The organism is Mycobacterium florentinum (assembly GCF_010730355.1).
In the GTDB taxonomy this organism is placed as follows: domain Bacteria; phylum Actinomycetota; class Actinomycetes; order Mycobacteriales; family Mycobacteriaceae; genus Mycobacterium; species Mycobacterium florentinum.
The window spans coordinates 5,543,887-5,601,339 of the sequence record NZ_AP022576.1; the positions used below are offsets into that span (position 1 = coordinate 5,543,887).

Genomic DNA, 57,453 nt, shown 5'->3' on the forward strand with positions numbered 1-57,453 from the left:
CTATCAGCAAGCCGGCCGCCGGGCATTCCTGGCGGAGTTGGAGCGCGAGGTGCCCGATGCGGTGCCGGCCGTGCTGCCTTCTGGGAAAACACAATTGGTCGAGCGGCTCACGAGCGCGCCGGTGCAGCAGCGCAAGAGACTTCTGACCGATTACCTGCGCGAGGCGGTAGCGGAGATCACGCGCGTGGATGCCGCGGAGATCCGCGAGGACGCGGGGTTCTTCGACCTCGGCATGGATTCGCTGATGGCCGTCGAATTGCGGCGCCGCATCGAGCAGGGGGTGGGCAAGGAGATACCGGCCACCCTGGCGATGGACCATCCCCGGCTGTCCGACGTGGCCGACTATCTGCTCGACGAGGTGCTCGGGCTCAGCGGGCAAGCCAAGTCTGCGCCCCAGCCGGCGTCGGCGGTGACGACTCGCACCGACGAGCCGATCGCGATCATCGCGGTGTCGTGCCGTTTCCCCGGCGCGCCCGACCCAGAAGCCTTCTGGGAGTTGCTATCCGGCGGTGTCGATGCGATCCGGGAAGTCCCGGAGGACCGATTCGACATCGACGAGTTCTACGACCCGGATCCCGAGACGCCGGGCAAGACCTACACGCGCTTCGGCGGATTCCTCGATGGAATCGACGGGTTCGATCCGGAATTCTTCGGCATCTCCCCGCGCGAGGCGGTCTGGATCGAACCGCAGCAGCGGCTGATGCTCGAAACGGTATGGGAGGGGCTGGAACGCGCCGGGTACTCACCGGCGGCGTTGCGCGGCAGCCGGACCGGCGTTTTCGCCGGGGTGGCGGCTAACGAGTATGCGCACCTGCTGTCGGCGGAGCCGATCGACAAGATCGAGCCGTACTTCATCACCGGCAATGCGCTCAACGCCATTTCGGGTCGCGTTGCGTTCGCGCTCGGACTCGAAGGGCCGGCCGTGGCGGTCGATACCGCTTGCAGTTCGGCCCTGGTGGCCGTCCATCAGGCGTGCCAGGCCTTGCACTCCGGCGACTGTGACCTCGCGGTGGCCGGCGGTGTCAACGTCTTGCTCTCTCCGGTGACGGTCATCGCGGCCTCACGCGCCCGGATGCTTTCCCCGGTCGGTAAGTGCAAGACCTTCGATGCCTCCGCCGACGGCTACGTGCGCAGTGAGGGCTGCGGAATTCTCGTGCTCAAGCGGCTCGGCGACGCCGAGCGCGACGGCGATCGGGTCCTGGCCGTGATTCCCGGCAGCGCGGTCAACCAGGATGGCGCTTCCAGTGGATTGACGGTGCCCAATGGTGGTGCACAGCAACGACTCATCGGGACGGCGCTGACGCGCGCGGGCCTGGCAGGCGGGGATGTCGACTACCTCGAGGCGCACGGAACGGGTACCCCGCTGGGAGATCCGATCGAGGTGCAGGCGGCCGCGGCCGCCTACGGAGGTTCGCGTGACGCGGACCGACCGTTGCTGATGGGATCGGTGAAGACCAATATCGGACACACCGAGTCGGCATCGGGCGCGGCCGGTCTGATCAAGGTCGTGCTGTCGCTACAGCACGAATTGCTGCCGCAGAGCCTGCATTTCGACACCCCGTCGCCGCATATCCCTTGGGATGCGTTGCCGGTGCGGGTGGTGCGCGAGTCGACCCCGTGGCAGGCCAACGGCAGGCCGCGGCGCGCCGGCGTGAGTTCGTTCGGGTTCACCGGCACCAATGCGCACGTGCTGATCGAGGAGGCGCCCGCCCGAGCGGGATCCCCCGCGGATCCGTCGGATTCGGCGGTCGTCGACACTGGCGGGCAGCCGGTCACTGTGCTGGCGCTGTCCGCCCGATCACCGGAAGCGCTGGTGGAGTTGGCGCGGCGCTACGAGTCCTGGCTGAGCGTGCATCCGGACGTCGACCTCGCCGACGTCTGCCTCACCGCGGGGACGGGCCGTTCACACTTCGAGCATCGCGCCGCGCTGGTGGTGGATTCGGTCGAGGGCGCGCGCGAAGGCCTGGCCGAGTTGGCCGAGAATCGGCTGCGCCCCGGTGTGGTGCGTGGCGAGCACACGCACCTCCCGACCACGGCCTGGCTGTTCACCGGGCAGGGCAGCCAGTATCCCGGGATGGCGCGTGAATTGTTCGACACCGAACCGGTTTTCGCTGAAACCGTGACACGGTGTGCGGACGCGATCAAGGACCTGCTGCCGCGCCCGCTGCTGGAGGTGCTGTTCGCCACCGACCGCGAATCCGGAGAAGCGTTGCGGCACACGTCGTTTGCCCAGCCGGCGCTGTTCGCTGTCGAAATGGGGCTGGCGCGGTTGTGGCAGTCGTGGGGCATCGAGCCCGACGTGGTGCTGGGGCATAGCGTGGGCCAGTACGCTGCGGCATGTGTGGCCGGTGTTTTCAGCATCGAGGACGGCGCACGACTGATGGCAGAGCGCGGCCGGATGTTCGGCAGCCTGCCCGAAGGCGGCCGAATGGTGGCGGTGTTCAACGACGCCAAGCACGTCGAGCAGATCGCCGGTGAATTCCCGCGGGTGTCGGTCGGTGCCTACAACGGACCCAACACCGTGCTCTCGGGTCCGGCCGACGACCTCGAACAGATCGTCGCCAGGTTCAGTGACGAAGGGATCCGCTGCACCTGGCTGGAGACCAGCCACGCGTTTCACTCGGAGCTGCTGGACCCCGTGCTCGACGAATTCGAGTCGTACGCGGCCCAATTGGAGTTCGCTGCGCCGACGTTGCCGCTGGTCTGCAACCGTACCGGCGCCGTGCTCACGGCCCAGACCCCGCTGGACGCGGGGTACTGGCGGCGGCATTCCCGCCAGCCGGTGCAGTTCGCCGAAAGTGTGCGCACCGTGGCGGCCCTCGGGTGCTCGGTCGTGATGGAGATCGGTCCGCAACCGGTGCTGACCGCGGCGGCGGTGCAGGTCTGGCCGGAGCACCTGGCCGCACCGCGGGCGATCGTCTCGCTGCGCAAGGGCGTTGGCGATCGGCGCCAGATCGCCGACGCGCTGGCCATGGCCTACATCGGCGGGCACCGGCCCGATTTCGCCGCGCTGCATCGTCACGCCCGACGCGGCCTCGAACTGCCCACCTATCCGTTCCAACGCCGTCGCTTTTGGCCCAAGTCGTCGGGCATCGCCGTCGACGGCCCCGCGGTGTCCGGAATCCTGGGCAGTGCCAAAGATCTCGCTTCCGGCGACTCGGTGTACACCAGCAGGTTGTCCGTCAAGTCGCAGCCGTGGCTTTGCGACCACGTCATCTACGGCACCGTCGTCGTCCCCGGGGCGACGTACGCGGCGATGGCGTTGGCCGCGGTCGGTACGCCGGTACGGGCCAAGGACGTCTTTTTCTACGAGCCGATCATCTTGCCGGAGAAGAGTTCTCGTGAGGTGCAGCTGACGTTGCACCCGCAGGAGGACGGCGATGGCTGGAAATTCCAGGTGCACAGCCGCCAGTACGGCGAGCGCGGCGCCGAGTGGTCGTTGAATGCCGAAGGCGCCGTGATCTCCGGGGTTGACGACGAGCCGGAAGCCGAGGAGGCGGATCCGGTCGACGAAGCGATCGAGCAGCTGAACCGGATGCGGCCGCAGGAGCTGTTCGAGACCTTCGCCGACTTGGAGCTGGCGTGGGGTCCGACCTGGTCCGGTTCGCTGAAGTCGTTGTGGCTCGGTGAGGGAGAGGCGATCGGCGACATCGTCGTCGGCGAAGAACTCGCCGAGCAACTCGGCGCCGAGCCGATGCACCCGGTGCTGATGGACCTGTGCACCGGTGTCGCCTTCCCCGCGTTCCCGGCACTTCTCGCGGCCGAACAGGGCGTCAACGATCTGTTCCTGCCGCTGCGCTACGGGCAGGTGACGCTGCGGGAGAAGATGCCCCGACGGTTCTACTGCCGCGCGAAGTGGCACACCAGTGCGCTCGACGCCGAAACCCAGGTCTTCGATCTCGAATACCTCGATCGAGATGGCCGGCAGCTGGGCGGGATTCGCGACTTCACGGTTAAGCGAGCACCCCGCGAGGCCCTGCTGCGCGGTCTGGGCGGCGATGCCACCCGGCTGCTCTACAGCCTCGGCTGGCATGAGGTGCCGGCACCGGCGCCGGACGAGGAGGCCGCGGTTTTCAACGGCACCTGGCTGATTGCGGGATTCGACGAACTGGCCGCCAATGTGCCGGGCTGCATCCCGTTCGACCGGAACACCGATCCGGAGCTCCTCGGGCAGCTGTTGGCACAGGCGCACGAGCGTGGTCTGCCCTTCTCCGGCGTCGTCTGGCGCAGCGCCGCGCCGAACCGCGCAGAGTCCAGCGCCCAGGGCGCCGCGCGGATCGAGACCGAAATCGCGAACCTGCTCAGTGCTGTGCACACGGTCCAAACCGGCCAGGTGAAACTGCCTGGCGGACTGTGGATCATCACCGAGCGGGCCGTGGCCACCGAATCCGGTGAGCCAGTCGATCCGGTGCAGGCGGCGCTGTGGGGATTCGGGCGGACCACGATCAACGAGGAACCAGGGCTGCGTTGCCGGCTCGTCGATTGCGACGGATCCGAGGAGGCGGTGCGGGCGCTGGCCGGCCTGTTGGCCACGCCGGTTGACGAACCGGAACTTGCGCTGCGCCAAGGGAAGTTGCTGGCCTCGCGGCTGCTGCCGTGGGCGCGCAGTGGTCATCTCACGGTGCCGCGCTCGTCGGACTACGTCCTGGCACCCACCGAACGCGGCGCGATCGACAATCTGCGGCTGACCCAGGCGGAGGTGCCGGCGCCGGACGAGGGCTATGTGCAGGTCCGGGTGGAGGCCGCCGGCCTCAATTTCCGGGACGTACTCAACGTGCTTGGCCTCTACCCGGGTGACCCGGGTCCGATCGGCGGCGACTTCGCCGGAACCGTTACCCAATTGGGCAGTGGGGTAACCGGACTCGAGGTGGGCCAGCGTGTCTACGGCTTCATGCAGGGCGCGTTCGCCAGCCGCTTCAATGTGCCGGCTCAGTTGCTGGCGCCGATTCCCTCCGGCGTGAGCGCGGTGGCCGCGGCGACGATTCCCGCCGCGGCATTGACGGTCCGGCTCGCGTTCGACTGGGCGCGGGTGCAGCCCGGTGATCGCGTGCTGATTCACGCCGCCAGCGGTGGTGTCGGCCTGGCCGCGATCCAGATGGCGCAGCGGTGCGGTGCCACGGTTTTCGCCACGGCCAGCACCTACAAACGCGCGACGCTGCGCAATTTAGGTGTGAAGTACGTGTATGACTCGCGTACAACGGATTTCGCCGACCAGATCCTTGCCGACACTGACGGTGCCGGCGTCGACGTGGTGCTCAACAGCCTGACGAACGAAGGCTTCCTCGAGGCGACCGTGCGGGCCACCGCGCGGAACGGCCGGTTCGCCGAGATCGCCAAACGCGACATCTGGACTCACGCACAGATGGCGGAGGTCCGCCCCGACATCGCCTACGAGATCGTGGCGCTGGACACGGTGACCTTCCAAGAGCCGGAGCGTATTCGTGGCCTGTTGACCGAGGTGTCGGAGGGGCTGGGCAAGGGCGAGTGGACGCCACTGCCCGCCGAGATCTACCCGCTCACCGAAGCGAGGGCCGCGTTCCGCCGCATGCAGCAGGCACGGCACATCGGAAAAATCGTGGTGCAGATCCCGAATCCGTTGCAGCCGAGGGCCGATCGGACCTATCTGATCACCGGCGGGCTGGGCGCGATCGGCCTGCACACAGCGTCGTATCTGGCCCAGCTCGGGGCCGGCGACATCGTGTTGACTAGCCGGCGCGGCCCCGATGCGGACGCGCAGCGCTTGATCGAGGAGATCGCCGAGCGCTATAAGTGCCGCATCCACGTCTTCGCCGCCGACGTCGGCGACGAGTCTGAGGTCGCGAAGCTGCTGGAGCGCATCCGCGCGGGACTGCCGCCGCTGGCGGGTGTGGCCCATCTGGCCGGCGTGCTCGACGATGCACTGCTGTCCGCCCAGAGCCTGGAGCGATTCCGAACGACGCTGGCGCCCAAGGCGTTCGGGGCTTGCCATTTGGACAGGCTGACGAGGGACGACGAGCTGGACTTCTTCATCGTGTCCTCCTCGGTGTCCAGCTTGTTCGGTTCGCCGGGTCAGTCCAACTACGCGACCGCCAATGCGCTGCTCGACGGTCTGGTCGCGCAACGACGGGCGCAAGGTCTGCCCGCCACCGGGGTCAATTTCGGTCCCTGGGCTCAGGGCGGGATGGCCTCGTCGGAGGCCGCGATCGCCAATATCACTGCGCAGGGCCTGATTCCGCTGGAACCGTCGGCGGCGCTGAGCGCGCTGGGCGAGGTTGTCGCCAACGGAACCGGGCAGGCCACCGTGCTCAAGGCCAATTGGCAGCGTGCCGCGAAGGTGCTGGGCAGTTCGCGTCCACCGATCCTCGACCTCGTGTTGCCCATCGCCGTCGGGGAAGTGACGGGCGACAGCGAGCTGCTCAAGCAGCTGATGGAGGTACCGGTGCCGCAGCGCGCCGGCTTCGTGACCGAGTTCCTGCAGCGCGAGGTGCAGAACTTCCTGCGGCTCGCGCAACCGCCGGCCGCCACCAGTCGGTTCCTGGACCTGGGCACGGATTCGCTGATGGCGATCGAACTGCGCAACCGATTGCACAGTCAGTTCGGCGGCAAGTTCACGATCAACGCCACCGCGGTATTCGATTATCCGACCATCGGGGGGCTGGCCGAGTATCTGGTGGCTCAGCTGCCCGACGCGGAGTCGGCGGCAGACGCGAGCCCGGAATCGGTTGCGGCACCGGAGTCGCCGGAATCGCCGGCGGAGGAGCCGCAATCGGTGACGGAACCGGAGTCGGGGCAGTCAGGGCCGCCCGAACGTCGACTTGTCGGGTGAAAAGTCGACGTCTCGGCCCAACAACTCGACGTTCGGCCGGTGAAAGCGCTAGAGCCGGGCCAAGTCGTAGTCGCCGAGGTGGTCGATCAGGTTGTGCACGTGATCGCCCGAGGTGCCCAGGGTGTGCTCGATCGCGGTGAGCCGGGCGGCGTAGTGGCTCACCGGATATTCCGCGGTCACGCCGATCCCGCCATGCATCTGGATCGACTCCTGCGCGATGTGCCGGCCCGAGCGGCCGATCTGCACCTTGGCCCGCGACGCGATCAGCGGGTCGAGGTTGCCGTCGGCGATCGACATCGCGGCGTACAGGCTCATGCTGCGTGCCATTTCCAGCGACACATAAATGTCCGCGGCTCGCTGGGTCAGTGTCTGGAAATTATTGAGCGTGACACCGAACTGCTTGCGCGTCTTGAGGTAATCGGTGGTCAGCCGCAGCGCTTCCTCCATCGCCCCGACCGCCTCGGCGCACAGCGCCGACTGGATGCGAACGATCGCACCGCTGATGGCACCCGATGCGTCGATTGCCTCGCCCAACGCATCGGCGGGTGCGCCGTCCAAGTCGATCTGCGCACCGCGTTGTCCGTCGAAGGTCCGGAACGGGTGACGGGTGACCGCGTTCGCGTCCACCAGGAACAGGCCGGTACCTCCGTCTGGCAATGCGGCGCTGACCACCAACGCATCGGCGCAGTCCCCGGCGAGCACGGGGTTCTTGCGTCCGGTCAACGTCCATGAATCACCTTGCCGTACAGCCTGAGTGGTGACCGTCGTGGTCGGCTTGCGGTGGCCCGGCTCCAAGTGGGCGAAGGCCAGTAGCCGCTGGCCCGCCGCGACGTCGTCGAGCTGTTCCTTCTGGGTGTCGGTGCCCCGCTCGGCGATCAGCGCGCCCGGTGCCAGCGCGGCGTGCAGGATCGGCTCGGGAGCCAGCCGCCGCCCGGCCTCGGTGAGCACGACCATGATCTCGATCTGGCCTGCCTCGTCCGGGTCGAAGCCCAGGCCGAGAATTCCGGTGTCGGCGAGCTGACTCCAGACCTCACGGCTCCAGCCGAGATCGGAGCCGATGACCTTGTTGCGGCTCTCCGGGTCGTAGCTGCGGGACAGCAGATCGCGGGTGGTATCGCGCAGCAGGCTCTGCTCGTCGGTCAACTGAAGGTCCATGGCTGCCTCACAATCCCAGAATGGTGGACGCGATGATGTTGCGCTGTACCTCGCTGCTGCCGCCGTAGATCGACGTCTTGCGGTAGTTGAGGTAGCGCGGTGCACTGTGCTGCGCCCAGTCCGGGGACGCGATGCCTTCCCCGTCGCAGGGCAGCGCGTCCGGGCCGGCCACCTCGACAAGTAGCTCGGTAGCGATCTGCTGCAATTGGCTGCCGCGCAGCTTGAGCACCGACGACGCCGGGTTGGGTTGTCCGTCCGCGGAATCCGTCACCACTCGCGACTGGGTGAGTTCCAGTGCCAGCAGCTCGTTTTCGGCCTCGGCCAACCGGGCCGCGAACAGGGGGTCGTCGAGCACCCCGGCTTGCGCCGCGAATTTCTTCACCTCGGCGAGGCGCACCTTGGTCCGCCCCACGCCGGCGATGCCGGTGCGTTCGTTGCCCAGCAGGAACTTCGCGTATGTCCAGCCCTTGTTTTCTTCTCCGACAAGCTGATTGGCGGGAACGCGGACGTCTTCGAAGAAAATCTCGTTGACCTCGTGCCCGCCGTCGATCGTCTTGATGGGTCGCACGGTGATGCCCGGCGTGTTCATCTCGAAGAGCAGGAACGAGATGCCGGCCTGACGCTTGGGCGCCTGCGGGTCGGTGCGGACCAGGCAGAAGATCCAATCGGCGTACTGGCCCAGCGTGGTCCACGTCTTCTGGCCGTTGACGACGTAGCTGTCGCCGTCACGCACCGCGGTGGTACGCAGCGACGCCAGGTCGGAGCCGGCTTCGGGCTCGGAAAAGCCCTGGCACCACCAGATGTCGAGGCTGGCCGTCGGCGGCAGGAAGCGCTCCTTGATCTCCTGCGACCCGAACTCGGCGATCACCGGGCCCACCATCTTGGTGTTGAAGTTCAGCGGCTCCGGGACGCATGCCAATTGCATCTCGTCGGCCCAGATCTGGTGCTGGGTGGGCGTCCAGTCCTTGCCGCCCCACTCGACCGGCCAGCTCGGTACCGCCAGGCCGTGTTCGTGCAAGATCTTGTGGCTGGTGACGATGTCGTCGTGGACGACTTCCGCCGAACCCTGGCGTACCCGATCGCGCATCTCTTGCGGAATCTTGGTGGTGTAGATGGTGCGGAGCTCGTCGCGGAATGCGGCTTCCTCCGGTGTCAGCGCCAGTTGCATGCGGACTCCTTTGCCTGGGTTGAGCGTGGCGACCGCTTTTTAGACGGATGGGCGACCCCGCCCGGTCGTGCGCTCCGGCTTCCATCTTGACCCATCGGAGGCTGTGCTTGTGCACAGCCTCCGGTTAATCCACAGCAAGCGGTTGAGACGCCGACGGCAGGGGCGGTTTTGGCGGTCGGCGCACCTACCGTCGGCGCATGCGAACAGAACAGCCCAGCGAGCGACTGCACCGGCGTCTCGGCACCGATCCAGCGGTCGATGTGCCCGCCGAGGAACCGGACCCGGACGCGCCGGGTGAGGATCAGAACTCGTTGCTGCCGCGCTGGCTTCCAGACGCATCGGACGGCGGAAGCTGGTGGGCCCGGCTGCGAGCCGATCCGGGCCGCGCCGGCGCGATCGGATTGGCCGTGGTGGCCGCCCTGGCCGTGCTTGTCACTATATTCACGCTGGTTCGCGACCATCCCGCACCGGTGATGTCGGCGAAACTGCCGCCGGTCGAAAAGGTGAGCCCCAAAACCTCGGCGAGTCCGGGCCCGGACCGGCCGGTGGTGGTCAGCGTGGTGGGCCTGGTGCACAAGCCCGGCCTGGTCACGTTGACACCCGGCGCGCGGATCGCCGACGCGGTGCAGGCCGCCGGGGGCGCGATGGACGGGGCAGACACCATCGGACTGAACATGGCCCGTCCGCTCGGTGACGGGGAGCAGATCGTGGTCGGGCTGGCGCCCGTGTCGGGGCAGCCCACCGCGCTGGGCAGCTCTGTGACGGCCGGCTCGGCTCCGGGCACCAAGACGCCGGCACCGCCGGGGCCGGTTAAGGGATCCGTGCGGCCGAAAGCCGGCGAAGTGCTCGACCTGAATACCGCGACCGTGGAGCAGCTGGACGACCTGCCCGGTGTCGGGCCGGTCACCGCCGCCGCGATCGTCGGGTGGCGGCAGACCAATGGCAAGTTCACCAGCGTCGATCAGCTCGCCGAGGTCGACGGCATCGGGCCGTCGCGGCTGGACAAGCTGCGCGCCCTGGTCCGTGTCTGAGACCGCCCTGCCACTGCGAGTCTCCGGGGAGCTCGCCCGCCTCGATGTGCGGCTGGTGCCGGCCGCACTCACCGGCTGGGTCGTCACCGCCGCGGGGATCGTGTGGCCGGTCGGCCGCGTGCTGGCCGCGTGCTGCGTCGCGTTGGTCGGCGTCGCCGGGGTACTGACCTGCTGCCCGGTGCGCCGGCCCGGACGGAGCCCGAGACTGCGGACCATGGGCGCGGGCTTGGTGGCTATCGGAGTGGCCGGTGCGGGATTCGGATTCGCGATCGCGCTGCGTGCCGACGCTGTGGTCCGCCACCCGATCACCGCGGCGTTCGGGACGGTTGCGCCGGTGACGGTGACGCCCAGCGAGAGCGCGCTGGCGTTGGGTTCGGGCCGGCTGATGTTTCGTGCCACCCTGCAGCGGCTGCGCGGCGACGAGATATCCGGCCGGGTAACCGTTTTCGCGCGGGCCTCGGACTTCGATGTGATGGCGGGTCAGCCGGTGCGCTTTGCTGCGCGGATCGAGCGCCCCACTCGCCACGACCTGACGGTGGCGGTGCTCAACGCGGCGGGCCGGCCCGTCATGGGCCGGGCGGGGGCGGTGCAGCGTGCCGCGCACGTGGTGCGCGGCCGGTTCGCCGCCACCGCGCACGAAGTGCTGCCCGCCGCGCAGGCCGCGATGCTGCCGGCCCTGGTCCTCGGCGACACCTCGGCGCTCACGGCCGACACCGGCCGGGAGTTCCGTGCGGCGGGCATGACGCATCTGACGGCCGTGTCGGGAGCCAACGTCACGATCGTGTGCGCGGCGGTGCTGTTCTCCGCCCGGCTGATCGGCCCGCGGGCCGCCGTGCTGCTCGCCGGGGTGGCATTGGTGGCCTTCGTGATCGTGGTCCAGCCGACGGCAAGTGTGTTGCGGGCGGCCGTGATGGCCGCCATCGCGCTGGCGGGGATGTTGACTTCACGTCGACGACAAGCGATTCCGGCGCTGTCGGCCACGGTGCTGATACTGCTTGCCGTCGCTCCCCAGCTGGCCGTCGATGCCGGCTTCGCGTTGTCGGTGCTGGCGACGGGCGCGCTGGTCGTCATCGCGCCCGTCTGGTCGCGGCGCCTGGTGGTCAAAGGCTGCCCCAAACCGCTGGCGGACGCGCTCGCGGTGGCGCTGGCCGCGCAGGTGGTGACCGCGCCGCTGGTCGCCGGCATCTCGGGCCGGTTCAGCCTGGTGGCCGTGGCCGCCAATCTGGCCGCGGCGCCCTTCATCGCGCCCATCACCGTGCTGGGCAGCGCGGCGGCCGTGCTGTGCGTGCTGTGGCCGCCGGGTGCGCAGCTGCTGATGCGTTTCACCGGACCGGAAGTGTGGTGGGTGACGAAGGTGGCGCACGTCGCGGCCGGCGCACCCGCGGCGACCGTACCGGTACCCGACGGTCTGGCCGGTGTGCTGTTGGTCGGTTGTGCGACCGCGCTGCTGCTGGCGCTGACCATGCTGCTGTGGCGGCGGGCCTGGTTTCGTGCCTCGACCCGGGTGGCCGGGCTGGTCGCGGCCGCGTGCGTGCTGGCCTGGTCGGCGTCGGAGCTGCTGGATCCCCGAGCGGATTGGTCGGCCCTTCGTGACACCATCGTGGGGTGAGCGAGGCTTCGCCGTTGCACTTGGTCCTGGGGGACGAGGATCTGCTGGTCGAACGAGCCGTGGCCGATGTGCTGCGGGCGGCGCGTAGACGCGCCGGCACCGACGACATCCCGGTCAATCGCATGCGGGCCGGCGACGTCAGCACCTATGAGCTCGCCGAGCTGCTGAGCCCGTCGCTGTTCGCCGACGAACGCATCGTCGTGCTGGAAGCCGCGGCCGAAGCAGGCAAGGACGCGGTCGCGATGATCGCCGGGGCCGCCGCCGACCTGCCGCCGGGAACGATGCTGGTGGTGGTGCACTCCGGTGGCGGGCGGGCCAGGGCGCTCGCCGACCAGCTCAAGGCGCTGGGCGCCGAGGTTCACCCCTGCGCCCGGATCACCAAGCTGAGCGAACGAGTCGACTTCATCCGCAAGGAGTTTCGCGCGCTGCGAGTCAAGGTCGACGAGGACACGGTGACCGCCCTGCTGGATGCCGTCGGCTCCGACGTGCGGGAGCTGGCCTCCGCCTGCTCACAGTTGGTCGCCGACACCGGTGGCGAGGTCGATGAGGCCGCGGTGCGCCGCTATCACAGCGGCAAGGCCGAGGTGAAGGGCTTCGACATCGCCGACAAGGCCGTCGCCGGGGATGTCGCGGGCGCGGCCGAGGCGCTGCGATGGGCGATGATGCGCGGCGAGCCGCTGGTGGTGCTGGCCGACGCGCTGGCCGAAGCCATCCACACCATCGGCCGGGTGGGGCCGCTCTCCGGCGACCCGTACCGGCTGGCCGGGGAGCTGGGGATGCCGCCCTGGCGGGTGCAGAAAGCGCAGAAGCAGGCCCGGCGCTGGTCGCGCGACAGTGTGGCAACCGCGATGAAAGTCGTCGCGGAACTCAACGCCAACGTCAAGGGAGCCGCCGCGGACGCCGACTACGCGCTGGAATCAGCGGTCAGAAAGGTGGCCGAACTGGTGGCCGACCGGGGCCGATAGCCCAGGGCTCAGATCTTGTTGAGGGACCGCGCCAGCGCCGACTTCTTGTTGGCGGCCTGGTTCTTGTGGATGACGCCCTTGGTGGCCGCCTTGTCCAGCTTGCGGTTGGTCGACACCAGCAATTCCGCGGCCTTGTCCTTGTCGCCTGCCTCGGCGGCTTCACGGAACGCGCGCACGGCGGTGCGCAGCGAGGACTTCACGGACTTGTTGCGCAGTCGGGCGCGCTCGTTCGTCTTGATGCGCTTCTGCTGCGACTTGATGTTGGCCACGCGGAACTATCCTTCGTCGATTTGGTCTTTGCGGTGTCGTTTCAGGGGGCGCCCCACACCCGATTGCGACTGCTCAGGTTAGCAGTCGGTTACGTTTTCTCCCAAAACGGGAACTCGTGGCCTGCCATAACGTCGATATGAGGCACCATCCTAGAAGTGAGTCTTGCGAACCAGGTTGAAACAACCAGGCGCGGGTCGCGCGGCGGCGCGCGCGCGCTGGCGCGCTCCGAGCGCATCTTCAGCGGATACAACTCGTCCGACGCCTACGAGATGGCCTTCGACGAGATGTTCGATGCGCAGGGCAACGTGCGTGGCCCCTACAAGGGCATCTACGACGAGCTGGCGCCAGCGGACGCCTCGGACCTGCGGGCCCGCGCCGACGCGCTGGCCCGTGCGTTCATCGACCAGGGCATCACGTTCTCCCTGTCGGGCCAGGAGCGGCCGTTTCCGCTGGACCTGGTGCCGCGAGTGCTCTCCTCGGCCGAATGGAACCGGCTCGAGCGCGGCATCGTCCAACGGGTCAAAGCCCTCGAGATGTATCTCGACGACATCTACGGCGACCAGGAGATCCTGAACGACGGCGTGATCCCGCGTCGCCTGGTCACGTCCTGCGAACACTTTCACCGCCAGGCCGTGGGCATCGTCCCGCCCAACGGCGTGCGCATCCACGTCGCCGGCATCGACCTGATCCGCGACGAGAAGGGCACCTGGCGGGTTCTCGAGGACAACCTGCGCTCGCCCTCGGGCGTGTCGTACGTGATGGAGAACCGGCGCACCATGGCGCGGGTCTTCCCGAACCTGTTCGCCACCCATCGGGTGCGTGCCGTCGACGACTACGCCTCGCACCTGCTGCGGGCCCTGCGCAACTCGGCGGCCACCAACGAGGCCGACCCGACCGTGGTGGTGCTGACGCCCGGCGTCTACAACTCCGCGTACTTCGAGCATTCGCTGCTCGCCCGGCAGATGGGCGTCGAGCTGGTCGAGGGCCGCGACCTGTTCTGCCGCGACAACCAGGTGTACATGCGCACCACCGAGGGGCAGACCCAGGTCGACGTCATCTATCGGCGCATCGACGACATCTTCCTCGACCCGCTGCAGTTCCGCGCCGACTCGGTGCTGGGGGTGGCCGGTTTGGTCAACGCCGCCCGCGCCGGCAACGTCGTCATCTCCAGCGCGATCGGCAACGGCGTCGGCGACGACAAACTGGTCTACACCTACGTGCCGACCATGATCGAGTACTACCTCGGCGAGAAGCCCCTGCTGGCCAACGTGGACACCTACCGGTGCTGGCTGGACGACGAACGCGAGGAGGTGCTCGACCGGGTCGGCGAGCTGGTCATCAAGCCGGTCGAGGGATCCGGCGGCTACGGCATCGTGTTCGGTCCCGACGCGTCCGAGAAGGAACTGGCGGCCGTCAGCAAGAAGATTCGCGACGACCCGCGCAGCTGGATCGCGCAGCCGATGATGGAGCTGTCGACCGTGCCGACGCGGATCGGCAACGCGCTGGCACCGCGCTATGTCGACCTGCGGCCGTTCGCGGTCAACGACGGCGACGAGGTATGGGTGCTGCCGGGCGGGCTGAGTCGGGTGGCGCTGGTCGAGGGCTCGCGGGTGGTCAACTCCAGCCAGGGAGGTGGTTCCAAGGACACCTGGGTGCTGGCGTCGCGCGCGTCGGCCGCAGATCGTGAGCTGGGTGCCGCCGAGGTGGTGCGTTCGTTGCCGAAGTCCATGTCCGAGAAGGGGCCCGACGACGACTCGCCGGAGTCGCCGCACCAGCAGCCCCTGCAGACTGAGCAACCGCAGGATGGGAAGCCGGCGAAAAGGCAGAAGCAAAAGCAGCAACAACAACAGAGGGCAGGTCGCTGATGTTGGCCCGAAACGCCGAGGCGCTCTACTGGATTGGCCGCTATGTCGAGCGGGCTGACGACACCGCGCGCATTCTCGACGTGGTGCTGCATCAGTTGCTGGAGGATTCCAGCGTCGATCCCGACCAGGCGTCCCGGCTGCTGTTGCGAGTGCTCGGCATCGAGCCTCCCAAGCACGACTTGGACGTCTGGTCGTTGACCGACCTCGTCGCCTACAGCGCCGACTCCAAGGGTGGAAGCTCGATCGTCGACGCGATCACGGCGGCGCGCGAAAACGCCAAGTCGGCGCGCGAAGTGACGTCCATCGAAATCTGGGAATGCCTCAACACCACTTACCATGCCCTGCCGGAACGCGAACGTGCCGCCAAACGCCTTGGCCCACACGAGTTTCTGTCGTTTATCGAGGGCAGGGCCGCCATGTTCGCCGGCCTGGCCGACTCGACGCTCTCGCGTGACGACGGCTACCGCTTCCTGCTGTTGGGCCGGGCCATCGAGCGCGTCGATATGACGGTGCGGCTGCTGCTGTCGAGGGTCGGGGACAGTGCGTCCTCGCCGGCGTGGGTGACGCTGTTGCGTTCGGCCGGCGCCCACGACACGTACCTGCGCACCTATCGCGGGGTGCTCGACGCCGGTCGCGTGGTCGAGTTCATGCTGCTCGACCGGTTGTTCCCCCGGTCGGTGTTCTACTCGCTGAAGCTGGCCGAAGAGAGCGTCGAAGAGCTGGTGCGCAACCCGGCGAGCCGGGTGGGGGCCACCGCCGAAGCGCAGCGACTGCTGGGGCAGGCCCGCAGCGAGCTGGAATTCATGCCGCCCGGGGTGTTGCTCGACACCCTGGAGGCGCGGCTGGCGGGCTTGCAGACGACCTGCCGAGATGTCGGAGACGCGTTGTCGCAGCAATACTTCCACGTCACACCGTGGGTGGCGTGGTCGGATGCCGGTCACAGCGCCAGCCTGGTCACCCGGAACGGAGATACCTGATGTGGCGGCTGCGCGTAGTGCACACGACCGGGTTCGCCTACCAATCGGCGGTGACCGCCTCCTATAACGAGGCCCGGCTGACCCCGAGCTCCGACACCCGGCAAAACGTCATCCTCAACCGCGTCGAAACCATTCCGGCAACCCGGTCCTATCGGTACATCGACTACTGGGGTACCGCCGTCACGGCGTTCGACCTGCACGCGCCACACAGCGACCTGACGGTGACGTCCTCGTCGGTCGTCGAGACCGAGCAGCCCGAACCACCCGCCAAGGATGTCACCTGGAGCGACCTGCATTCCGCGGCGGTGATCGACCGGTTCGACGAATTGCTGCAGCCCACCGAGTACACGCCGTTTAGCAAGCGGGTCAGGTCGATCGGCAGGAGAATCGCCAAGAGCAGCGAGCCACAGGAAGCCGTCAAGGCCGCGGCCGGCTGGGTGCACGAGGAGCTGGACTATCTTCCCGGGACGACGGGGGTGCGCTCGTCGGGGCTGGACGCCCTGAAGGAGGGCAAGGGAGTCTGCCAGGACTTCGTCCACCTGTCGTTAATGCTCTTGCGCGACATGGGAATTCCGGCCCGCTACGTGTCCGGCTACCTGCACCCCGAACGCGACGCGGTGGTCGGTGACACCGTGGAAGGCCGAAGCCACGCGTGGCTGCAGGCGTGGACCGGTGGATGGTGGAACTACGACCCCACCAACGACACCGAGATCACCGAGCAATATGTCGGCGTGGGCGTCGGCCGCGACTACACCGATGTGTCCCCGCTGAAGGGCATCTACTCGGGCCAGGGCGCGACGGATCTCGACGTGGTCGTCGAGGTCACCCGACTGGCCTAGCGGCATCAGATCCGCTGCCGCATCGCGAGAACCGGCCTGGGTCAAGCGAAGTGGACGGCTACGGCCGCGGCGGGACTTCGACCCGGTGCAAGTCGTCGCCGAGCTCGATGCGCCCGCCGAATTCCGAGGCGGCCAGCGTCCGCCACTGTTCTTCTTGTCCGGGCACCAACGCCGGCACATAGTGCGTCATCACCAATGTGCCGACCCCCGCGCGGGCCGCGGTCGCCGCGGCTTCTTCGACCGACGAGTGGTAGTCGCAGATGTCCTGCAGCCGCTGCTGCGGGATCTGCGTGACGATGTCCTTGCGGATCACGGTGTGCACCAACGCGCCCGCCCCGGCCGCCAGTTCGTCGAGGCCGTCGCACGGCACGGTGTCCCCGGCCAGCACCACCGAGGCGCCGTCGGCGTCGATCCGGAACCCGATGGTCGGTGCTACCGGCCGGTGGTCGGTGGGCGCCACCCGAATCGAGACGCAGTCGCGGTCCCACACCGGGCCCTCGGTGTATTCGTGCACCTCGATCGGTGGCGGCGTGTTCAGGTCGTCGTGGTGGGCGATCCGGTAACCGATGTCGTGGCCGAACGCCTTCAGCATCGCCTCGACCGTCTCCGCGGTGCCCGGCGGCCCGATGATCGGGAACGGCGCGGGATCCGGGGTGAACGTGGTGATCCACCGCGTGATGAGCAGGTCGCCGAGATCGCCGATGTGGTCGCTGTGCAGGTGGGTGAGCAGCAGCGCCGACAACCCGGCGGCGCCCACGCCGACTGCCGCCGCGCGCTGCAGGACACCACGCCCGCAATCCACCAGGAACACCTGCCCGCCGGCCCGCACCAGCGTCGCCGGCCCCGCTCGGTTCGGGTCGGGGATGGGACTGCCGGTTCCCAACAAGGTGATCTCGATCATGGCCCTCATCCTTCAAGACGGGTCGGCGGATTGTGGCCCATTCGGCTGATCGCTGGGATCGGCCGTTGTCACATGCGGATGTGACCCGCGGACCCGCGGCCATCTGGTGATGATCAGTTAACGGTTTTCGTGTTGCCTTTCCCGCCGCGCGAGATAGCCGTAGCCTGGTGTGAAGCAGATCACAACCAGCTGGAGGCTTGATGCGGATAGCGGACGTTTTGCGCAACAAAGGTGCGGCGGTCACGACGATCAATCCGGACGCCACGGTCCGGGAACTGCTCGCCGGCCTCGCCGAGCAAAACATCGGCGCCATGGTGGTGGTGGGAGACGAGGGAGTGGTCGGCATCGTGTCCGAGCGCGACGTCGTGCGCCAACTACACGCGCATGGCCCCAGCGTGCTGACCCGCCCGATCTCCAAGATCATGACCGCGACTGTTGCGACCTGCACGAAGTCCGACACGGTCGACGAGATCAGCATGCTGATGACCAAGAACCGGGTGCGCCACGTGCCCGTGCTCGACGGCAAGAAGCTGATCGGCATCGTGAGCATCGGAGACGTCGTGAAGACGCGGATGGAAGAGCTCGAGGCCGAACAGCAGCAGCTGCAGTCCTACATCACGCAAGGCTGATCGCCCTTTTCGCCGAACGTGCACTGATGGCGAGAATTCGGCCCATTTTTCGCCGTCAGTGCACGTTCGGCGATGGCGTGAGTCGAGCACGTTGCGCAATAGCGTGTTTCAGCGCCAGGCGTAGTCGGTGCGCAGCCGGGCGGCCACCACGTCGAAGATCTCGCGTTCCAGGATCGCGCCCTCGCGGCGAATGCCCTCCTCGGGCACGTCGAGCACCCGATCCAGCCGCACCCAGCTTTCCCGGCCCTCGCAATCCCAGTCGCCCGCGCCGATCCCGACCCAATCCGGGTCAGACGCATAGTGCTCCTGACTGGACAGCATGAGCCCGAGCAGGACGCTGCGGTCGCGGCCCACGACGAGCACCGGGCGGTCTTTTCCGCGGGTCGGATCGTCCTCGTAGACCACCCAAGTCCAGACGATTTCCCCGGGATCGGCCCTGCCGTCGAGGTCGGGGGCGTAGACGACCTTGCGGGCCCGTTGGGCGGTGGGGAAGCTGTCGCTGGTCACCGGGCGGCCCTCGGTGATCGATGCCGACTCCGACTCGCCGCCGGAAGCCCGCGCGTTCGCGGTGGTTTTCACGACCTGTTCGATCTCGCGGTACACGGCATGCGCGGTCTGGACCTGCTGGATGAGTCGCGGAACCCCGTAGACGACCACGTTCTGGGCAAACCGCTGGAATGTCTTCCACTGCGATTTCCGGGCAGGGGCCATAGGTGCAGTTTAGACGCGGGCGTCCGATCGCGACTGTGTCCGAGTATGTCCCGACCAGCCCGCATGGATACCCTGGACGTACCCGCGAATCGCCGGTCAGCAGCAACAACAGCACTAGCCAGGAGATCCCCATCAGCAGTTTCGCCGACAAGACCTTCACCGCGCCGGCGCAGATCAGGAACTTCTGCATCATCGCTCATATCGACCACGGCAAGTCCACGCTGGCCGACCGGATGCTTCAGCTCACCGGCGTCGTCGACGAGCGGTCCATGCGTGCTCAGTACCTGGACCGGATGGACATCGAGCGGGAGCGCGGCATCACCATCAAGGCACAGAATGTCCGGCTGCCCTGGAAAGTCGGCGACGAAGAGTTCGTGCTGCACCTGATCGACACCCCGGGTCACGTCGACTTCACCTACGAGGTGTCCCGCGCGCTGGAGGCCTGCGAGGGCGCGGTGCTGCTGGTGGACGCCGCGCAGGGCATCGAGGCCCAGACGCTGGCAAACCTTTACCTGGCGCTGGACCGCGACCTGCACATCATTCCGGTGCTCAACAAGATCGACCTGCCGGCCGCGGACCCGGAGCGCTATGCGGGCGAGATCGCGCACATCATCGGCTGCGAACCCGGCGACGTGCTGCGCGTGTCCGGCAAGACCGGCGAGGGTGTGGCCGACCTGCTCGACCACGTGGTGCGCGAGGTGCCGCCGCCGCAGGGTGACGCCGACGCGCCCGCTCGCGCGATGATCTTCGACTCCGTCTACGACATCTACCGCGGTGTGGTGACCTACGTCCGCGTGGTGGACGGCAAGATCACGCCCCGCGAGCGCATCGCGATGATGTCCACCGGCGCAACGCACGAGCTACTCGAAGTCGGCATCGTCTCGCCCGAACCCAAGCCCAGCCAGGGCCTGGGGGTGGGGGAGGTGGGCTACCTGATCACCGGTGTGAAGGACGTCCGTCAGTCCAAGGTCGGCGACACCGTGACGACGGCCCGACACGGCGCCAAGGAAGCGCTCACCGGTTACCGCGAACCCAAGCCGATGGTCTACTCGGGGCTGTATCCGGTCGACGGTTCGGACTACCCGGACCTGCGCGACGCCCTGGAAAAACTGCAACTCAACGACGCGGCCCTGACCTACGAGCCGGAGACGTCGGTGGCGCTGGGTTTCGGATTCCGTTGCGGCTTCCTGGGTCTGCTGCACATGGAGATCACTCGCGAGCGGCTGGAGCGCGAGTTCGATCTGGACCTGATCTCGACGTCGCCCAACGTCGTGTACCGGGTGGTCAAAGAGGACAACAGCGAGATCGTGGTGACCAACCCGTCGGACTGGCCCGACGGAAAGGTTCGCGAGGTTTACGAGCCGGTGGTCAAGACCACCGTCATCGCCCCGAGCGAATTCATCGGCACCATCATGGAGCTGTGCCAGTCGCGCCGCGGTGAGCTCGGAGGCATGGACTATCTGTCGCCGGAGCGCGTCGAGCTGCGCTACTCGATGCCGTTGGGGGAGATCATCTTCGACTTCTTCGATTCCCTGAAGTCGCGGACCCGCGGCTACGCCAGCCTGGATTACGAGGAGGCGGGTGAGCAGCTGGCCGATCTGGTCAAGGTCGACATCCTGTTGCAGGGCGAGGCCGTCGACGCGTTCAGTGCGATCGTGCACAAAGACGGCGCGTCAGCCTACGGCAACAAGATGACCACCAAGCTGAAGGAACTGATCCCGCGCCAGCAGTTCGAGGTGCCGGTGCAAGCGGCTATCGGATCGAAAATCATTGCGCGCGAGAACATCCGCGCGATCCGCAAGGACGTGCTCTCCAAATGCTATGGGGGAGACATCACCCGCAAGCGCAAACTTCTGGAAAAGCAGAAGGAAGGCAAGAAGCGGATGAAAACCATTGGGCGCGTGGATGTCCCGCAAGAGGCGTTCGTCGCGGCGCTGTCCACCGACGCCGCGGGGGACAAAGCCAAGAAGTAGCGATTGGCTCGGGGGGAGCGAATTGATGCGAGCGCTTGCGCTGTTGGCGCTCGCCCTGCTGACCGCGGGTTGCGTCCACACCGTGGTCGGCATGCCGAAGCGCGCCGTTCATCCCGCCTCACCAGTGGTGCCGCTAGAGCAAGTCCTACCGACCGACGACGAAGTCACGGCCGCGGCCGGTAACCCTCTGATGCCCGAAGGACCACCGCAAGTCGGCGGTACCGAGGTGCTGCCGAACGGGATTCGCGACGATAGCAACGCCGCGCCCATCGAATGTATCGGTGCGACTTCCCCATTGCTGCGCGTCGTCTACGAAAAGGGATCGGTCCGCGCGGTGGCTGCCCAGAGCTATTGGAATCCCAACTTGCGCGTGCCGGTGTTCGGCGTGCGCGCGGGTGCGGTCCGGTTGGCGTCGTCTGCGGATGCACAACGACTTTTCGCGTCGTTCGTACCGCAATGGCAGAAATGCGCGGGCACTACTGTCACCCTGTACACCCACGACACCGAGAACACCGAACTGTATTCGAAGGTGACCGACGTCAAGGTCGATGAACCAATACTGTCGGCGACCGTCATCGCCTGGGACAACCACCACACGCCGCCGACTCCCAACGAGCACGTCGTCGGGATGGAGTCCGACGTAGTCGTCGACGTCAGAGTTTCCGTCGGGCCGCACGCAGAGGCCGGAACCCGGGCCATCGATATCGCCCGGGTGATGTTGCGGAAAGTGTCGAGCACGAATTGAGTGTCGAGTGTATTGCCTTGCCGGGTAGTGGCTTTCGCTACATGGGGGCGTTGGCGGGCTGGAACATCCCGGAGCCGTCGGATTCCTCCTCGGCGCGGATCACGTGTACCACCGCGTTGATCAGCGCCAGGTGGGTGAACGCCTGCGGGAAGTTGCCCAGGTGCCGGCCGGTGCGCGGCTCGATCTCCTCGGCGTAGAGATGCAGCGGGCTGGCGTAGGACAGCAGCCGCTCACACAACCGCTTGGCCCGTGCCACCTCACCGATCTCGACCAGCGCGGACACCAGCCAGAACGAGCAAATGGTGAACGTGCCTTCCTCGCCGGACAACCCGTCGTCGGTCTGCTCGACCCGGTAGCGCAGCACCAGGCCTTCCTCGGTGAGTTCGTTGGCGATGGCCAGCACCGTGTTGCGCACCCGCGGGTCGTCGGGCGGCAGGAATCGCGTCAGCACCACCAGCAGCAGCGAGGCATCCAGCGCGTCACTGCCGTAGCGCTGGGTGAACACCCCGCGCGAGTCCACCCCGTTCTTGAGGATGTCGGCCTTGATCTCCTCGGCGATGACCCGCCACTGCTGGGCATAGCTCTTCTCGCCCTGCCGCTCGGCCAGTTTGGCCCCGCGGTCCAGCGCCACCCAGCACATCACCTTCGACGACGTGAAGTGCTGCGGCTCCCCGCGCACTTCCCAGATGCCGCGATCGGGCTCGCGCCAGTGCGCGATCGCCTCGTCCACCTGCTTCTTGAGTACCGGCCACAACGTCTCCGGAACCTGTTCGCGGGACTTGGCGTGCAGGTAGAACGAATCGAGGATCGAACCCCAAATGTCGTGCTGGATCTGGTCATAGGCGCCGTTGCCGATTCGTACCGGGCGCGCGTGGTCATAACCGGAAAGGTGATTCAGTTCCTCTTCGACCAGGCTGCGTTCGCCACCGACTCCGTACATCACCTGCAGCGGATGGCGCTCGTTGTTGTTCGCGCCGGACACATCGGCGATGAACGCGAAGAAGTCGTCGGCTTCGCGATCCAGGCCGAGCGTGTACAGGCCCCACAGTGCGAAGGTCGAGTCGCGGATCCAGGCGTAGCGGTAGTCCCAGTTGCGTTCGCCCCGTGGCGTCTCCGGCAGCGACGTGGTGCTGGCGGCCAGCAGCGCGCCGGTGGGCGAATAGGTCAGGCCCTTCAGGGTGAGCGCGCTGCGCTGCAGGTACGCCCGCCACGGGTGGTCGGGGAAGTTGCCGATGTTGATCCACTGCCGCCAGCACTCGGTGGTCTGCCACATCTTGTCGGCGGCCTCGTCGTAGGTCTGCGGCGCCGGGTGCTTGGTCCAGCTGAGCGCGACGAACACGTCGTCGCCTTCCTTCATCCGGGTGCGCGCGCGTGCTTCGCGGCCCTCCAGCCCGATGTTCAGGTTGCTGGTCAGGCGCAGCTGGGGGTGGTCGTCGGGTTGCTTGCTGGCGCGTGCGAGCGCCTCGCCGTACGCGTTCGCCGCGTATTCCCAGGTGGGGCCGATGCGGTGGTAGTCGAACGCCGGTTCGCAACTCATGACCAGCTCGACGGTGCCGCTGACGCAGCGGACCGTGCGCAGCAGGATGTGCTCGGCGTCCCAGTCCATCGGGGTGCGGCGGTGGGTTTTGGACCGGCGCTCGATGTCATGCCAGGGGCCCATCACCAGCGCATCGCGCACGATCAGCCAGCCGGTGTGGGTTTGCCAGGTGGTTTCCATGATCAGGCTGCCGGGCAGGTAGCGGCGGGCCGAGGGCACCGAGACGCCGTACGGGCCGAGCCGGAAATGGCCCGCACTGCGGTCGAGGATCGCGCCGAACACGCTCGGCGAGTCCGGCCGGGGCACACACAGCCATTCGACCGAACCCGCGGGGGAGATCAGGCACGTCGTTTCCCAGTCGGACAGAAATGCGTAGTCGGCGATCGGCGGAAACGGGTTGCGCAGCGCGCTGCCGGAGGTGAACGGCGCCGGCGCGCTGAAATCGAGCGGCGAGACCAGCTCCGATTGGCGTGCCGATGGAAACGCCTGCTCGGGGGCGGCGTCGGCGGGCTGGTCGGCGGGTTCGGCGTGCATGACCATCTCGCCATCATCATCTGTCGACCCGCCCGGCGTCCATTATTTGCCGACGTGACGCATTGCGGCGACGGTCGGCGAGTTACCCGTGCGGTCTGGCGAATTCCGGTGCGTGTTCGGACAGCGGACCGATCGCCACCAAGTAGGCGAGCACTCGCCGCAGCGCCGGCAACCGGCCGGCCAGCCGAACGCCCCGGGGCGCGTCGCCGTCGTTTCCGGCCACCACGTCGGCGACCACTTGGGCGTGGATCGTCCGTTGCACGGCCTGGATGATCGCGGTGGGTATCCAGCGGCGCACCTGCACCCGTAACAGCTCGCGTGTGGTTAGCCGTCCGGCATGCAGCGGGCCGGCCAGCAATCGCGCGGTGGCCACCGCATCGGCGACCGCGAGGTTGATTCCCACCCCGCCGACCGGCGACATCGCGTGCGCCGCGTCGCCGATGCACAGGGCGCCGTCGGTGTACCAGCGGCGCAGCCGATCGAGTTGCACGTCAAGCAGTTTCACGTCGTCGAACGAAGTCAGTGTGCCGACCCGGTCGCCGAGCCAGGGCACCAGATTCACCAGCACCTGGTGCAACGCCTCGATGCCCTCCGACCGCATTTCGGTGTCGGCGCCCTTGGGGATGATGTAGGCGATCTGGTAGTAGTCGCCGCGGTCGATCATGATGAGCCCGTGTCCGGACACGAACCTGCCGGCCAGTCCGCTCGGGTCGTCGGGATGGCGAGGCAACCGGAACCACCAGACATCCATCGGGGCGCCGAACCGTCGCGGTTCGAATCCGATCGCGGAGCGCACCGTGGACCCGCGCCCGTCGCAGGCCACCGTCAGCAAAGCACGCATCTGCTTGCTCTCACCGCTGGAGTCGCGGTAGGTGACGCCGGTGACGCGGTCGCCGTCGCGAACCACTCCGGTCACCTCGGTGCTGCGTAACAACCGGAAGCTGGGTTCGGTCTCGGCCGCGGTGGCCAACAGCTCCAGGAAGTCCCACTGCGGCACCAGGGCGATGTGCTGATGCGCGCCCGGCAGGTGGGACAAGTCGAGGTTCAACGGTTGGCCTTGCATCTCCAATTGGATGCTGTCGATCAGGCGGTGGGGGAGCTGGGCGAAGCGCGATCCCAAACCGAGTTCGTCAAGCAGGCGCAGCGTGCTGGCGTGCACGGTGTCGCCCCGGAAGTCACGCAGGAAATCCGCGTGTTTTTCCATCACCGTGACTCTTACACCGCCGCGCGCTAACAGCAGGCCAAGCACCATGCCGGCCGGACCGCCGCCGGCGATGACACAGGTGGTTTCCTCGGATGCGACAGCCACCCGCCGATCTTCACATATTGGTGTTTCGACTGCTCGGACGAATAGTGTGAGCCCGGTGAACGGGTTCCTCAATTGGTGGGACGGAAATGAGCTGTGGATTTCCGGACTTCCCTTCGTGCTGCAGGCCATGGTGGTGATGCCCGTCGTGCTGGCGGTCGCCTACATCGCGGCGGTGGCGCTGGACGCCGTGCTCAGCAAAGGGATGGAGCTGTTGCAGCGTGCCCGTCAGATCGATGGGACGCCCAGGTAATCGGCATGCCCCGGTCTCAGGTGACGCTGGTTCTCGTCACGCTCGTGGTGTTGGTGATCGTCGCCTGGTGGGTGACGCACTGAGGCGGGCGCGCCGACTTGCGCCCAGACCCGGTCCGGTGGCGGGCCAGCGATTTCCTGTTAGGCTTCGCGCCATGCACCTGACTTCCGAAGCCCCGGAATGTGATGTCTTCGTGCACTGTTGTCGCTGACTACCACCCGCGCGCGGTTTGGTACGGAGTTCGCGAATTCCCCGGACGTTTTCGTTGCCTTTCCGCAGCAACGGACCGATATCCGTAAGCCCGCATCGAAAGGCCGTCAATGCATATGGACAACGCCAGCGCCACGCGCTGGCGGCCTCTCGTCGCGCTCGCACTGATCGTCGGTGTTGTCGCGGCTTGTGGCGGCGGCCCCAGCGACGTCGTCGGCGGCAGTGGGCCGTCGGGCGCGCATACCACCATCACCCTGGTCGCCTACTCCGCCCCAGAACCCGGATGGAGCAAGGTGATTCCCGCATTCCAGTCCTCCGAGGAGGGCAAGAGCGTGCAGGTGATCACCTCCTACGGCGCCTCCGGTGACCAGTCCCGCGGGGTTGCCGAAGGGAAGCCGGCCGACCTGGTGAACTTCTCCGTCGAGCCCGACATCACCCGATTGGTCAAGGCTGGCAAGGTTTCCAAAGACTGGAACTCCGATGCGACCAAGGGCATCCCGTTCGGGTCGGTGGTGACTTTCGTAGTGCGCAAAGGCAATCCGAAGAACATCAGGGACTGGGATGACCTGCTGCGGCCCGGCGTCGAGGTCATCACGCCCAGCCCGCTGAGTTCGGGCTCGGCTAAATGGAATCTGCTCGCCCCGTATGCCGCCAAGAGCGAGGGCGGCCGGAATAGCCAGGCGGGGATCGACTTTGTCAGCCAGTTGGTGCGAGACCACGTGAAATTGCGCCCCGGGTCCGGTCGGGAAGCCACCGACGTTTTCGTCCAGGGCAGCGGCGACGTGTTGATCAGCTACGAGAACGAGGCCATCGCCACTGAGCGGCAAGGAAAGCCGGTCGAACACGTCACCCCGCCGCAGACCTTCAAGATCGAAAACCCGCTGGCGGTGGTGACAACGACCCCGCACCTGGACGCCGCCACCGCGTTCCGCAACTTCCAGTACACGGCGGCAGCGCAGAAGTTGTGGGCGCAGGCCGGTTTTCGGCCGGTTGACCCGTCGGTCGCGGCCGAATTCAGGGACCAGTTCCCGTTGCCGTCGAAGCTGTGGACGATCGCCGACCTGGGCGGCTGGGCCACGGTCGATCCGCAGCTTTTCGACAAGAACAACGGCAGCATCACCAAGATCTATACGAAGGCCACCGGATGACCGTGACGACGACCCCGGACCCGGAAGCGATCAGGCCCGAGCTCGACGAGCCCGGTGTGCAGCTGGCCGCAGGGTCTTTCGGGCGACGCGGCAACTCGTCGCTTCGCGTCGGGGTGGCGACGCTGTGGCTGTCGGTGATCGTGCTGCTACCGCTGGCCGCCATCGTGTGGCAGGCCGCCGGTGGCGGTTGGCGGGCATTCACCGAGGCCGTGACGTCGCGTGCCGCGCTGGACTCGTTTCAGGTGACGCTGACCATTTCCGCCGGGGTCACGGTGGTCAACCTGCTTTTCGGCCTGCTGATCGCCTGGGTGCTGGTGCGTGACGACTTCCCCGGCAAGCGTCTTGTCGACGCGATCATCGACCTGCCGTTCGCATTGCCGACGATCGTGGCCAGCCTGGTGATGTTGGCGTTGTACGGGAAAAACAGCCCGGTGGGCCTTCATCTTCAGCACACCGCGTGGGGCGTGGCGGTGGCGCTGGCGTTCGTCACCCTGCCGTTCGTGGTGCGAGCCGTTCAGCCGGTGCTGCTGGAAATCGATCGCGAGACCGAGGAGGCCGCGGCGTCGCTGGGCGCCAGCGGGCGCAAGGTCTTCACCTCCGTCGTGTTGCCGGCGTTGTTGCCGGCGTTGTTGTCCGGTGCGGGCCTGGCTTTTTCGCGGGCCATCGGCGAGTTCGGTTCGGTGGTGTTGATCGGTGGCGCGGTGCCCGGTAAGACCGAAGTCTCGTCGCAGTGGATCCGGACCTTGATCGAGAACGACGACCGTACCGGTGCCGCCGCGATATCCATTGTGTTGCTGCTGGTCTCGTTCGTCGTGCTGTTCGTCTTGCGCCTGGTCGGCGCCCGCGCGGCCCGGCACGAAGAGAGGTCGAAGTGACATCGTCGCCGTGGGTTCGCTACCTCACCCGGTATGTGGCACTGGCCTACGTCCTGGTGTTGCTGATCATCCCGGTGGCGCTGATCTTGTGGCGGACGTTCACCCCCGGGTTCGGTCAGTTCCTCGACTGGATCAGCACCCCGGCGGCGATATCAGCACTGGACTTGTCACTGCTGGTGGTGGCCATCGTGGTGCCGCTGAACGTCTTCTTTGGTATCCCTACCGCACTTGTCCTGGCACGCAACAAATTTCGTGGTAAGGGTGTGCTGCAGGCGGTCATCGACCTGCCGTTCGCCGTTTCGCCCGTCATCGTTGGTGTGGCGTTGATCGTGCTGTGGGGGTCCGCCGGTGCGCTGGGTTTCATGGAGAAAGACCTGGGCCTGAAAATAATCTTCGGCTTGCCCGGCATTGTGCTTGCCAGCATCTTCGTCACGTTGCCGTTCGTGGTGCGTGAAGTCGAGCCGGTGCTCCATGAGCTGGGAACCGACCAGGAGGAAGCGGCGGCCACCCTGGGTTCTGGTTGGTGGCAGACCTTTTGGCGGATCACGCTGCCGTCCATCCGGTGGGGCCTGACCTACGGCATCGTGCTGACCATTGCTCGTACTCTCGGTGAGTTCGGCGCGGTGACCATCGTGTCGTCCAATCTTCCCGGGAAGTCGCAGACACTGACGCTGCTGGTCTCGGACCGCTATAACCGGGGAGCCGAATACGGCGCCTACGCGTTGTCGACGTTGTTGATGGGTGTTGCCGTGGCCGTGCTCATCGTTCAGGTGATTCTCGATGCGCGCCGGGCGCGAGCAGCGAGCAAGGCGTGACAAGGAGAACGGACATGACCGACGCCAAAACCGGCGACCTCGCGATCACCGTGCGCGACGCCAACAAACGCTACGGCGATTTCGTCGCATTGGAACACGTGGACTTCGTCGTTCCCACCGGCTCGCTGACGGCATTGCTCGGGCCCAGCGGTTCGGGCAAGTCGACCCTGCTGCGCACCATCGCCGGCCTCGACCAGCCCGACACCGGGACGATCACGATCAACGGCCGGGACGTCACCCGGGTGCCGCCGCAACGGCGCGGCATCGGATTCGTGTTCCAGCATTACGCCGCGTTCAAGCACATGACGGTCCGCGACAATGTCGCGTACGGACTGAAGATCCGCAAGCGACCCAAGGCCGAGGTCAAGGACAAGGTCGACAACCTGCTGGAAGTGGTGGGGCTCAGCGGATTTCAGGGTCGTTACCCCAACCAGCTCTCCGGCGGTCAGCGCCAGCGGATGGCGCTGGCGCGAGCGTTGGCCGTCGACCCGCAAGTGCTGTTGCTCGACGAGCCGTTCGGCGCGCTGGACGCCAAGGTCCGCGAGGATCTGCGGGCCTGGTTACGGCGCCTGCACGACGAGGTCCACGTCACCACGGTGCTGGTCACCCACGATCAGGCCGAGGCGCTCGATGTGGCCGACCGGATTGCGGTGCTCAACAAGGGCCGTATCGAGCAGGTCGGATCCCCGACCGAGGTCTACGACGCTCCCGCGAACGCGTTCGTGATGTCGTTTTTGGGTGCGGTCTCGACACTGAACGGCAGTTTGGTTCGCCCGCACGACATTCGGGTCGGCCGCAATCCCGAGATGGCGATCGCCGGCGGCGACAGCGCCGCCGAGTCCATCGGGGTGGTCCGCGCGACCGTCGACCGGGTGGTGGCGCTGGGCTTCGAGGTACGCGTCGAGTTGACCAGCGCGGCCACCGGCGGCAGCTTCACCGCCCAAATCACCCGAGGCGACGCCGAGGCACTGGCCCTTAAGGACGGCGACACCGTGTACGTGCGCGCGACGCGCGTGCCGTCCAGCATCGCCGCTACCGCGCCGTTGGGGAGCGCCGACGAAGATCAGAGCACGTTGACGTCGGCTTGAGTGTTACTGCTGCGTCGACCAATAGGGCGGCCGCTGCGTGAGCCGCTCGATGTATTCGGTCACCGTCAGCTCGTCGGATTCGGCGGTATCGTCACCGTGCGCGAACGGGCACCATCGCGGATCGGCTTCGATGATCCACACCGCTTCGAGTTCCACCTCGGGTACCGGGGTGCCCGGCGGCGGCGAGATCAGGTCCGCGGCGAATCCTTCCGCGCCGGGCCAGGTGAGGCCGTCGCTGTAAATGACTTCGTTGTTCCGGTTTTGGGCGACGACATGGTAGTGCGGCAGGCCGGCCAGATGCTTGGCGAGCCGGTGCGAGTCGTGATCGCCCATTGCGCCATGTTAGTGGTGCAAGCGATTTGATGTCGCCTCAGGCAGCGATCTGTTCGGCGGCCGTAGCGGCGAAGCGATCCAGCACCGTCTCGGCCACCAAACGGTGGGCACCCAGCGGGGCGGCCATCTCGATGCGGGCCTTCGCGGCGAATCTTTGTACCCGGTCGGGTATTAACCCCGGAGCCAGGAACCACGGCGCGATGATCACCCGGCCGGCGCGCTGGCGGCGCAGCCGGCCCAGCGCTTCGGCCAGCGAGCGTTCCTGTTGGGTGGCGAACGCGGTAGTTGCCCCTGCCCAACTCGTGCCCGCCAACAGCTTTGGCGCCACCCGTCCCGTGCGGGCGTTCACCGCCAGGTCGGATGTGCCGATCGCCACGACGAGAACACCGACACTGTCATCGAGGCGCGAGACCCCCAGCTCCGTCACGCGCCGACGCAGCACCGACACCAGCCGGTCGTCCTCACCGAGCACCGGTGCCTGCGATACGTGTTGGGTCGTAACGCAATCGGCGATCTGGGCAGGGATGTCGACCCGGGCGTGGTAGGCGTTGGCCAACAGCAGCGGGGTGACCACCGCCGGGCCATCCACCGACGTCAGCACATCGGCCAGGCTGGGTGAGCTGTGTTCCAGGAATGCCAGTCGCACATCGAGATTCGGCCGCAAGCTCGCCACCTGGCCGGCGACGGCCCGCGCGTTGGCCGCCGACCGTGGATCCTTGCTTCCGTGCGCGGTCAGCACGAGCGTGGTCACGACGCGTGCAACCCGCATTCGGTTTTGGCCTGTCCCTGCCAACGTCCGCTGCGGGGGTCGGCGCCTTCGGCCGGTTTGGCGGTGCAAGGGGCGCAGCCGATCGACGGATAACCTTCGTAGACAAGCGGATTGACCAGGACGTCGTGCTCGTCGATGTAGTTCTGCATGTCGTCGTCGGTCCACGCCGCCAGCGGGTTGATCTTCACCAGTTTGAATGCCTCGTCGAAACTGATCAATGGCGCGTTCGCGCGGGTGGGTGCCTCGACCCGGCGTATCCCGGTCACCCAGGCGGAGTAACCACTGAGCGCTTTGCTCAGCGGGGCGACCTTGCGCAGCCGGCAGCATTCACCGGGGTCCCGCGCGAACAGGTCTTTGCCGTTGCGCTCGTCTTGCTCGGCCACCGTGTGCTCCGGCGTGACGTTGAGAACCCGTACGTCGTAGACGGATTCGACCGCGTCGCGAGTACCGATCGTTTCGACGAAGTGATAGCCGGTGTCGAGGAACAGCACCGGTACACCGGGGCGCACCTTGGACGCCATATCCACCAGCACGGCATCCTGCATATTGGAGGCGACGATGTAGTTGCATGTCGCCCAGCCGCGCGGTCCGTTGATACCGCCGAAGTTCTCATCCGTCCAGCGCAGCAGCTCGGTCGCGCTGGCGCCCTCCAGTTCGGCCGCGCCCCGGGCGGCCAGCTCGCGCAGGGCGGCGTAGGCCGGATCGGTCGCTTGGTCGCTCATCGCAGATCGCCCTCCTCGGCGCGAAGCGCCCACTGCGCGAACCGTTCCCCGTCGTTGCGGTGCTTGAGGAAATTGCGCGCCACCCGATCGATGTAGTCGCCCAGCTCGTCGCTGGTGACCTTGTGCTGGCGCAGTTTTCGACCGAATCCGCTGTCCAGGCCGAGGCTGCCACCCAGGTGTACCTGGAAGCCCTCGACCGAGTTGCCATCGCCGTCGTCGACCATCTGGCCCTTGAAGCCGATGTCGGCGACCTGAATTCGCGCGCACGAGTTGGGGCAGCCGTTGATGTTGACGGTGATCGGAACATCGAGCTGCGAGTTGATGTCTTCGAGCCGAGCCTCCAGCTCGGGTACCAAAGTCTGTGCCTTGACCCGAGTTTCGGCGAAGGACAGCTTGCAGTACTCGATCCCGGTGCACGCCATCAGGTTCCGGCGCCAATGCGACGGCTGCGACTGCAGGCCGAGTGCCTCCAAACCGGCGATCAGGTCGTCGAGCTTGTCGTCGGGGATGTCGAGGATGACCAGCTTCTGGTAGGGCGTGAACCGGATCCGGTCGGAGCCGGCCTGCTCGGCGAGGTCGGCCACCGCGGTGAGGATGGTGCCCGACACGCGCCCCGCGATGGCGGCGACGCCGACCGCGTTGAGCCCGTTCTTGAGTCGCTGCACGCCGACATGGTCGATCGGATGCTTGACCGGCTCGGGGGCCGGTCCGTCGATCAGCGGACGCTTGAGGTACTCGGTCTCCAGGACTTCGCGAAACTTCTCGATGCCCCAGTCCTTGATCAGGAACTTCAGCCGCGCCTTGGCCCGCAGCCGCCGGTAGCCGTAATCGCGGAAGATCGAGGTCACCGCGTGCCACACCTCGGGCACCTCTTCGAGCGGCACCCAGGCGCCGACCCGTTGACCCAGCATCGGGTTGGTCGACAGGCCGCCACCGACCCAGAGGTCCAGCCCGGGGCCGTGCTCGGGGTGGTTGACGCCGATGAACGCGATGTCGTTGACCTCGTGCACCACATCCTGCAGACCCGAGATCGCGGTCTTGTACTTGCGCGGCAGGTCGGCGAAGTCGGGGTCGCCGATGTAGCGGCGGACGATCTCGTCGATCGCCCAGGTCGGGTCGAGCACCTCGTCCAGCGACTCACCGGCCAGCGGTGAGCCCAGGATGACGCGCGGGCAGTCACCACAGGCCTCGGCGGTCTGCAGTCCGACCTCGGCCAGGCGCCGCCAGATCTCGGGGACGTCCTCCACCCGTATCCAGTGGTATTGCACGTTCTCTCGATCGGAGATATCGGCGGTGTCGCGGGCGAATTCGGTGGAGATCTGGCCCACGGTGCGCAGCGCGGCCGCCGACAGTGCGCCGCCGTCGCAGCGCACCCTCATCATGAAGTATTTGGCTTCCAGCAAATCGGCATTGTCGTCGCCCGTGAACGAGCCGTCGTAGCCCTGCTCGCGCTGGGTGTACAGACCCCACCAGCGCATCCGGCCCCGCAGATCGTTCTTCTCGATGCTGTCGAAGCCCTCTTTGGCGTAGACGTTTTCGATGCGTTCGCGCACCTCGAGCGGGGGGCCGGCCTGCTTGAACTCCTCGTTGGGGTTGAGCGGCTCGCGATCCCCCAGCGCCCACTGGCCCTCGCTTCGAGCCTTGGCGGGACGGGCTGTGGTCATTCGAAGGTCTCCTTCGCGGGCTGTGCAAGCGTGGACGCGCGACTCACCGGTGATTTGCGGCGGCCGCAGATCCGGCGCCAGCTGGACGTACAGGTGGGGGCGGGTCTACGGGGTCAAGCCGGACAGCTACAGCTGCAGACGCGCTTGAGATCGATGTGCCGTCGCGCCACTAACGCAATGCGCAAGCTGGGCTGGGCGAGGGTCACGCGCCCATTCTGCCACGGATGACGACGGGCCGTGCCACCAGGTCGGATTTGTTCTCACGGTGAGCAAAACTACCCGACAATCCTGGGTAATTCGACACACAAAACCGAGAAATCCCTGAGAGGCCGCCCGCCGCCCGTCTGACGTGCCCGATTAGCCGACCGTCCGGACAAGTCGGTGTCGATGCGTCCGTCCTGCGGCGCCGCGAGGTGGCTCGTACAGTCGTGCGCCGGCGACGGGGTGAATTTGCTCACCTACGCATCCGTCGGGCGACCGGCGAGACCCGGCGAACGTGCAATCATTTGGCATGGCTCTTCGCGCGGCACCGGTTGAGCTGCCCGGGATGCAGCGCAACCCCGGACGGTCGTTCGGGGTGTACGTCCATGTCCCGTTCTGCATAACCCGTTGCGGGTATTGCGATTTCAACACCTACACACCCGCGGAGTTGGGCGGCGTCAACCCGGACGCCTGGCTGGAGGCGTTGCGCACCGAGCTGGCGCTGGCCGCCGCGCGGCTGGACGCGCCGACGGTGAACACCGTGTTCGTCGGGGGTGGGACGCCGTCGCTGCTGGGCCCTGCGCGCATCGTCGCGTTGCTGGACATGGTGCGCGAGCATTTCGTACTGGCGCCGGACGCCGAGATCACCACCGAGGCCAACCCGGAGTCCGCCTGGCCGGACTTCTTCGAGGCCGCCCGAGCGGCCGGGTTCACTCGGGTGTCGCTCGGTATGCAGTCGGTGTCCCCATTCGTGCTGGGCGTCCTCGACCGGATCCACACGCCGAACCGGTCGGCGGCGGCCGCCCGCGAGGCATTGGCGGCGGGCTTCGAACACGTCAGCCTTGACTTGATCTACGGAACGCCGGGTGAAACCGATGACGAGCTGCTGCGCTCGGTCGATACGGCGATCGCGACCGGCGTCGACCACGTGTCCGCATATGCGTTGGTGGTCGAGGAGGGAACCGCGCTGGCGCGCAGGGTCCGCAGCGGCGAGCTGGCCGCACCCGACGACGACGTGTTGGCCCACCGCTACGAGTTGCTCGACGAGCGCCTGTCCGTGGCCGGCTTCGATTGGTACGAGGTGTCCAACTGGTCGCGGCCCGGCGGTGAGTGCCGACACAATGTCGGCTACTGGGACGGTGGGCAGTGGTGGGGTGCGGGACCGGGTGCGCACGGATATGTCGGCGCAACGCGGTGGTGGAATGTCAAGCACCCCACCAGTTACTCGGAGACGCTGGCCGATTCGGTGTTGCCGGTAGCGGGATTCGAGCAGCTCGACGCCGCGGCATTGCACACCGAGGATGTGCTGTTGAAAACCCGGATGCGCCAGGGACTCCCGCTGGAGGTGCTCGACGCCGCGGAGCGCGAACGAGCCAAAACCGTTGTTGCCGAAGGCTTGCTGGTCGCCGATGCCGACCGGCTGGTCCTCACGCCGCGTGGCCGGTTGCTGGCCGACGCGGTCGTGCGGACACTGCTGGGGTGAGCCGCGTCAGACGCCGAACCACCGTCCGATCACGCGGGCAATCTCGATGTAGAGCGGGATTCCGATGGTGACGTTGTAGGAGAACGTCAGACCCAGTGACGCGGCCAACGGCAGTGTCGGGCTCGCTTCCGGGATTGCCAGTCGCTGGACCGCCGGCACGGCGATGTAGGACGCCGCGCCGCACAGGACCGCGAACAGCACGTAGGTGCCCGTCTTGAAGTCGGTGTGGGTCACGCTGGCATAGGTGCACGCGACGAAAATGCCCAGCGTGGCAAAGACATTCGGGGCCAGCAACGCAAAGAAGATGAATCCGGGCCCCGCCGTTCTCAGGTCTTTCAACTTGCGCGACGCCGTCATGCCCATCTCGAGCAGGAACAGACAGAGCACACCCTGGAACGCCATGACGAAGAACTTGTCGTCGTCTTGGACCACCTTTTGGCCCTGCAGACCACTGATCAGGCCGATCACGATCCCGCCGATCAGCAGCACCAACCCGGGGTTGAGGAAGACCTCCTGGATCAGCTCACGGGAGAACAGCGACGGCTTCTTCTTGGTGAGCTGGGTACCCGGACTCACATCGAGTTCCTCTGTGCGCTCACCCTTTTCCAGCGAAAGCTCGAGCTCCTCCTCGATACCCAAGGCGCGCTCGGTCTCCAGGCTCTGGCCGTGCGGAGGCCGTGCCGCGGTGCCGGGCCCGACGCCGACCTTGACCGCCACGTAGTCCGGCTCGTCGGCCATGTTGCCCGCCGAGTCGACCCCGCGGTGCCGCAGATGCGCTACCAGGTAGAGCGCCACCAGGCAGCCGGGAATCTCCATGACGGCCAGCATCACCGGCATGTAGGCGTTGAAGGCGATGTTCACCGCGGTAAGGACCGCCACGCAGGTGGCGAACGTGCCGGCCGAGTCCGACCCGTAATAACCGGCGACGGTTGCCCGGTCGATTCTGCGCAATTTGGTCAGCCAGCCGAGCAGGTAATAGGCGATGATGCCGATCGTGAAGTTGAGCACGAAGCCCAACACCATGAATCCCACGATCGCCCCGACGCTGGAGGCATTGACCTCGGCGAGTTCCTCACCCCCGTGCCAGCCGATAGCCAACAGCAGGTACATGGTGAGGCCTTGGTAGATCACATAAGGGAACTCGAATCGCACCTTCAAGATCGGAATCAGAAATCCGAAGTAGAAGAAAAGCAACAGCGGCTTGAACAGGTTATGCGTGAAGTTATGCCAGAACTCTTGCAGCATTAGTGCCTCTCTTTTTCCGTCCGGTGGCCCGGGTGAAGCACCGTCTGCGAGCGGGGCTACCTCGAACATCCCGACGACCGTGGAAAATTTAGCTCCGCCGCTGCCAAACCGCCACTCGGATCTGACCCGAAATGTGCATGTTGTTCCAAGCCGCGCCGAAATGGCTGCACCTCACAAAACCCGTGGTCACAGCGATGCTGGTAGGACCGGGTGAGTCGCGATTAGCGTGAATCTGGTGTGAGTTGGCTGTGCATTTACTGTCAGGATTAGCGTGTCGGTGCTCAGCCGGATATTAGCGAGGGCCGGACCCCGGCGCCTCGTTTGCGGTGCGTCACGGACAGCCATGCGGACGGTGAGTAATGCGTCGTAATTTCTTCGAATCCATCGACCCGCGAAACCGTAAGCACGCCCGTTTCCTGGTTAATTTCGAGTTCGTCCCCGTCGGATGCGTGGACTTCCTCACCGTTCGCGAGCCTGATCACGAACATGACGTTCCTCTCGGTCGATGGGCGGTAATCGAGATCGGGCATTTGCTGCGTCATTCGCGCCCGGCCGGATTAAACCTCCGTTACGTTTTTCTGTCAGCAGCCAGATGAGACGTCCGCCCCGGGTCGCGCGACTCCGGGCACGCGCCTGGGATTCGAATCCTTTTGGGGTTCACTCGAACTACCCCCTTCTCCGCGCCGGTCGGCCTGGCGAGCCCCCCATGCAGTCGGCGTCGGAGCCAGTGATGGTACGGGGAACACAGCCATGTTAGCCCGTCCCTATGCGCTTGGCAGGTGAACGAGGGGCAAACGTTTGGGCCTCACGACGCCGTTGCAGCGATCGCCGCGCCACCCTAGACACGACGGCTTTCATTGCCACTGCCTGCGGAAATGGGCGGGGGGCAGAGGCCGCGCGGCGCACTGTCCGGATTCGTTGCAGAGGTGATGGCGGATTAACTCCAAACGAGATCTGCCCGAGGGCAACGGCTTCAGAGACCCCAACTTTATGAGGCTGCTATGTTAGGTTAGCCTTACCAATTGTGACTGAAGCTAGCGTCGAGACAAATTCGATCGGTGCGGCGTTTCCGCTGATTCCCATCCCGGCCCGCGTCGACCCTGCTGATCTGGCCGCCGAGTTGGCGGCGGTGCTGGACAAGCGGGTCGGCGAGCAGTATTTGCTCTACGAACACACCGGCCAATGGGTGCTGGCCAGCGGTGTGCACGCGATGGTCGAGTTGGATAGCGATGAATTGCGGGTTATCCGCGACGGCGTGACGCAGCGACAACGGTGGTCCGGGCGGCCGGGATCGGTTCTCGGTGCGGCGATTGACGCGCTGCTGCGAGAAACCGACCAGGTTTTCGGTTGGATCGCATTCGAATTCGGTGTCTACAAGTACGGGCTGCAACAGCGGCTGGCGCCGGGCACCCCGTTGGCCCGGCTGTTCTGGCCCAGTTCCCGGATCGTGGTAAGCCAGGACGGCATTTCTCTCTCCTCGGACGCACATCGCGAAGTGGTGCTCGAATTACTCCGCGAGGGCGTGCCTGACCTGCGTAAAGCCCGCGGGATCGATATCGCCGCCGACGGATCGAAATACCGCAATCGGGTGAATACGGCGGTCAGCGAGATCGCGGCCGGGCAGTACAACAAGGTGATTCTTTCCCGTTCCGTGGAAGTGCCTTTCGCGCTGGACTTTCCGTCTACCTATCGGCTGGGCCGCCGGCACAACACGCCGGTGAGGTCGTTTCTGCTGCAGCTGGGCGGAATTCGGGCGCTGGGCTACAGCCCCGAGCTCGTCACGGCCGTGCGGCAGGACGGCGAGGTGATCACCGAGCCGTTGGCCGGCACCCGCGCGCTCGGCCGCGGTCGGGCCAACGACCGTCAAGCCCGCGATGACCTGGAGTCGAACTCCAAAGAGATTGTCGAGCATGCGATTTCGGTGCGCACCTCGCTACAGGAGATGAGCGAGATCGCCGAACCCGGAACGGCGATCGTGACCGACTTCATGACCGTGCGGGAGCGGGGGAGTGTGCAACACCTGGGCTCCACCGTCACCGGGCGGTTGGATGCGTCCAGCGACCGAATGGACGCGTTGGAGGCGCTCTTCCCGGCGGTCACCGCCTCGGGCATCCCGAAGGGCGCCGGCGTCGAGGCCATCATGCGTCTCGACGAAGCGCCGCGGGGGCTGTATTCCGGTGCGGTGGTGATGGTCTCGGCCGACGGAGCTCTGGATGCCGCGCTGACCCTGCGGGCGGCCTACGAATCCGACGCAAAGACCTGGCTGCGGGCCGGCGCCGGGATCATCGAAGAATCGCAAGCCGAGCGCGAATTCGAGGAGACCTGCGAGAAGCTGTCCACGCTGGCGCCGTATCTGATTGCGCGTCAGTAGCTCTCAGTTGGCTTGGCGGCGGCGTTCCGCCAACTCGTCGGGCGGTGCTTCGGCCCCGCCTTCCGGTGAGCGCTCGAGGTAGTCGGCGAGGATGCGGCTGGCCAACGACTCGATGCTCGATTCAATCGAGGACGCCAGCGTTGCGGTGACGGTGGCGACCGCCTGGGTGCGGAACCGAACCAGCATCGTGATCAGCTCGGCGATCTCGGCGTCCGCGGGCAGCGCCTGGCCCGGCTTGATCTTGTCGAGGACGTGTTCGGCGCCCGCGCGCACCAGCAGGTCGCTGATCTTGTCGATCTGGGGCACGATCTGTTCGTGCAAGTCGACGAGCTTCTCCAATTTGACGCCGTAGCCCCGGATTTCGTTGAACGCTTCGATCAGCTTGGGCCGGGTCACGGTGGCCTGCGCGCCGTCGACCCGGATCACCTGCAGCGCGACCAGCCGTTCGAATGCCGTCGGATCGTCGACGAGCCGACGGGCGTCGACGAGCGCCATGGTCTCCGGTTTCTCGGTGGTCCAGGTACCCACGATGGCCGTCTCCAGGCCCAGAACATCGCCGAGGTTCTTGCCCTGCTCCCACGCGCTGAGCATCTCCTGCACGTGGGCGAGGTTGTAGCCGCGGTCGAGCATCGAAGTGATCAACCGCAGCCGGGTCAGATGGGTGTCGTTGAACAAGGCGATGCGGCCGACCCGCAGCGGCGGCGGTAGCAGCCCGCGATCGCGGTAGACCCGGATGTTGCGGGTCGTGGTGCCGGCCAGCCGGGCCAGGTCGTCGATCCGGTACTCCCCGGACGCCGCGGTACCGTGCGGGTGACGCACCGCCGCGTCGAAAAGCTGGGACACCGCGGTCTCGATGAAGTCCCGGGATTGGCGGCGAACGCGTTTGGGAACCCGTCGCACGTTGTACAGGACGCTCGCGATGGTGCCGGGCTCCGGGCGAGGCGGTCGGTCGGATGGCATCTCGGCCTCAGGCGCTCGAGGTGACGCTCGCCGCGGCACGGCCCGCCACCGCCTGGTAGTCCGCAAAACGGAAATCGTTCATCTGGCGAAGATACTGGGTCGCGAAGCCCGGGTACATCGAGCCGTTGAACCCGTCCTTGGTCAGATACCAACTGCGGCAACCCGACATCCACGTCGTCTTGGTGAGCCGGCGCTGGATGTCCTCGTTGTGGTGCAGCTGGACGTCTTCGCGCACGTCGAGATAGCGCAGGTCGTCGTCGAGGATGGTGCGAATCCCGCGCACGGCGTAATCGAGCTGGCCCTCGATGTAGACCAGTAGCGAATTGTGGCCCGGCCCGGAGTTGGGGCCGGTCATGAAGAACAGGTTCGGGTAGCCGTGCGCGTTGATGCTCTTGTAAGCCTGTGCGCCGTCGGCCCATTCGTCGGCCAGCGACCGTCCGCCGAGACCGGTGACGGCGAACGGCGGGCCGGTGAGGTGGACGTCGTAGCCGGTGGCGAACACGATGCAGTCGAGGTGGTGTTCGATGCCGTCGCTGGTACGGATGCCGACCGGGCTCAGCGTCGCGATGGGCCAGGAGATCAGTTTGCAGTTGTCGCGCTGCAGCGCCGGGTAGTAGTCGCTGGAGACCAGCATCCGTTTGCAGCCGGGGGCGAAATCGGGCGTCAGCTGCCGGCGCAGCCACGGGTCGGAGACGGTGGCGCGCAGATGGGCCTGGCCGAGTCGGGCCACCAGCGAGGTGAGTGGGGTGTTCCATACCAGGGCCGTGGCACTGGCTTCGTGGCCCCAGAACAGCGCTCGGCGGGCAAGTTGTTGGGCGGCTGGAACTTTGGCGAACAAGGTCTGCACCGCCGTCGGGGTCGCCACGTCCAGCCGGGGCAGCACCCAAGCGGGGGTGCGCTGGAACACCTTCACGAACTCGGCCCGCTTGACCAGTTCGGGAATGATCTGGATGGCGCTGGCGCCGGTACCGATGACGGCGACGCGCTTGCCGGCGAAGTCGTAGTCGTGATCCCAGCGGGCGCTGTGGATCTTGTGTCCGGAGAAGGTGTTCAGGCCGCGGATGTCGGGGAAGCTGACATCCGACAGCGGGCCGGACGCCAGCACGACGGTGCGGGCGCGAAAGCGCTTGCGGTTCTTGGTCTTGGCCGTCCACACCCCGGTGTCCTCGTCGAAGCTCATCCCGACGACCTCGTGCTTGAACCGGATGTGACGACGGATGTCGAATTTCGTCGCCATGTCTTCCAGATGGCGGCAGATCTCGGCGGCGGGTGAGTACGTTCGCGACCAGGTCGGGTTCTGCGCGAACGAGTAGGAGTACAGCAGCGACGGGACGTCACAGCTGGCCCCCGGATAGGTGGTGTCGCGCCACGTTCCGCCCACCCGGTCGGCGCGCTCCAGGATGACGATGTCGGTGATCCCGGCCTCGGCCAACCGAATTGCGGTACCGAGTCCGGTGAAGCCGGCGCCGACGATCAGCGTTGCGTGGGTGTGCTCTGCCACGATCACGCCGCCGGGTCGTGCGTGAGTTCCCTGGACCAACTGGGCATCGGCCTCAGCAGTGGCTTGGGATAGAAATCCGACAGCCACACCATGGAGTTGGCCAGCAGTTGATAGGGGTGTCGCGGGTTGACCACCCACATGCCGTGCCGCTTGAGCAACTTGTAGGTGGGCACCCGCCGGGTGCGCTCGCCCCGGTCGCCGAGCTGCTTGAAACGGTTGACCGCGTTGAACAGCCGCTCCGGCTCCATGCCCATGCCGGCCATCTCGTTGCGGACCCGATTGAGCAGCGGTACGTACATGACCATGCCGAGGATCAGGCCAGGGGATGCGAAGCGGCCGACGAATTCGATGGCCAGCCGACGGGCTTTGGCGTTGCCGATCATCTCCAGCACCTCGAAATCGACAGTGATGTGCCGTGATTCGTCATTGTTGATCTTCTCGAAGACCTGATGGCAGACCGGGTCCTGCACCGATTCCAGCAGGAACTTCAGCAGTGCGCCGTCGAGTGCCACCTCCAGCATCGGGATCACGGTCCCCAGCACCGACAGCGGCATGTCGTCGGCGAAGTTGTCCAGCCACTCGATGGCCAACCGGATGTTGACGTTGGGCTTGGGGATCTCGCCCTCCTCGAGCATGCCCCAGCGCTTCATCAACGCCAATTCCGCGTTGGCGTGCCGTTGTTCCTCGGCGTGGAAATACCGGTAGATCTCGGCGATGGTCGGGTTCGGCGCCTTTTTGGCCAGCGCCGCGAATCCCCTTGCGCCGATGTTCTCGATCCAGCACAGGTCGGCCATGAAGGCCTTGAGCTTCGGCCGGAACTCGGGCCGGATGGTGTCGGCACCCGGTGCGTCCCAGTCGATATCGGCGAGCGCCCACTGTCGATCCTTGATCTTGGCGAGCATGGCTTCCATGTCGATGGCCACCAGCAGCCCCCTTCCCCTCGGCTATCAGTGCATGTTCGCGCGGGATGCCAGGCCGGCCACGCGGGTATAGGCCTGTGGTGCAATACGTTTGATGTTCCAGCCGATCTTGGCGTCGAACTGCGGCATGCAGTAGAGCTCGCCACGATCGTGGGCATCCAGACAGATCCGCGCCACCTTCTGCGCCGAGAACCCGGTCCAGCGCATCAGCTTGTTGGCGAGGTCACTGGATTCTTCGGTGATGCGGCCCGATTCGACGATGTTGGTCTTGACGAACGTCGGACACAGCACGGTGACGCGGATGCCGGTGCCGGACAGTTCGGCGGCCAGCGTTTCGGACAGCGAAAGCACCCCGGCCTTGCTGACGTTGTAGGCGCCCATACCGGGGGCCGCGGCGAACGCGGCCGCCGAGGCGACGTTGATAATGCCGCGCGGGGCGTGCGCCGGGCCGGCCTCGCGCAGGATCGGGGTGAACACGTGGCAGCCGTGAATCGGCCCCCACAGGTTGACGCCCAGCGTCCATGTCCAATCATCCAGGGGCACATCGCCGATGGCCGCGCCGCCGGCACCGACCCCGGCGTTGTTGATCACCAGGGTGGGTGCGGCCGCGAAGAAGGACTGTGCCGTTTCTGCCAGCGTGCTGACGTCGTCGATCCGCGAGACGTCGCAGCGCGCCGCCATCGCCTTCGCACCCAGCTCGGTGATCGCGTCGGCGGTCTCTTGCGCGGCGGCTTCGTCGATGTCACTGCAGACCACCGTGCCGCCACGGCGGCCGAGCTCGACGGCGAACGCGGCGCCGATGCCGCTGCCGGCCCCGGTCACCACGGCCAACGCGTTGTCGCTGGTGGTCTTCGACGTGCCGAGCAGTTTGTCCAGCGGTCCGAGCATCGTCAGCCCGTCTCGTCGGCCAGGGCGCGCGCATCCTGCAACGCGTGGGCGATGAACCGCGCGACGTAGGCCATGGCCTTGGCGGCCTCGGGTGTCATCCGCGGAAGTGCTTGGAACACATGGACTTGGTGCGGCCACACCTGCAGCTCGCAGCGGCCGCCGGCGGCCTTGATGTCCGCGGCCAGCTGCCGCGCATCGTCCTGCAGCATTTCGGCCCCGCCGGCCTGAACCAGCGTCGGGGGCAGCGCAGGTCCGCCGGCGACGTCGAGCGTCAACCGGGGGTGAGTGAGTTCGATACCCGGGTGATACAGCGCGACCAGGCGGGCCGCGTCGGCCGCCCGGGTCGCGGGATCGGGCCGAATCTTCTCGCGGGCGCGCGACAGCGCGAACGTCATGTCGATCAGCGGCGACAACAGCACCAGGGCGGCCGGGGATTGCGCGGCGACCTCGGGCTGCAACAGCATGTCGACGGTCAGATGACCGCCCGCCGAATCACCGGCGATCACAATCTGTTTCGCCGGCACGCCGCACGTTTGCACCAGCCAATCCCAGCCCGCCCGGACATCGTCGGCGGCGGTGGGGAACCGGTAGCGCGGCGCCAGCCGGTAGTCGACGCTGAACACCGGCAACCCGGTCAGCGACGAGAGCCAGGATGTCAACCGCCGGTGGGTCTTTGGCGAGCACACGGCATAACCGCTGCCGTGCACGTAGTAGATTGCGCCCGCGTCGGTCGACGAACGCGGCGCCTCGCTCGTCGGCGTTCGGGGCCCGTACACCCATTCGCCCTTGACCCGGCGGCCGTCGGGCAATCTCGTGTCGACCTGCTGAACGCGGGTGCCCGCCAGCGAGGGGCCGAAGGTGGCCATCACTCGCGCGATCATCCGGCGCGACAACCAGATTCCCCAGGCTTTTTCGGGCGGCACCACACCGCTGAACGGCCGCAAGGTGCAGGTGCTTACCGCTGCCGCGCCGCGGGACCGCAAAGACCCCCGGGCCGGGACGACGATGTCCGCCATGCAACGGAGTCAACCGCAAATGGTGACATTCGTCAATGGCAGCTTTGGGACCGACGTGTCAGCGCGTCCATTGCGTCGTGAATGTGGCGACCGAGTCGGCGACGCGGCGTCGGGCCGAGACCGGATCGGTAAACGTCGCGGCAAGGGCGTCGACGGCGCGGTCGGCAAGCGGGCGCCACTTCGCGACCCAGCCGTCGATGACGGCAGCGTTGGCGGGATTGGCGCCCAATGCGTAGCGGGCCAGGGCGCTGCTCCACGCCTGGCTGCGGGTCGTGTCGACTCGGGACTCCTGCAGCAAGGCGGCGGTCAGGCCGTCCCCGTTGGCCGTTGCCAGATCGACGAACGCTTCCTTGAACAGCGCATCGAGCGTCGGCTTGACCACCACGTTCAGCGCGGTGAATGCCTCGCCCCAGTCGTAGGCCAGCAGTAGGCGTTCGAGGGCTTCGCGGGCCGGCTGCCACGCCTCGTCGGTCTCCCAAATCCACCGGGTCGCTTCGGTATTGGCCAGGTGCGTGCCGTGGCCGAGCGACAGCGACTTCGCCCGGTAAGCGGTCCACTGCAACGCCCGTAGTTCGTCGGCGGCTTGGAAGAACGCGGCGTTGGTGATGTAGGCGCTCGGCGCCAACTGTCCGACGTAGAGGCTGGTGATCTGCAAGACGTGAAACACGTAGCGGGCCGGCACGTAGATGCGGTTCAGCGTCTCGACCCAGGCGGGGTCCAGCCGCGCATCGTGGTCGAGTGCCTCGTAGTGGTCGACCACGCCCTCGGCGTAGACCTCACGGTCGTGTTGCAGCGCAATATAGCGGCGGTAGTTCAGCGCCGCCGGATCGCGAAAACCCTCCCAATCGTCGGCTTGCAGCGGTGAGCCTTCGCGATGCTTGAGGTACCACCGGTTGATCGCACTGTCCGGGTCGAGGTCGAACGGAGCGGGCTTGCGGTTGAAGTGGTAGTGGAAATTGCCCGTGACGGCCTCATACTCGGTCGGCTTGCGCCGGGTATCGCCAGTGATGCTCCACGTCTTGAGCCGGCGGGGCGTTGCGGCGGTCATCCGTCAGTCCTCTCGTTCCAGGTACCAGTGCAGTTCATCGTCGCCGATGTACCGGATCCGGCCGGCAAAGCCAACCAGCGCCGGTTCCAGCGTGGCCAGCGGGAACGCTTGTCCCGCAGCGGCTTCCAAGCTGGATCTCGTGACTCGCAGGAAATGCGGCGCGTGGATGCGTACATAGCCGGCGTGGTCTTCGACGACGACTGCGGCGTCGGGGTTGTCGGCATAGATGGCGTCGGTCAGTGCGGAGACGATTTCGGGATCAAAGCCCCGCACAACGGGACCGACCAGTTTCGCCGCCTCGCTGGTCGCGGTCATTGCCGGCCCCTTTCTTCGGTGAGGGATATGACGATTTGGTCGCCGTCGCGGCGAACCGGGTGGCTCTGCAGCTGGCAGTTGGCGGGATTGACACCGGAGCCGGTGGTCAGATCGAATTCCCAGCTGTGCGCGCCGCATGTCAGGACGTCATCCTCGATATTCCCTTCGGCCAGTGGGTAATTCGCGTGCGGGCACAGGCCGTCGTAAGCGCGGATTTCTCCGTTTCGCAGGTGGACGAGCAGGATCGGCCGATCGTCGACATAGAATTCGCCGACTTCGCCCTCCCACAGCTCGTCGATGGTGGCGACGGGAGTCCAGGTCTGGGTACTAGTCATAGAAGGCCTCGACGTGGTCCATCGGGCCGACGCCGGATGCGGCAATGCCCGCCTGTTGGTCGAGCACCTTCCCGTTGTGGCGCAACCGGATCGGTGCATCGCGTCTGGCCACCCGGTGTCCGACGACGTGGTGGGCGATCGCCGCACCCACGGCCTCGACGGTGTCGCCGTCGTCGACGGGGATCAGCAGTTCGAGCACGTCGCCCTCGAACAGGGCGGTCAGTGGAAGTAGCGCCATGGCCCTTAACCCTTCGATCCGTTCAGTGCCCATGCGTAATCGCTGGCGTCCTGGCCCTGCTCCTCGGGTAAGAGCCCGAAGTACTGCAGTACGGTTCCCAGATCCGGTGGGCTGATCTCTCCGGACAGCACCCGGTCGATCAGGGATTGGTGGCCGGCGAATCGATCCGGCCGTTGGACGAAGATCCACCGGCACGGTTCCGAGCAGAACAGGTACTCACGCCCGTTGTGCACGTGTGTGAGCGGCGCGGGATCGGTGTGGGCGCCGACGGTCACGCCTGCGGCCCGAACCACCGGTAGCTGACACATGTTGCAGGTGATTGGCAGCGTCTCGGGCAGGGTGGCAGCGATATCGCCGTTGCGGACGTTCTCGGTGATGACGTCCCAATTCTTGCCGAAGTCGCGGTTCCAGCCGGGGTACTTCTCCTCGAGCCACAGGCGCTCGGCCTCGGACACGCCCGCGTCGGGATTCCACCACACCGTCGGCCGGTAATACCACACCCCGAGATGGATGGCGTGGTGATACCACGTCAGCTCGTTGATGAATTCGTCCCAGTACCAGGGAAATTCGAGCCCATAGTCGCGGAACTGGTCGGCGAACTGCTTGACCACCCAGTCCTCGATGAACTCCTTGAAGCTCATCCGCCGGCTCTCCAGCGGGGTGTAGTAGTCCATCGACAGGCCGGTCAGCAGCGCGAAGATGCGCCACGACCGCCAGAACATGTGGTCGATGAGGAACTGGCCCCACTCGGCCTCGCCGTTGTCGATGAGGACCTTGATCGTCGGCTCGCCCTGCTGGGCATGACGCGCCTCGTCGGTCTGAATCGAACTGATCAGCGCGCCGAATTCCAGGTCGCCCACATCGATGGCGTCGGCGGCCATGCCGAGGAACTGCAAGTTGGTGAAGCCGGTCTCGAGCGTAAAGGTCAACTGCAACGCTATCGACAAGGCATCGTTGGCCACGAACATGTCGTCGAACAAATAGCGCACCGCGAGCACGATCCAGTCGTTGGTGTGAAATGCCTTGAGCGCCCAGTCGCCTCGCGGCTCCTTGTCGAGCAGGCCGTACGGGAAGAACGCCTGAATCTGGCCGTGGCGAACCTCGTCCAGGGTGCCGAAGGTGGCGGTGTTGCGCCAGGCCGCGGAGCGGCCGAACCGTCCCATCCGAGCCTCGCCGATCGACGCCAGGTACTCGGGCATCGTGATCGCCCCGTAGTGGGCGACGATCACCGACTTCCAGCCCGGATCGAGTTGGTCGAACAACTTCGAGCGCCCGATCGCGTTCTTCAACGAGTACGTCGTGGTGTCCTTGGTGACCTGGTTGTGGACGTACTCGCGGTAGCCGATTTTGTAGGGCTCGTCCCACTTGAGCCAGCCCTCGGCGGAGACGCGATGCGTCCCGGAGAGCTCCTCAGGAAACACCTCGTCCTCGGTGACGTAACGGAAGGTCCAGTTGGTGTCGCGAGCGAGGTCGTACCAGTCGCTGCGTGCGAGTTTGGGCATGAGTCGTCCTTGGTCCGTCTTTGGGCTGCCATCTCAGCCGCATTGAGCTGCGTGGATGACGTGATTGGCTTCCATCATGCGGTATGTTCCAAGGAGTCCTAAGGGTTATCCTCACAAAGATTCGCATCCTCTTCGGCCCGGTACGCCACAGTTACGATCCGGTGCGAGCCCCTACGGACAGCAAACGAATGAGGAGAAGGCTGGCGTGACCGTTACCGACGAATACCTGGCGAACAACGCTGCTTACGCGAGCACATTCAAGGGGCCCCTGCCGTTGCCTCCGAGTAAGCAGGTTGCGGTGGTGGCATGCATGGATGCCCGGCTGGACGTGTACCGGATCCTCGGCCTCGCCGATGGTGAGGCTCACGTGATCCGAAACGCCGGCGGAGTGATCACCGACGACGAAATCCGATCGCTTGCGATCAGCCAGCGGCTGCTGGGAACCAAGGAAATAATCCTGATCCATCACACCGACTGCGGCATGCTCACCTTCAGCGACGAAGAATTCAAGTCGGGCATTCAGCAAGACACCGGGATCAAACCCGGATGGGCGGCCGAAGCGTTCCCCGATGTTGAGGAGGACGTCCGCCAGTCGCTGCGCCGCATCGAACAGAGTCCCTTCGTGACCAAGCATGAATCCTTGCGTGGCTTCGTGTTCGACGTCGCGACGGGCCGGCTCGACGAGGTCGTGCTCTGAAGCCCCAGGGCGCACGGCACCGCAGCCTCGACTCGAAGATCGTCGCGGCACTGGACCGAGCGGGTGAAGCCCTGCACGTGCTGGCGCGCCGCAGTGCGGAGGCCCACGATCTGTCGAGCACCCAGATGCGGGTGCTGGTCTGGCTTTTCGTCGGACCGCCGCCCGTGGCGCGCAGCACCACGCTGGCTCGCGAACTCAACGTCGCCGATCCGACCGTCAGTGATGCCATCGCGGCGTTGATCCGCAAGGGTCTGGTGGTGCGCAGCCGGGATCCACACGACGGACGCCGCCGCGACCTGGTGCTGACCCAAGCCGGGCGCAAGGCCGCGACCGAATTGTCCCGCTGGACAGCGCCGGCGGAGATCGCGACGTCCAAGCTGGACCGTGTCGAAGCAGAGCAGTTGCTCGACAGCTTGCTGATCGTCATTTCGAAACTACATGAGGCGCAACTGCTTCCGGTCGTACGTGCATGCAGTACCTGTACACAGCTGGAAACAATCGCAGCCGACACACGAAGCTATCGGTGCAGGTTCTACGACACGCCGATGTCGGTCTCCGATCTACGGGTCGACTGCGCCGAACACGTCACCGCCTAGCAATCAGCCCGCGCCTAGTCCGGCAACCAGTCGTAGTGGTCGGGCTGACGCCACCACGCGCTGATCCACCCCATGTACGACGCCCCTCGCCCCCGGTGACGTCACGAGACGACGCCACCGACCAAACCTTCGGTCGTATGTTACGTAGCAGCAGCGCGGGTGCAGGGCGGTTCGCGCAATTCTCAATTCCGACGTTGGAGTTCGAACACCGGGATCACGCGCGTGGTTTTGGTCTGATACACCCCGAAATTCGGTGCTTGGGACACCACCTGACCAAACAGCGAATCGCGCTCCGCACCCAAGGCCTCCCGGGCGATGGCCTCGAACGATTCGGTGCCCACCTCCAGGCGCACCTGCGGATTGGCACGCAAGTTGTGCACCCAGGCGGGATCGTTCGTCGCGCCCCCGCGGGAACCGACGATCACCATGGCGCCATCGACCGTGAAATAGGCGAGCGCGGTCAAGTGCGACAGACCCGATTTCGCGCCGGTCGTGGTCATCAGCAGCACGGCCATGTCTTGCAAGGCGCCGCCGACTTTGCCGTCGTTTTCCCGAAACTCTTGAATGATCTGCTCGTTGAATGCCTGCAGCGCGACCGTGTCGGTGCGGAAGCGTTCTTCGTCAAACTCTTGCACTCCGCCGAGGCTAGGGCGCGTCGGGCCGTACGCGGGGCGATGTGGTGGCCGGAAAACGATGGTTGTCAGCCAAGGCCGCCGCGCATCGAAAGGGGTTTGTTTCCTAACGGCCCGGCAGCGCGAACGGCGCCGGCGCGGCGGGGCCGGCACCTGGCAGCGGGAACGGATTGGCGCCGGGAAGTTGCATCGGAAACGGCATCTTGCCGTTGGCCAGCGATGTCATCACGCCCGGGCATTCCATCTGGATCGCCATGCTGGCGACCATTCCGGCCATGTTGGGCGGAAGTCCTTTGATCAGACCCAATTGCGAGGTCACCGATGCGAGGGTCGCACCCGGCTTGACCAGCGCCGGGCAGATCGACTGGCCGATCCCGGCAAGACTGTTGGTCACCGAGCCGTTGGTGCCGTTTCCCATACCGTTCAGCGCGGGGGTGATGGGGTCGGGGGACGGGTCGGCCTGCGCGAGAGCGGGCAAGGCGGCCCCGGCGGTGAGTATGCCCGCCGCAACCGCGAGCGGACGAAGCGCCGCCGCAGCCGCATTGATGAAATCTGCCCATACCGTCGGTTGGTGAACCTCTGTGGAGCGACGGACAGTCCATGGGCGGTACATCATCAGTGCGGTCATAGTGCTCCTCGGTGATCGCGGAAGTGCACAGCTGCGCACTGCCCTTCACTTCGGTAACAATTGGCAATCCGTTACAAAACGAACCGATATACCGCTGCCCCGCTGGTGGGGTGGGGTGCGGACACGATGGATCGCCCCTGGCATCCAACCCCGGAATCGCCGTCGACGGATAATCAATCCGGTGGCGCCGAGATCCGCCCGGAAAGGAAAGCCGCTGATGATCCGCGGAAGATCCGTCGTCGTAACGGGTTCCACGTCGGGTATAGGCCTTGCCCTCGCACGGGCCTTTGCTGCGGAGGGGGCGAACGTAACCCTCAATGGCTTCGGCGACCCGGAGGCCATCGAGCAGCAGCGGCGTGAAATCGAGGAGACTTTCGGGGTGACGGCGGCCTATTCGGGCGCCGACGTGACCAAGCCGGTCGAGATCGCCGAGATGATCGGCGACGCCGAAGAGACCTTCGGATCGGTCGATGTCCTCGTCAACAACGCCGGCGTCCAGTTCGTGGCGAAGCTGGAGGACTTTCCGGTCGAGAAGTGGGACGCGGTGATCGCGACAAATCTGTCGGCCGTCTTCCATACGTCTCGGTGTGCACTGCCCGGGATGAAGCGCCGCGGCTGGGGCCGCATCATCAACATCGCTTCGGCGCACGGCCTTGTGGCGAGCGCCGAAAAGTCGGCCTATGTTGCGGCCAAGCACGGCGTTGTCGGACTGACCAAGGTGGCGGCGATCGAAACCGCCGATTGCGGGATCACCTGCAACGCAATCTGTCCGGGGTGGGTCATGACCCCTCTGATAGCGCAGCAAATCGAAGCGTTCGCCAACACGGCGGGGAAGTCCTTTGACGAAGCCAAGCAGGAATTCGTCGCCGAAAAGCAGCCGATGGCCCGCTTCACTCGTCCGGAAGACGTTGGCGCACTTGCGGTTTTCCTGGCCGGCGATGCGGCTGCGACCATCACCGGCGCGAGCTACTCCATCGACGGCGGCTGGACCGCCCAGTAATGTCCCATGGCGGTGCCGCTACGCGGGTTGTGGCTGCGGCAGCGGACGGGTACGCACCAGCGTCGGCCACCAGAACCACGGTCCGAGGATCCGCAGAATGCACGGCACCACGAACGAACGCACGATCAACGTGTCAAGCAGCAGGCCGATGCACACGGTGGAACCGACTTGTCCGATCGTTCGCAGATCGCTTGTCAGCATTGCCAGCATCGTGAACGCGAACACCAACCCCGCCGACGTCACCACGCCACCCGTGCTGCCGAGCGCGCGGATCAGGCCGGTGTGAATTCCGGCGTGCAGCTCCTCTTTGACACGGAGGATCAGCAGCAGGTTGTAGTCCGACCCCACCGCCACCAGGATGATGAACGTGAGCGGCAGTATCAACCAGTGCAAAGGCAGACCGATGAGATGCTGCCAAACGAGGATGGAAAGTCCGAACGCGCCGGCGTAAGAGAAGGCCACCGTGAGGGGAATAACCAAGGCGGCCATCAGACTTCGCGTCAGGAACAACATGATCAAGAAGATCAGCACGAAGGCTGCGATCGCCACGATAAGCAGATCGGACGCGGCGTACTGTTTGATGTCCTTGTTGGTTGCTCCGGAACCGCCGATGTAAACCTTCGAGCCGGCCAGCGAGGTTTCTTTGAGCGCCACTGTTATCGCCGTGGGGAACTGCTCGACGTGCTGCACGCCTTCCGGGCCGTTGGCGTCTCCCTCGTGGGTCACGATGATGCGGGCGGCCTTGCCGTCGGGCGACATCAGTAGCTGCATGCCGGTTTTGACGTCCTCGTTGTCGAAACCCTCGTGCGGAATATAGAAGAAGTCGTCGCTGCGGGCCTGGTCGAAGTCGAGTCCCACATTGATCTGGTCATCGAACGTCTGGTCGGTCTGCGTAGACTGCAGCGACGACTGACCGTAGGTGCTGACCAAAAGGCTGGCCAACGCCTCGGAGTCGTCGGCGGTGAGTTTCAGCTGCGTGATGATTTGCGGCAGGGTCTTATCGATGACTTCCAGAGACGTGACGGCGTCCTTGATGTCGTCCGCCAGCTTGTCGAGCCCGTCGACTGCCTCGAACAGCGATCTGAACGCGTAGCAAACGGGAATGTCGAAACAGTGCTTCTCCCAATAGAAATAGCTGCGTATCGGTCGGAAGAAGTCTTCGAGGTTCGAAAGTTCTGACCTCAGGTCGTTGCTGACCTGTTGCACGTCCTGCAGGGTGAGAACCGTCTTGTGCAACTCATCCGACATCGTTTGGAAGAAGCCGATTTCTTTGCGCAAGACCGCGACGGTGTGCATGGTGATCTGCGCCTGCTCGTCGGTATTGGCGTTTTGCTGCTTGGTGAACGGGAGCTGTTGGCCGCTCCCGCTGCCTTGCGTGGTGAACAAGTACGGGATGGTGGCGTGTTCCAACGCTCGGCCCATCGGCCTGGTGATGCTTTGCACCATCGCGACGCCGGGAAGGCGTTCGAGCGCCTTGGCCGCGCGGTCCAACGAGATGAAGTCGCCCGAGTTTCGCAGGTCATGATCCGACTCGATCATCAGCATCTCGGAAAAGAGCTTGCTCTTCGGAAAGTGCCGATCCGCCGCCTGGAAACCAAGATTGGCGGGAGAATTGTGCGGCTGGTACTGACGGTCGTCGTAGTTCTGCCGGTACGTCGGGACGAAGATCGCCCCGAGCATGACGGCGGCGGTACTGGCCGCCAGAATCGGCACCGGCCACCGGACCACGCTCGTCCCGATCCGCCGATAAAGATGCGCCTTGGCTTTGCTTTTCGGGTCGAAGAGCCCGAATAGGCTGCCCACGGTCAAGAAGGCCGGGCCGAGCGTCAGCGCTGCCGCGATCGTGAACAGCATGCTGATCGCGACAGCCGGCCCCATGGTGTGGAAGTAGTTGAGTCGCGCGAAAGTCAGGCAATAGCACGCCCCCGCGATCGTCAGCCCCGAGCCAAGGATGACGGGCGTGACGCTCTTGTACGCGGTGTAAAACGCTTCCTCCCGGCCTTCGCCGTCATGGCGCGCCTCGTGGTAGCGGCCCATCAAGAAGATGCCGTAGTCCGTCCCCGCTCCCAGGGTCAGCGCGACGACGATGTTCACGGCGAATGACGAAAGCTCGATGTACCCAAGATGTCCGAGGGTTGCGATAACCCCCTTCGCGACGAGCATCTCGAACAGAACTCCGGCCAACGGCACGAACAGGGTGACGGGGGAGCGATACACCAGCAGCAACATCCCGATGATGAGAAAGATCGTCACGATCGTGATGTCGTTCAAGCTTGAATTCGCGATAGCCACCGTGTCCGAGGCGAGCGGCGCCGCGCCGCTGACGTAAACTTTGAGACCGGGCGGTGGCGTGTCCTTCGCGACGATATCCCGAACGGCCGCAACGGATTCGTTCGCTTGCATTTGGCCGATATCGCCGGCGAGGCGTAACAGCACGTATGCGCATTTGCCGTCGAGGCTCTGTGCTCCGGCCGCGGTGATCGGCTTGCCCCACAGATCCATCGCGTACTGCACATGCTTGGCGTCCTGCTTGAACCGGCGCACCAAATCGTCGTAGTACTGATGATCCGTGTCGCCCAGCGGCCGATTCGCTTCCAGCACAATCATGGCCAAGCTGGTCGAATTCGACTCGTGGAACTTCGCACCGATGGACAACAACGCCCGCTGCGACGGCGCGTAGTGCGGGACCACCGGCCCCGCGAGCTCTTCGGCGACCCTCTCCACCTGCGGCATAAAGGTGTTCGTCGACACGGCCAGCAGGCCCCAAAAGGCGATGATCGGTATCGCGAAGACGCGGACCATTCTTGGGACGATGGGTCGTTTCGCCGGACGCTCCGACCGGTGCTCGCTCATGCGGATTTCACCAGGCAGAAGACGTGTGCGTCCTGATGATCATCGGACTGTTCAGCGCGGACAACGCCATTAACCCTTAGCCGGCAGCCGATTTGACCACCCCGAACCTGCGCCGAGATGCTGCCGGACACCACGGTGAGGGTGGTCGACTCCGTGTGCGACCACGGCAACGCCGTGATATCAACCCGATGCGGATGTCCGTTGACGTCCACCCAGACGAGCATCCCGCCCTGCCCGACCGAGCCGAACAACTCATACGTGACCCGTTTGATACTGAACTCCGGCGGTGCTGCCGGCTGATTGACGGTGATGACGGGCGGGGGATCGGAGAATTGGTGCACCTTCCACATCGCTACCCCGCCCACGGCGAGCACCACGACGGCAACCAAAGGCATCCAGCCTCGTGCCAAGACGGTCCTGCCGACCGACCGAGGGCTCACCCGATCACCCTTTCGAACGTCGCCCCCGCACCCTGCGCTCTCATCCCACCCCACCTGTGGCCTGAATAGTAGACGGTCATGTACTCAATGAGATGGACTGACCGTACAGGATGACTACGGACGTTTCCATCTACCGGGGCCCACGGCAACACCCACGAGCTGCACCGGGAATCCGCGAAAGCGCCGCCATTACGAATGGGCGTGAACGTGCCTTTTGCTGCCGATCACGTTGCCGACGGAAAATGGCACGTCAGAACGGTATGGACTACGTTATGCGCGTTGCGTCACGACATTTTCCGCAGACGCCTTTTCAACCCGGCGCTGCGCAGAATCTGAGTCGTGAAGTTCAGGGAGGCGAGCATGGGAAACACCCCGAGGAAGGTCCGCTCGGAGGGTGTCGCTCCATGCAAGTGGTAAAGGCTCCCAAAGACGTAAAAGCAACCGAGCATGAATAGAGCGCCGGGAATGCAGAACGCCATCGCCGAGCTACGGACCGCGACGATCTGCCTCGCGTAGTCCAGTTCGTTCTTCGACAGCGGTTCGCGTTTGCGCACCTTCACGGTGACCGTTCTGGCGATTCCAATTTCGTCGCTGATCGGAGTGGGAGCGCGGTCGCCCAGGCGTTTGACGTATACGGCAGCACCGGTGGCGAACACCAGGGCCAGCACCAGGGCGACCACGGTCAGCAGTCCATATAGCCCCTGTGCCATCACTTGCTCCTTCGCTCCGCCCGTTGTGGACGCTACCGATCACTAGCTTAGGCCCGAGCCGGTGTCGAGGGAATCCCGCTGTCAGCGTTCGGTCAGGAGCGGGTAACGGTTGGGGCTCGTTTCGGTGATGGCGCCGCACGTCGGGCGCTGCCGCGGATCGTGGGGTTTAACAATGCCGGACATGACGCAATCGCGGGAGTCCGACGATGGCGCGTGAGATCTCGCGGCAGACGTTTCTGCGCGGTGCCGCTGGAGCGCTGGCGGCCGGCGCGGTGTTCGGCGCGGGCCGGCTCGGCTCCGCCCCGGCTAAAGCCGCTCCGAATGCCACTGGCTGGGAAGGACTTTCGTCCGCGCTCGGCGGCAAGGTGCTGCTCCCGGACAGCCCGCAATTCGGCTCGGCCAAACAGGTTTTCAACACCAACTACAACGGCCTGACTCCGGCGGCGATCGTCACCCCGACCTCGGCGGCGGACGTGCAAAAGGCGATGGCCTTCGCCGCAGCCAATCACCTCAAGGTCGCACCCCGCAGTGGCGGGCACTCCTACATCGGGGCGTCGACGGCCAACGGCGCCATGGTGTTTGACCTGCGCCAGCTGCCCGGGGGAGCCAACTACGATGCCGCCACCGGGCAAGTCACGGTGACACCGGCGACGACTCTGTATTCGATGCACGAGACGCTGGCCGGCGCCGGCCGCGGAGTCCCGACGGGTACCTGCCCATCGGTGGGCGCCGCGGGCCACGCCCTGGGCGGCGGGATGGGGGCCGATTCGCGGCACGCCGGCCTGCTCTGCGACCAGTTGACCTCGGCGCAGGTGGTGCTCCCCGGTGGCCAGGCGGTCACCGCGTCCGCCAACAGCAACCCCGACCTGTTCTGGGCGCTGCGCGGCGGCGGGGGCGGCAACTTCGGGGTCACCACCTCGCTGACCTTCAACACGTTCCCCACCCGCGACCTCGACGCGGTGAACCTCGATTTCCCGGCGCAAGCGTTCGCGCAGGTGCTCGTCGGGTGGGCCAACTGGTTGCGCACCGCCGACCGCAACAGCTGGGCGCTGGCGGACAGCACCACCGACGGGTTCGGCACCCACTGCCGCATTCTCGCGACCTGCCCGGCCGGGTCGGGTCCGGCCGTGGCGAACGCCATCGTTGCCGCCGTCGGCATGCAACCGAGCGGGACCGACACCCATACGTTCAACCGCATGGACATGGTCAGATATCTGGCCGTCAACAACCTGAACCCGCAGCCGCTCGGCTACGTCGGCGGGTCGGACGTATTTCAGAGCCTCACCCCGGCAGCCGCGCAGGGAATTGCCGCCGCGGTCAACGCTTTTCCGCGCGGTGCGGGCCGGATGCTGGCCATCATGCACGCCCTGGACGGTGCGCTGGCCACCGTGGCTCCAGGTGCCACCGCGTATCCGTGGCGTCAGCAGGCCGCGCTGGTGCAGTGGTACGTCGAGACCGGCGACCCGGCCGCGGCGACCAACTGGCTCAACACCGCACACCAAGCGGTGCGCCCCTATTCGGTCGGCGGCTACGTCAACTACATCGAGGCCAACCAGCCGCCCGCGCGCTACTTCGGCCAGAACCTGTCCCGGCTGTCGTCGGTGCGACAGAAGTTCGATCCGGGCCGGGTCATGTTCTCCGGGCTGAACTACTAGCCGCTTCGCGTCGTTCGTCGTCTCGCGTTGAGTGTGCGCTCACGGCGTTGAGTGTGCGGCCAGGCCGCCGACACGCCGGGACGGCCCGCCGCCGGTGCACACCGAAAGCGGTGAGTGCACACGCGATGTGACATCAGCCGGCACCGTCCCGCGAACGGCCCGTCGTCGAGCTGGCGGGGCGGTCGGCGGGGAACGGCGTAAAAATCCTCCGCGGGCCGCGCTGTGTCCGGGATCACCTGGGCTCCTTAGAGGGGGCTTGGTAGCAACGGCCCAGGGAGAGAGGATAGGGTAACCAAAAAAATTAGGGCAGCCTGTGCTAATTCAGGGAGGTTTCGTGGTGCGTCCCCCCGCGGGCTCGGAGAACATCCGTGCGGAGGTAGCCGAACTGATCGGCATCGGTGTTGGCGCTGTTCAGCATGCTGACAACCTGACGTTTCAGTGCCGAGATTCCGTCGCAACGATGTCGCTGGCCGATCGGTCAGGGCTCGTAGCCGCAGGCTCCCTCGCTGCCATGGCACGACGGACGGTCGCCAGTAGCAATGTCGCCGGGGCATTCGGTGAGCGCAATGACATTCCGTGATCTGATCAGCATGCCGGCCACATTCCCGTCTTGGATCAAGCTGGTGCCCGGGCGCGGCGAGAGGTCGGCACTGGGCGCCACGGTGGTGTTTCCGCACGCCGGGGCCGCCGCCGCGAGCTACCGGGTGCTGGCCACCGCACTGGCCGCGGCCGGCGACACGTACATCGTGCAGTACCCGCAGCGCGCCGACCGGCTCGCCGAGCCTGCCCACGAGACCGTGCACGACCTTGTCCTCGGGCTCTTTGAGGCCGCGCCTTGGCGCAGCGTCGCACCGCTGCGGTTGTTCGGGCACAGCATGGGCGCCGTCGTCGCGTTCGAGTTTGCTCGGGTTGCCGAGGAGCGCGACGTCGCCGTGCAGAAGCTGTGGGCTTCCGCGGGTCCGCCGCCGTGCGTCGTCGCCGAGATGCCCGAGCTGCCGACCAGCGATGGCGAGGTGCTCGCCGAACTCGCCGACCTGGGCGGCACGGATCCCGAACTGCTTGCCGACGAGGAATTCTCCGAACTGCTGACCACCGCGATGCGCGCCGACTATCAGGCCTTCAATCGCTACCACCCCAGTCCCGACACCCGTATCGGTATCGACATCCACGTCTTGGGCGGCCGTGACGATCACCGCATCGCGATCGATGTGCTGCGGCGCTGGGATCGGCACACCGCCGGGTCCTTCGAGCTGTCGTTGTACGACGGCGGGCACTTCTACGTCTACGACCACGTCGATGCGATCGCCGCGCAGGTGAACGCC

51 protein-coding genes (2 of these 51 cut by a window edge) are annotated in these 57,453 nt (G+C 66.1%); 22 read left to right on the forward strand and 29 right to left on the reverse strand.

Going from position 1 to position 57,453, the window contains the following annotated elements:
• Positions 1-6,805, forward strand: the 3' portion of a protein-coding gene (locus G6N55_RS26230; protein ID WP_085220691.1) for a type I polyketide synthase. Its footprint begins 4,250 nt before the window's first position; only the last 6,805 of its 11,055 coding nucleotides appear in the window; its start codon lies off the left edge, out of view; its stop codon occupies positions 6,803-6,805.
• Between the two features lie 48 nt (positions 6,806-6,853).
• Here G6N55_RS26230 and G6N55_RS26235 read toward each other — a convergent pair whose 3' ends face one another.
• Together G6N55_RS26235 and G6N55_RS26240 are read right to left on the reverse strand one after the other, a co-directional pair.
• Complete coding sequence (locus tag G6N55_RS26235) at positions 6,854-7,960, reverse strand: acyl-CoA dehydrogenase family protein (RefSeq protein ID WP_085220690.1); 1,107 nt, start codon at positions 7,958-7,960, stop codon at positions 6,854-6,856.
• Between the two features lie 7 nt (positions 7,961-7,967).
• The gene (locus G6N55_RS26240) at positions 7,968-9,128 is read right to left on the reverse strand and encodes an acyl-CoA dehydrogenase family protein (protein ID WP_085220689.1); all 1,161 of its coding nucleotides are present in this window, start codon (positions 9,126-9,128) and stop codon (positions 7,968-7,970) included.
• A gap of 197 nt (positions 9,129-9,325) precedes the next feature.
• Here G6N55_RS26240 and G6N55_RS26245 point away from each other — a divergent pair, with 197 nt between their 5' ends.
• Genes G6N55_RS26245 through holA form a run of 3 tightly spaced genes read left to right on the forward strand, consistent with a single transcriptional unit; the run spans position 9,326 to position 12,733 of the window.
• Positions 9,326-10,159, forward strand: a complete 834-nt coding sequence (locus G6N55_RS26245; protein ID WP_085220688.1) for a ComEA family DNA-binding protein — start codon at positions 9,326-9,328, stop codon at positions 10,157-10,159.
• Positions 10,160-10,205: 46 nt separating this feature from the next.
• Positions 10,206-11,768: a ComEC/Rec2 family competence protein gene (locus G6N55_RS26250; RefSeq protein WP_232079105.1), complete on the forward strand. Its 1,563-nt coding sequence runs from the start codon at positions 10,206-10,208 to the stop codon at positions 11,766-11,768.
• Positions 11,769-11,782: 14 nt separating this feature from the next.
• A complete protein-coding gene (holA, locus tag G6N55_RS26255; RefSeq protein ID WP_139826731.1) occupies positions 11,783-12,733 on the forward strand; it encodes a DNA polymerase III subunit delta in 951 nt (316 codons plus the stop codon).
• A gap of 8 nt (positions 12,734-12,741) precedes the next feature.
• Here holA and rpsT read toward each other — a convergent pair whose 3' ends face one another.
• Positions 12,742-13,002: a 30S ribosomal protein S20 gene (rpsT, locus tag G6N55_RS26260; RefSeq protein ID WP_025736070.1), complete on the reverse strand. Its 261-nt coding sequence runs from the start codon at positions 13,000-13,002 to the stop codon at positions 12,742-12,744.
• 147 nt (positions 13,003-13,149) lie between these two features.
• Here rpsT and G6N55_RS26265 point away from each other — a divergent pair, with 147 nt between their 5' ends.
• Genes G6N55_RS26265 through G6N55_RS26275 form a run of 3 tightly spaced genes read left to right on the forward strand, consistent with a single transcriptional unit; the run spans position 13,150 to position 16,684 of the window.
• Complete coding sequence (locus G6N55_RS26265) at positions 13,150-14,868, forward strand: circularly permuted type 2 ATP-grasp protein (RefSeq protein ID WP_232079106.1); 1,719 nt, start codon at positions 13,150-13,152, stop codon at positions 14,866-14,868.
• Positions 14,868-15,845, forward strand: coding sequence for an alpha-E domain-containing protein (locus G6N55_RS26270; protein WP_085220684.1), 978 nt, complete (start codon positions 14,868-14,870; stop codon positions 15,843-15,845). The genes G6N55_RS26265 and G6N55_RS26270 overlap by 1 nt, the downstream gene beginning before the upstream one ends.
• Entirely contained in the window at positions 15,845-16,684 is an 840-nt protein-coding gene (locus G6N55_RS26275; protein WP_085220683.1) for a transglutaminase family protein, read from the forward strand. The genes G6N55_RS26270 and G6N55_RS26275 overlap by 1 nt, the downstream gene beginning before the upstream one ends.
• Positions 16,685-16,742: 58 nt before the next feature.
• Here G6N55_RS26275 and G6N55_RS26280 read toward each other — a convergent pair whose 3' ends face one another.
• Positions 16,743-17,585, reverse strand: coding sequence for a ribonuclease Z (locus tag G6N55_RS26280; protein WP_085220682.1), 843 nt, complete (start codon positions 17,583-17,585; stop codon positions 16,743-16,745).
• Positions 17,586-17,785: 200 nt separating this feature from the next.
• On the opposite strand from G6N55_RS26280, the gene G6N55_RS26285 reads away from it, so the two are divergent.
• Positions 17,786-18,214 carry a CBS domain-containing protein gene (locus tag G6N55_RS26285; protein ID WP_085220681.1) on the forward strand — a complete coding sequence of 143 codons (429 nt, stop codon included), beginning with the start codon at positions 17,786-17,788 and terminating at the stop codon, positions 18,212-18,214.
• Between the two features lie 108 nt (positions 18,215-18,322).
• Here G6N55_RS26285 and G6N55_RS26290 read toward each other — a convergent pair whose 3' ends face one another.
• Positions 18,323-18,925 (reverse strand): type II toxin-antitoxin system PemK/MazF family toxin, encoded by a 603-nt coding sequence (locus G6N55_RS26290; protein WP_085220680.1) that lies wholly within the window; start codon positions 18,923-18,925, stop codon positions 18,323-18,325.
• Positions 18,926-19,050: 125 nt separating this feature from the next.
• Between G6N55_RS26290 and lepA the strand changes: the two genes are divergently transcribed.
• Positions 19,051-20,898, forward strand: a complete 1,848-nt coding sequence (gene lepA, locus G6N55_RS26295; RefSeq protein WP_085221212.1) for a translation elongation factor 4 — start codon at positions 19,051-19,053, stop codon at positions 20,896-20,898.
• A 25-nt stretch (positions 20,899-20,923) separates the two neighbouring features.
• Entirely contained in the window at positions 20,924-21,643 is a 720-nt protein-coding gene (locus G6N55_RS26300; RefSeq protein WP_085220679.1) for a sensor domain-containing protein, read from the forward strand.
• Positions 21,644-21,680: 37 nt separating this feature from the next.
• Here G6N55_RS26300 and G6N55_RS26305 read toward each other — a convergent pair whose 3' ends face one another.
• Both G6N55_RS26305 and G6N55_RS26310 read right to left on the reverse strand, forming a co-directional pair.
• On the reverse strand, positions 21,681-23,720 hold the full coding sequence (locus tag G6N55_RS26305; RefSeq protein ID WP_085220678.1) for a glycoside hydrolase family 15 protein: 2,040 nt from the start codon (positions 23,718-23,720) through the stop codon (positions 21,681-21,683).
• 76 nt (positions 23,721-23,796) lie between these two features.
• Positions 23,797-25,023: an FAD-dependent oxidoreductase gene (locus G6N55_RS26310; RefSeq protein ID WP_264001992.1), complete on the reverse strand. Its 1,227-nt coding sequence runs from the start codon at positions 25,021-25,023 to the stop codon at positions 23,797-23,799.
• A gap of 46 nt (positions 25,024-25,069) precedes the next feature.
• Here G6N55_RS26310 and G6N55_RS26315 point away from each other — a divergent pair, with 46 nt between their 5' ends.
• The 5 genes from G6N55_RS26315 to G6N55_RS26335 all read left to right on the forward strand — a co-directional run bounded on the left by G6N55_RS26315 (position 25,070) and on the right by G6N55_RS26335 (position 29,409).
• The gene (locus G6N55_RS26315) at positions 25,070-25,273 is read left to right on the forward strand and encodes a hypothetical protein (protein WP_139826701.1); all 204 of its coding nucleotides are present in this window, start codon (positions 25,070-25,072) and stop codon (positions 25,271-25,273) included.
• 326 nt (positions 25,274-25,599) lie between these two features.
• Positions 25,600-26,631 carry a sulfate ABC transporter substrate-binding protein gene (locus tag G6N55_RS26320; RefSeq protein ID WP_085220676.1) on the forward strand — a complete coding sequence of 344 codons (1,032 nt, stop codon included), beginning with the start codon at positions 25,600-25,602 and terminating at the stop codon, positions 26,629-26,631.
• Entirely contained in the window at positions 26,628-27,506 is an 879-nt protein-coding gene (gene cysT / locus G6N55_RS26325; protein ID WP_085220675.1) for a sulfate ABC transporter permease subunit CysT, read from the forward strand. Before G6N55_RS26320 ends, cysT begins: the two co-directional genes overlap by 4 nt.
• Entirely contained in the window at positions 27,503-28,321 is an 819-nt protein-coding gene (gene cysW, locus G6N55_RS26330) for a sulfate ABC transporter permease subunit CysW (RefSeq protein WP_085220674.1), read from the forward strand. Before cysT ends, cysW begins: the two co-directional genes overlap by 4 nt.
• 14 nt (positions 28,322-28,335) lie before the next feature.
• The gene (locus G6N55_RS26335; RefSeq protein WP_085220673.1) at positions 28,336-29,409 is read left to right on the forward strand and encodes a sulfate/molybdate ABC transporter ATP-binding protein; all 1,074 of its coding nucleotides are present in this window, start codon (positions 28,336-28,338) and stop codon (positions 29,407-29,409) included.
• 3 nt (positions 29,410-29,412) lie between these two features.
• On the opposite strand, the gene G6N55_RS26340 is transcribed toward G6N55_RS26335, so the two are convergent.
• The 5 genes from G6N55_RS26340 to G6N55_RS30415 form a co-directional block, all read right to left on the reverse strand.
• Positions 29,413-29,742 (reverse strand): hypothetical protein, encoded by a 330-nt coding sequence (locus tag G6N55_RS26340; protein ID WP_085220672.1) that lies wholly within the window; start codon positions 29,740-29,742, stop codon positions 29,413-29,415.
• 37 nt (positions 29,743-29,779) lie between these two features.
• Complete coding sequence (locus G6N55_RS26345) at positions 29,780-30,511, reverse strand: sirohydrochlorin chelatase (RefSeq protein ID WP_085220671.1); 732 nt, start codon at positions 30,509-30,511, stop codon at positions 29,780-29,782.
• Complete coding sequence (locus G6N55_RS26350) at positions 30,490-31,233, reverse strand: phosphoadenylyl-sulfate reductase (RefSeq protein ID WP_085220670.1); 744 nt, start codon at positions 31,231-31,233, stop codon at positions 30,490-30,492. The genes G6N55_RS26345 and G6N55_RS26350 overlap by 22 nt, the downstream gene beginning before the upstream one ends.
• Entirely contained in the window at positions 31,230-32,897 is a 1,668-nt protein-coding gene (locus G6N55_RS26355; RefSeq protein WP_085220669.1) for a nitrite/sulfite reductase, read from the reverse strand. Before G6N55_RS26355 ends, G6N55_RS26350 begins: the two co-directional genes overlap by 4 nt.
• Before the next feature lie 113 nt (positions 32,898-33,010).
• Positions 33,011-33,103 (reverse strand): Ms4527A family Cys-rich leader peptide, encoded by a 93-nt coding sequence (locus G6N55_RS30415; RefSeq protein ID WP_372517604.1) that lies wholly within the window; start codon positions 33,101-33,103, stop codon positions 33,011-33,013.
• Positions 33,104-33,408: 305 nt separating this feature from the next.
• Here G6N55_RS30415 and hemW point away from each other — a divergent pair, with 305 nt between their 5' ends.
• Positions 33,409-34,581 (forward strand): radical SAM family heme chaperone HemW, encoded by a 1,173-nt coding sequence (gene hemW / locus G6N55_RS26360; protein ID WP_085220668.1) that lies wholly within the window; start codon positions 33,409-33,411, stop codon positions 34,579-34,581.
• Positions 34,582-34,587: 6 nt separating this feature from the next.
• Here the strand turns inward: hemW and G6N55_RS26365 are convergent, their stop codons facing one another.
• The gene (locus tag G6N55_RS26365; RefSeq protein WP_085220667.1) at positions 34,588-35,826 is read right to left on the reverse strand and encodes a sodium-dependent bicarbonate transport family permease; all 1,239 of its coding nucleotides are present in this window, start codon (positions 35,824-35,826) and stop codon (positions 34,588-34,590) included.
• A 281-nt stretch (positions 35,827-36,107) separates the two neighbouring features.
• A complete protein-coding gene (locus G6N55_RS26370) occupies positions 36,108-36,314 on the reverse strand; it encodes a hypothetical protein (RefSeq protein WP_085221210.1) in 207 nt (68 codons plus the stop codon).
• A 536-nt stretch (positions 36,315-36,850) separates the two neighbouring features.
• Between G6N55_RS26370 and G6N55_RS26375 the strand changes: the two genes are divergently transcribed.
• Positions 36,851-38,197, forward strand: coding sequence for a salicylate synthase (locus G6N55_RS26375; RefSeq protein WP_085220666.1), 1,347 nt, complete (start codon positions 36,851-36,853; stop codon positions 38,195-38,197).
• Between the two features lie 3 nt (positions 38,198-38,200).
• Here G6N55_RS26375 and G6N55_RS26380 read toward each other — a convergent pair whose 3' ends face one another.
• Genes G6N55_RS26380 through G6N55_RS26425 form a run of 10 tightly spaced genes read right to left on the reverse strand, consistent with a single transcriptional unit; the run spans position 38,201 to position 46,920 of the window.
• A complete protein-coding gene (locus tag G6N55_RS26380; RefSeq protein ID WP_085220665.1) occupies positions 38,201-39,157 on the reverse strand; it encodes a MerR family transcriptional regulator in 957 nt (318 codons plus the stop codon).
• A 7-nt stretch (positions 39,158-39,164) separates the two neighbouring features.
• Entirely contained in the window at positions 39,165-40,661 is a 1,497-nt protein-coding gene (locus G6N55_RS26385) for a flavin-containing monooxygenase (RefSeq protein ID WP_139826730.1), read from the reverse strand.
• The gene (locus G6N55_RS26390; protein ID WP_085220663.1) at positions 40,661-41,581 is read right to left on the reverse strand and encodes a ferritin family protein; all 921 of its coding nucleotides are present in this window, start codon (positions 41,579-41,581) and stop codon (positions 40,661-40,663) included. The genes G6N55_RS26385 and G6N55_RS26390 overlap by 1 nt, the downstream gene beginning before the upstream one ends.
• A gap of 24 nt (positions 41,582-41,605) precedes the next feature.
• On the reverse strand, positions 41,606-42,466 hold the full coding sequence (locus G6N55_RS26395) for an SDR family NAD(P)-dependent oxidoreductase (RefSeq protein ID WP_085220662.1): 861 nt from the start codon (positions 42,464-42,466) through the stop codon (positions 41,606-41,608).
• Between the two features lie 2 nt (positions 42,467-42,468).
• Positions 42,469-43,482: an alpha/beta hydrolase gene (locus G6N55_RS26400; protein WP_085220661.1), complete on the reverse strand. Its 1,014-nt coding sequence runs from the start codon at positions 43,480-43,482 to the stop codon at positions 42,469-42,471.
• 58 nt (positions 43,483-43,540) lie between these two features.
• Positions 43,541-44,530, reverse strand: coding sequence for an aromatic/alkene monooxygenase hydroxylase subunit beta (locus G6N55_RS26405; RefSeq protein ID WP_085220660.1), 990 nt, complete (start codon positions 44,528-44,530; stop codon positions 43,541-43,543).
• Positions 44,531-44,533: 3 nt separating this feature from the next.
• Positions 44,534-44,845, reverse strand: coding sequence for an MmoB/DmpM family protein (locus tag G6N55_RS26410; protein ID WP_085220659.1), 312 nt, complete (start codon positions 44,843-44,845; stop codon positions 44,534-44,536).
• Complete coding sequence (locus G6N55_RS26415; protein WP_085220658.1) at positions 44,842-45,180, reverse strand: Rieske 2Fe-2S domain-containing protein; 339 nt, start codon at positions 45,178-45,180, stop codon at positions 44,842-44,844. Before G6N55_RS26415 ends, G6N55_RS26410 begins: the two co-directional genes overlap by 4 nt.
• Positions 45,173-45,418, reverse strand: a complete 246-nt coding sequence (locus G6N55_RS26420; protein ID WP_085220657.1) for a toluene-4-monooxygenase system B family protein — start codon at positions 45,416-45,418, stop codon at positions 45,173-45,175. The genes G6N55_RS26415 and G6N55_RS26420 overlap by 8 nt, the downstream gene beginning before the upstream one ends.
• A gap of 5 nt (positions 45,419-45,423) precedes the next feature.
• A complete protein-coding gene (locus G6N55_RS26425) occupies positions 45,424-46,920 on the reverse strand; it encodes an aromatic/alkene/methane monooxygenase hydroxylase/oxygenase subunit alpha (protein WP_085220656.1) in 1,497 nt (498 codons plus the stop codon).
• Between the two features lie 205 nt (positions 46,921-47,125).
• On the opposite strand from G6N55_RS26425, the gene G6N55_RS26430 reads away from it, so the two are divergent.
• Positions 47,126-47,617 (forward strand): beta-class carbonic anhydrase, encoded by a 492-nt coding sequence (locus tag G6N55_RS26430; protein ID WP_085220655.1) that lies wholly within the window; start codon positions 47,126-47,128, stop codon positions 47,615-47,617.
• Between the two features lie 77 nt (positions 47,618-47,694).
• Positions 47,695-48,213, forward strand: coding sequence for a MarR family winged helix-turn-helix transcriptional regulator (locus tag G6N55_RS26435; RefSeq protein ID WP_085220654.1), 519 nt, complete (start codon positions 47,695-47,697; stop codon positions 48,211-48,213).
• A gap of 182 nt (positions 48,214-48,395) precedes the next feature.
• Here G6N55_RS26435 and G6N55_RS26440 read toward each other — a convergent pair whose 3' ends face one another.
• Positions 48,396-48,848 (reverse strand): nitroreductase family deazaflavin-dependent oxidoreductase, encoded by a 453-nt coding sequence (locus tag G6N55_RS26440; RefSeq protein ID WP_085220653.1) that lies wholly within the window; start codon positions 48,846-48,848, stop codon positions 48,396-48,398.
• Positions 48,849-48,951: 103 nt separating this feature from the next.
• On the reverse strand, positions 48,952-49,473 hold the full coding sequence (locus G6N55_RS26445) for a DUF732 domain-containing protein (protein ID WP_085220652.1): 522 nt from the start codon (positions 49,471-49,473) through the stop codon (positions 48,952-48,954).
• Positions 49,474-49,654: 181 nt separating this feature from the next.
• Between G6N55_RS26445 and G6N55_RS26450 the strand changes: the two genes are divergently transcribed.
• The gene (locus G6N55_RS26450; RefSeq protein ID WP_269474038.1) at positions 49,655-50,473 is read left to right on the forward strand and encodes a 3-hydroxybutyrate dehydrogenase; all 819 of its coding nucleotides are present in this window, start codon (positions 49,655-49,657) and stop codon (positions 50,471-50,473) included.
• Between the two features lie 18 nt (positions 50,474-50,491).
• Here the strand turns inward: G6N55_RS26450 and G6N55_RS26455 are convergent, their stop codons facing one another.
• The 3 genes from G6N55_RS26455 to G6N55_RS26465 all read right to left on the reverse strand — a co-directional run bounded on the left by G6N55_RS26455 (position 50,492) and on the right by G6N55_RS26465 (position 54,476).
• On the reverse strand, positions 50,492-53,326 hold the full coding sequence (locus G6N55_RS26455; protein ID WP_085220651.1) for an MMPL/RND family transporter: 2,835 nt from the start codon (positions 53,324-53,326) through the stop codon (positions 50,492-50,494).
• A complete protein-coding gene (locus tag G6N55_RS26460; protein ID WP_085220650.1) occupies positions 53,323-53,721 on the reverse strand; it encodes an MmpS family transport accessory protein in 399 nt (132 codons plus the stop codon). Before G6N55_RS26460 ends, G6N55_RS26455 begins: the two co-directional genes overlap by 4 nt.
• 329 nt (positions 53,722-54,050) lie before the next feature.
• Positions 54,051-54,476: a hypothetical protein gene (locus G6N55_RS26465; protein WP_085220649.1), complete on the reverse strand. Its 426-nt coding sequence runs from the start codon at positions 54,474-54,476 to the stop codon at positions 54,051-54,053.
• A gap of 206 nt (positions 54,477-54,682) precedes the next feature.
• Here G6N55_RS26465 and G6N55_RS26470 point away from each other — a divergent pair, with 206 nt between their 5' ends.
• Positions 54,683-56,131, forward strand: coding sequence for an FAD-dependent oxidoreductase (locus tag G6N55_RS26470; RefSeq protein WP_085220648.1), 1,449 nt, complete (start codon positions 54,683-54,685; stop codon positions 56,129-56,131).
• A gap of 566 nt (positions 56,132-56,697) precedes the next feature.
• On the forward strand, positions 56,698-57,453 hold the 5' portion of the coding sequence (locus G6N55_RS26475; RefSeq protein ID WP_085220647.1) for a thioesterase II family protein. 9 nt of this gene lie beyond the right edge of the window; the window shows 756 of its 765 coding nt (coding positions 1-756); its start codon is at positions 56,698-56,700; the stop codon falls past the right edge of the window.

What these genes read in the sequence shown, in the direction of transcription:
- G6N55_RS26235 (WP_085220690.1), bottom strand. Translation starts at nt 7,960, where the DNA reads ATGGACCTTCAGTTGACCGACGAGCAGAGCCTGCTGCGCGATACCACC.
- G6N55_RS26240 (WP_085220689.1), bottom strand. Translation starts at nt 9,128, where the DNA reads ATGCAACTGGCGCTGACACCGGAGGAAGCCGCATTCCGCGACGAGCTC.
- G6N55_RS26245 (WP_085220688.1), top strand. Translation starts at nt 9,326, where the DNA reads ATGCGAACAGAACAGCCCAGCGAGCGACTGCACCGGCGTCTCGGCACC.
- G6N55_RS26270 (WP_085220684.1), top strand. Translation starts at nt 14,868, where the DNA reads ATGTTGGCCCGAAACGCCGAGGCGCTCTACTGGATTGGCCGCTATGTC.
- G6N55_RS26275 (WP_085220683.1), top strand. Translation starts at nt 15,845, where the DNA reads ATGTGGCGGCTGCGCGTAGTGCACACGACCGGGTTCGCCTACCAATCG.
- G6N55_RS26280 (WP_085220682.1), bottom strand. Translation starts at nt 17,585, where the DNA reads ATGATCGAGATCACCTTGTTGGGAACCGGCAGTCCCATCCCCGACCCG.
- G6N55_RS26285 (WP_085220681.1), top strand. Translation starts at nt 17,786, where the DNA reads ATGCGGATAGCGGACGTTTTGCGCAACAAAGGTGCGGCGGTCACGACG.
- G6N55_RS26290 (WP_085220680.1), bottom strand. Translation starts at nt 18,925, where the DNA reads ATGGCCCCTGCCCGGAAATCGCAGTGGAAGACATTCCAGCGGTTTGCC.
- G6N55_RS26300 (WP_085220679.1), top strand. Translation starts at nt 20,924, where the DNA reads ATGCGAGCGCTTGCGCTGTTGGCGCTCGCCCTGCTGACCGCGGGTTGC.
- G6N55_RS26305 (WP_085220678.1), bottom strand. Translation starts at nt 23,720, where the DNA reads ATGGTCATGCACGCCGAACCCGCCGACCAGCCCGCCGACGCCGCCCCC.
- G6N55_RS26320 (WP_085220676.1), top strand. Translation starts at nt 25,600, where the DNA reads ATGGACAACGCCAGCGCCACGCGCTGGCGGCCTCTCGTCGCGCTCGCA.
- cysT (WP_085220675.1), top strand. Translation starts at nt 26,628, where the DNA reads ATGACCGTGACGACGACCCCGGACCCGGAAGCGATCAGGCCCGAGCTC.
- G6N55_RS26335 (WP_085220673.1), top strand. Translation starts at nt 28,336, where the DNA reads ATGACCGACGCCAAAACCGGCGACCTCGCGATCACCGTGCGCGACGCC.
- G6N55_RS26340 (WP_085220672.1), bottom strand. Translation starts at nt 29,742, where the DNA reads ATGGGCGATCACGACTCGCACCGGCTCGCCAAGCATCTGGCCGGCCTG.
- G6N55_RS26345 (WP_085220671.1), bottom strand. Translation starts at nt 30,511, where the DNA reads ATGCGGGTTGCACGCGTCGTGACCACGCTCGTGCTGACCGCGCACGGA.
- G6N55_RS26350 (WP_085220670.1), bottom strand. Translation starts at nt 31,233, where the DNA reads ATGAGCGACCAAGCGACCGATCCGGCCTACGCCGCCCTGCGCGAGCTG.
- G6N55_RS26355 (WP_085220669.1), bottom strand. Translation starts at nt 32,897, where the DNA reads ATGACCACAGCCCGTCCCGCCAAGGCTCGAAGCGAGGGCCAGTGGGCG.
- hemW (WP_085220668.1), top strand. Translation starts at nt 33,409, where the DNA reads ATGGCTCTTCGCGCGGCACCGGTTGAGCTGCCCGGGATGCAGCGCAAC.
- G6N55_RS26365 (WP_085220667.1), bottom strand. Translation starts at nt 35,826, where the DNA reads ATGCTGCAAGAGTTCTGGCATAACTTCACGCATAACCTGTTCAAGCCG.
- G6N55_RS26370 (WP_085221210.1), bottom strand. Translation starts at nt 36,314, where the DNA reads ATGTTCGTGATCAGGCTCGCGAACGGTGAGGAAGTCCACGCATCCGAC.
- G6N55_RS26380 (WP_085220665.1), bottom strand. Translation starts at nt 39,157, where the DNA reads ATGCCATCCGACCGACCGCCTCGCCCGGAGCCCGGCACCATCGCGAGC.
- G6N55_RS26395 (WP_085220662.1), bottom strand. Translation starts at nt 42,466, where the DNA reads ATGCTCGGACCGCTGGACAAACTGCTCGGCACGTCGAAGACCACCAGC.
- G6N55_RS26400 (WP_085220661.1), bottom strand. Translation starts at nt 43,482, where the DNA reads ATGGCGGACATCGTCGTCCCGGCCCGGGGGTCTTTGCGGTCCCGCGGC.
- G6N55_RS26405 (WP_085220660.1), bottom strand. Translation starts at nt 44,530, where the DNA reads ATGACCGCCGCAACGCCCCGCCGGCTCAAGACGTGGAGCATCACTGGC.
- G6N55_RS26410 (WP_085220659.1), bottom strand. Translation starts at nt 44,845, where the DNA reads ATGACCGCGACCAGCGAGGCGGCGAAACTGGTCGGTCCCGTTGTGCGG.
- G6N55_RS26415 (WP_085220658.1), bottom strand. Translation starts at nt 45,180, where the DNA reads ATGACTAGTACCCAGACCTGGACTCCCGTCGCCACCATCGACGAGCTG.
- G6N55_RS26420 (WP_085220657.1), bottom strand. Translation starts at nt 45,418, where the DNA reads ATGGCGCTACTTCCACTGACCGCCCTGTTCGAGGGCGACGTGCTCGAA.
- G6N55_RS26425 (WP_085220656.1), bottom strand. Translation starts at nt 46,920, where the DNA reads ATGCCCAAACTCGCACGCAGCGACTGGTACGACCTCGCTCGCGACACC.
- G6N55_RS26445 (WP_085220652.1), bottom strand. Translation starts at nt 49,473, where the DNA reads ATGACCGCACTGATGATGTACCGCCCATGGACTGTCCGTCGCTCCACA.
- G6N55_RS26455 (WP_085220651.1), bottom strand. Translation starts at nt 53,326, where the DNA reads ATGAGCGAGCACCGGTCGGAGCGTCCGGCGAAACGACCCATCGTCCCA.
- G6N55_RS26460 (WP_085220650.1), bottom strand. Translation starts at nt 53,721, where the DNA reads ATGCCTTTGGTTGCCGTCGTGGTGCTCGCCGTGGGCGGGGTAGCGATG.
- G6N55_RS26465 (WP_085220649.1), bottom strand. Translation starts at nt 54,476, where the DNA reads ATGGCACAGGGGCTATATGGACTGCTGACCGTGGTCGCCCTGGTGCTG.
- G6N55_RS26470 (WP_085220648.1), top strand. Translation starts at nt 54,683, where the DNA reads ATGGCGCGTGAGATCTCGCGGCAGACGTTTCTGCGCGGTGCCGCTGGA.